62 protein-coding genes and 1 other annotated feature (2 of these 63 running past the window's edge) are annotated in these 56,581 nt (G+C 39.6%); of the genes, 32 read left to right on the plus strand and 30 right to left on the minus strand.

The window, feature by feature from the left end:
- From MK805_RS02185 to MK805_RS02195, 3 genes are all read left to right on the plus strand, one after another.
- Positions 1 to 401, plus strand: the final stretch of a protein-coding gene (locus tag MK805_RS02185; RefSeq protein WP_240873559.1) for an Nramp family divalent metal transporter. It extends 952 nt beyond the left edge of the window; 401 of the gene's 1,353 nt are visible here — the last part of the coding sequence; its start codon lies off the left edge, out of view; its stop codon occupies positions 399 to 401.
- Between the two features lie 181 nt (positions 402 to 582).
- Positions 583 to 1,182, plus strand: coding sequence for a nitroreductase family protein (locus tag MK805_RS02190; RefSeq protein WP_240873560.1), 600 nt, complete (start codon positions 583 to 585; stop codon positions 1,180 to 1,182).
- Positions 1,183 to 1,405: 223 nt separating this feature from the next.
- Positions 1,406 to 2,095, plus strand: a complete 690-nt coding sequence (locus tag MK805_RS02195) for an AarF/UbiB family protein (protein ID WP_240873561.1) — start codon at positions 1,406 to 1,408, stop codon at positions 2,093 to 2,095.
- Positions 2,096 to 2,212: 117 nt separating this feature from the next.
- On the opposite strand, the gene MK805_RS02200 is transcribed toward MK805_RS02195, so the two are convergent.
- Together MK805_RS02200 and MK805_RS02205 are read right to left on the minus strand one after the other, a co-directional pair.
- A complete protein-coding gene (locus MK805_RS02200) occupies positions 2,213 to 2,998 on the minus strand; it encodes a hypothetical protein (RefSeq protein WP_240873562.1) in 786 nt (261 codons plus the stop codon).
- A gap of 132 nt (positions 2,999 to 3,130) precedes the next feature.
- Positions 3,131 to 3,439 (minus strand): hypothetical protein, encoded by a 309-nt coding sequence (locus MK805_RS02205; protein WP_240873563.1) that lies wholly within the window; start codon positions 3,437 to 3,439, stop codon positions 3,131 to 3,133.
- 88 nt (positions 3,440 to 3,527) lie between these two features.
- On the opposite strand from MK805_RS02205, the gene MK805_RS02210 reads away from it, so the two are divergent.
- Positions 3,528 to 4,634, plus strand: coding sequence for a M24 family metallopeptidase (locus MK805_RS02210; RefSeq protein ID WP_240873564.1), 1,107 nt, complete (start codon positions 3,528 to 3,530; stop codon positions 4,632 to 4,634).
- Between the two features lie 16 nt (positions 4,635 to 4,650).
- Positions 4,651 to 5,559 (plus strand): DMT family transporter, encoded by a 909-nt coding sequence (locus MK805_RS02215; RefSeq protein ID WP_240873565.1) that lies wholly within the window; start codon positions 4,651 to 4,653, stop codon positions 5,557 to 5,559.
- Between the two features lie 47 nt (positions 5,560 to 5,606).
- On the opposite strand, the gene MK805_RS02220 is transcribed toward MK805_RS02215, so the two are convergent.
- Entirely contained in the window at positions 5,607 to 6,128 is a 522-nt protein-coding gene (locus MK805_RS02220; protein WP_240873566.1) for a DUF4352 domain-containing protein, read from the minus strand.
- A gap of 85 nt (positions 6,129 to 6,213) precedes the next feature.
- On the opposite strand from MK805_RS02220, the gene MK805_RS02225 reads away from it, so the two are divergent.
- The 6 genes from MK805_RS02225 to rsfS are packed head-to-tail and all read left to right on the plus strand — an operon-like array spanning position 6,214 to position 10,188.
- Complete coding sequence (locus MK805_RS02225) at positions 6,214 to 6,735, plus strand: YqeG family HAD IIIA-type phosphatase (RefSeq protein ID WP_240873567.1); 522 nt, start codon at positions 6,214 to 6,216, stop codon at positions 6,733 to 6,735.
- Between the two features lie 2 nt (positions 6,736 to 6,737).
- Positions 6,738 to 7,814: a ribosome biogenesis GTPase YqeH gene (gene yqeH, locus MK805_RS02230; RefSeq protein WP_240873568.1), complete on the plus strand. Its 1,077-nt coding sequence runs from the start codon at positions 6,738 to 6,740 to the stop codon at positions 7,812 to 7,814.
- A gap of 28 nt (positions 7,815 to 7,842) precedes the next feature.
- Positions 7,843 to 8,685, plus strand: coding sequence for a shikimate dehydrogenase (locus MK805_RS02235; RefSeq protein WP_240873569.1), 843 nt, complete (start codon positions 7,843 to 7,845; stop codon positions 8,683 to 8,685).
- A gap of 1 nt (position 8,686) precedes the next feature.
- Positions 8,687 to 9,283, plus strand: coding sequence for a nicotinate-nucleotide adenylyltransferase (locus MK805_RS02240; protein WP_240873570.1), 597 nt, complete (start codon positions 8,687 to 8,689; stop codon positions 9,281 to 9,283).
- Positions 9,261 to 9,830, plus strand: a complete 570-nt coding sequence (yqeK, locus tag MK805_RS02245) for a bis(5'-nucleosyl)-tetraphosphatase (symmetrical) YqeK (RefSeq protein ID WP_240873571.1) — start codon at positions 9,261 to 9,263, stop codon at positions 9,828 to 9,830. Before MK805_RS02240 ends, yqeK begins: the two co-directional genes overlap by 23 nt.
- Complete coding sequence (gene rsfS / locus MK805_RS02250) at positions 9,814 to 10,188, plus strand: ribosome silencing factor (protein WP_420833039.1); 375 nt, start codon at positions 9,814 to 9,816, stop codon at positions 10,186 to 10,188. The genes yqeK and rsfS overlap by 17 nt, the downstream gene beginning before the upstream one ends.
- Before the next feature lie 41 nt (positions 10,189 to 10,229).
- Here the strand turns inward: rsfS and mazF are convergent, their stop codons facing one another.
- The 3 genes from mazF to MK805_RS02265 form a co-directional block, all read right to left on the minus strand.
- Positions 10,230 to 10,571 carry an endoribonuclease MazF gene (mazF, locus tag MK805_RS02255; protein WP_240873572.1) on the minus strand — a complete coding sequence of 114 codons (342 nt, stop codon included), beginning with the start codon at positions 10,569 to 10,571 and terminating at the stop codon, positions 10,230 to 10,232.
- Entirely contained in the window at positions 10,565 to 10,798 is a 234-nt protein-coding gene (locus tag MK805_RS02260) for an AbrB/MazE/SpoVT family DNA-binding domain-containing protein (protein ID WP_240873573.1), read from the minus strand. Before MK805_RS02260 ends, mazF begins: the two co-directional genes overlap by 7 nt.
- A 143-nt stretch (positions 10,799 to 10,941) precedes the next feature.
- Positions 10,942 to 11,793 (minus strand): type II toxin-antitoxin system HicB family antitoxin, encoded by an 852-nt coding sequence (locus MK805_RS02265; protein WP_240873574.1) that lies wholly within the window; start codon positions 11,791 to 11,793, stop codon positions 10,942 to 10,944.
- A 311-nt stretch (positions 11,794 to 12,104) separates the two neighbouring features.
- Between MK805_RS02265 and MK805_RS02270 the strand changes: the two genes are divergently transcribed.
- The 3 genes from MK805_RS02270 to MK805_RS02280 all read left to right on the plus strand — a co-directional run bounded on the left by MK805_RS02270 (position 12,105) and on the right by MK805_RS02280 (position 14,419).
- Entirely contained in the window at positions 12,105 to 12,302 is a 198-nt protein-coding gene (locus MK805_RS02270; protein ID WP_240873575.1) for a hypothetical protein, read from the plus strand.
- A gap of 587 nt (positions 12,303 to 12,889) precedes the next feature.
- A complete protein-coding gene (locus MK805_RS02275; RefSeq protein ID WP_240873576.1) occupies positions 12,890 to 13,609 on the plus strand; it encodes an SDR family NAD(P)-dependent oxidoreductase in 720 nt (239 codons plus the stop codon).
- A 642-nt stretch (positions 13,610 to 14,251) separates the two neighbouring features.
- The gene (locus MK805_RS02280) at positions 14,252 to 14,419 is read left to right on the plus strand and encodes a hypothetical protein (protein WP_240874313.1); all 168 of its coding nucleotides are present in this window, start codon (positions 14,252 to 14,254) and stop codon (positions 14,417 to 14,419) included.
- 90 nt (positions 14,420 to 14,509) lie between these two features.
- Here the strand turns inward: MK805_RS02280 and MK805_RS02285 are convergent, their stop codons facing one another.
- From MK805_RS02285 to MK805_RS02300, 4 genes are all read right to left on the minus strand, one after another.
- Complete coding sequence (locus tag MK805_RS02285) at positions 14,510 to 14,878, minus strand: hypothetical protein (protein ID WP_240873577.1); 369 nt, start codon at positions 14,876 to 14,878, stop codon at positions 14,510 to 14,512.
- A 422-nt stretch (positions 14,879 to 15,300) separates the two neighbouring features.
- Positions 15,301 to 15,837, minus strand: coding sequence for a hypothetical protein (locus MK805_RS02290; protein WP_240873578.1), 537 nt, complete (start codon positions 15,835 to 15,837; stop codon positions 15,301 to 15,303).
- 34 nt (positions 15,838 to 15,871) lie between these two features.
- On the minus strand, positions 15,872 to 16,408 hold the full coding sequence (locus tag MK805_RS02295; protein ID WP_240873579.1) for a hypothetical protein: 537 nt from the start codon (positions 16,406 to 16,408) through the stop codon (positions 15,872 to 15,874).
- A gap of 125 nt (positions 16,409 to 16,533) precedes the next feature.
- Entirely contained in the window at positions 16,534 to 16,773 is a 240-nt protein-coding gene (locus MK805_RS02300; protein ID WP_240873580.1) for a hypothetical protein, read from the minus strand.
- 288 nt (positions 16,774 to 17,061) lie between these two features.
- On the opposite strand from MK805_RS02300, the gene MK805_RS02305 reads away from it, so the two are divergent.
- A complete protein-coding gene (locus MK805_RS02305; protein WP_240873581.1) occupies positions 17,062 to 17,250 on the plus strand; it encodes a hypothetical protein in 189 nt (62 codons plus the stop codon).
- A 23-nt stretch (positions 17,251 to 17,273) separates the two neighbouring features.
- Positions 17,274 to 18,248 (plus strand): SMI1/KNR4 family protein, encoded by a 975-nt coding sequence (locus tag MK805_RS02310; protein ID WP_240873582.1) that lies wholly within the window; start codon positions 17,274 to 17,276, stop codon positions 18,246 to 18,248.
- Positions 18,249 to 18,319: 71 nt separating this feature from the next.
- On the opposite strand, the gene speE is transcribed toward MK805_RS02310, so the two are convergent.
- Together speE and MK805_RS02320 are read right to left on the minus strand one after the other, a co-directional pair.
- Positions 18,320 to 19,162 carry a polyamine aminopropyltransferase gene (gene speE / locus MK805_RS02315; protein ID WP_240873583.1) on the minus strand — a complete coding sequence of 281 codons (843 nt, stop codon included), beginning with the start codon at positions 19,160 to 19,162 and terminating at the stop codon, positions 18,320 to 18,322.
- Positions 19,163 to 19,214: 52 nt separating this feature from the next.
- Positions 19,215 to 19,535 carry a hypothetical protein gene (locus tag MK805_RS02320; RefSeq protein WP_240873584.1) on the minus strand — a complete coding sequence of 107 codons (321 nt, stop codon included), beginning with the start codon at positions 19,533 to 19,535 and terminating at the stop codon, positions 19,215 to 19,217.
- 624 nt (positions 19,536 to 20,159) lie between these two features.
- Here MK805_RS02320 and MK805_RS02325 point away from each other — a divergent pair.
- Both MK805_RS02325 and leuS read left to right on the plus strand, forming a co-directional pair.
- Positions 20,160 to 20,375, plus strand: coding sequence for an IclR family transcriptional regulator (locus MK805_RS02325; RefSeq protein ID WP_420833046.1), 216 nt, complete (start codon positions 20,160 to 20,162; stop codon positions 20,373 to 20,375).
- 84 nt (positions 20,376 to 20,459) lie between these two features.
- Positions 20,460 to 20,674: a binding site (T-box leader), on the plus strand.
- A 97-nt stretch (positions 20,675 to 20,771) separates the two neighbouring features.
- Positions 20,772 to 23,228 (plus strand): leucine--tRNA ligase, encoded by a 2,457-nt coding sequence (leuS, locus tag MK805_RS02330; protein WP_240873586.1) that lies wholly within the window; start codon positions 20,772 to 20,774, stop codon positions 23,226 to 23,228.
- 432 nt (positions 23,229 to 23,660) lie between these two features.
- Here leuS and MK805_RS02335 read toward each other — a convergent pair whose 3' ends face one another.
- The 4 genes from MK805_RS02335 to MK805_RS02350 all read right to left on the minus strand — a co-directional run bounded on the left by MK805_RS02335 (position 23,661) and on the right by MK805_RS02350 (position 28,480).
- Positions 23,661 to 25,283 carry a glycerol-3-phosphate dehydrogenase/oxidase gene (locus MK805_RS02335; protein ID WP_240873587.1) on the minus strand — a complete coding sequence of 541 codons (1,623 nt, stop codon included), beginning with the start codon at positions 25,281 to 25,283 and terminating at the stop codon, positions 23,661 to 23,663.
- Between the two features lie 203 nt (positions 25,284 to 25,486).
- A complete protein-coding gene (gene glpK, locus MK805_RS02340) occupies positions 25,487 to 26,980 on the minus strand; it encodes a glycerol kinase GlpK (RefSeq protein ID WP_240873588.1) in 1,494 nt (497 codons plus the stop codon).
- Positions 26,981 to 27,016: 36 nt separating this feature from the next.
- Positions 27,017 to 27,751 (minus strand): MIP/aquaporin family protein, encoded by a 735-nt coding sequence (locus MK805_RS02345; protein ID WP_338057478.1) that lies wholly within the window; start codon positions 27,749 to 27,751, stop codon positions 27,017 to 27,019.
- Between the two features lie 177 nt (positions 27,752 to 27,928).
- Positions 27,929 to 28,480: a glycerol-3-phosphate responsive antiterminator gene (locus MK805_RS02350; RefSeq protein WP_240873590.1), complete on the minus strand. Its 552-nt coding sequence runs from the start codon at positions 28,478 to 28,480 to the stop codon at positions 27,929 to 27,931.
- A gap of 104 nt (positions 28,481 to 28,584) precedes the next feature.
- On the opposite strand from MK805_RS02350, the gene MK805_RS02355 reads away from it, so the two are divergent.
- Complete coding sequence (locus tag MK805_RS02355; protein WP_240873591.1) at positions 28,585 to 29,526, plus strand: phosphotransferase; 942 nt, start codon at positions 28,585 to 28,587, stop codon at positions 29,524 to 29,526.
- Between the two features lie 29 nt (positions 29,527 to 29,555).
- On the opposite strand, the gene MK805_RS02360 is transcribed toward MK805_RS02355, so the two are convergent.
- Genes MK805_RS02360 through MK805_RS02370 form a run of 3 tightly spaced genes read right to left on the minus strand, consistent with a single transcriptional unit; the run spans position 29,556 to position 33,287 of the window.
- Positions 29,556 to 30,503: an NAD-dependent epimerase/dehydratase family protein gene (locus MK805_RS02360; protein ID WP_240873592.1), complete on the minus strand. Its 948-nt coding sequence runs from the start codon at positions 30,501 to 30,503 to the stop codon at positions 29,556 to 29,558.
- Positions 30,504 to 30,521: 18 nt separating this feature from the next.
- Positions 30,522 to 31,670, minus strand: coding sequence for a glycosyltransferase family 4 protein (locus MK805_RS02365; RefSeq protein ID WP_240873593.1), 1,149 nt, complete (start codon positions 31,668 to 31,670; stop codon positions 30,522 to 30,524).
- A gap of 3 nt (positions 31,671 to 31,673) precedes the next feature.
- Entirely contained in the window at positions 31,674 to 33,287 is a 1,614-nt protein-coding gene (locus MK805_RS02370; protein WP_240873594.1) for a CotS family spore coat protein, read from the minus strand.
- 192 nt (positions 33,288 to 33,479) lie between these two features.
- Here MK805_RS02370 and MK805_RS02375 point away from each other — a divergent pair, with 192 nt between their 5' ends.
- The 4 genes from MK805_RS02375 to MK805_RS02390 all read left to right on the plus strand — a co-directional run bounded on the left by MK805_RS02375 (position 33,480) and on the right by MK805_RS02390 (position 36,779).
- The gene (locus MK805_RS02375; RefSeq protein ID WP_240873595.1) at positions 33,480 to 34,778 is read left to right on the plus strand and encodes a UDP-glucose dehydrogenase family protein; all 1,299 of its coding nucleotides are present in this window, start codon (positions 33,480 to 33,482) and stop codon (positions 34,776 to 34,778) included.
- Entirely contained in the window at positions 34,775 to 35,791 is a 1,017-nt protein-coding gene (locus MK805_RS02380) for a sugar phosphate nucleotidyltransferase (RefSeq protein WP_240873596.1), read from the plus strand. The genes MK805_RS02375 and MK805_RS02380 overlap by 4 nt, the downstream gene beginning before the upstream one ends.
- Positions 35,792 to 35,871: 80 nt before the next feature.
- The gene (locus tag MK805_RS02385; protein WP_240873597.1) at positions 35,872 to 36,024 is read left to right on the plus strand and encodes a hypothetical protein; all 153 of its coding nucleotides are present in this window, start codon (positions 35,872 to 35,874) and stop codon (positions 36,022 to 36,024) included.
- A gap of 146 nt (positions 36,025 to 36,170) precedes the next feature.
- Complete coding sequence (locus tag MK805_RS02390) at positions 36,171 to 36,779, plus strand: ComEA family DNA-binding protein (RefSeq protein WP_240873598.1); 609 nt, start codon at positions 36,171 to 36,173, stop codon at positions 36,777 to 36,779.
- Positions 36,780 to 36,827: 48 nt separating this feature from the next.
- On the opposite strand, the gene MK805_RS02395 is transcribed toward MK805_RS02390, so the two are convergent.
- The 3 genes from MK805_RS02395 to MK805_RS02405 all read right to left on the minus strand — a co-directional run bounded on the left by MK805_RS02395 (position 36,828) and on the right by MK805_RS02405 (position 39,001).
- Positions 36,828 to 37,220, minus strand: coding sequence for a VOC family protein (locus tag MK805_RS02395; RefSeq protein WP_240873599.1), 393 nt, complete (start codon positions 37,218 to 37,220; stop codon positions 36,828 to 36,830).
- A 129-nt stretch (positions 37,221 to 37,349) separates the two neighbouring features.
- Positions 37,350 to 38,540 carry an ornithine--oxo-acid transaminase gene (locus MK805_RS02400; protein WP_240873600.1) on the minus strand — a complete coding sequence of 397 codons (1,191 nt, stop codon included), beginning with the start codon at positions 38,538 to 38,540 and terminating at the stop codon, positions 37,350 to 37,352.
- 182 nt (positions 38,541 to 38,722) lie between these two features.
- A complete protein-coding gene (locus MK805_RS02405) occupies positions 38,723 to 39,001 on the minus strand; it encodes a hypothetical protein (protein WP_240873601.1) in 279 nt (92 codons plus the stop codon).
- Between the two features lie 197 nt (positions 39,002 to 39,198).
- Between MK805_RS02405 and dcd the strand changes: the two genes are divergently transcribed.
- Complete coding sequence (dcd, locus tag MK805_RS02410) at positions 39,199 to 39,756, plus strand: dCTP deaminase (RefSeq protein ID WP_255724449.1); 558 nt, start codon at positions 39,199 to 39,201, stop codon at positions 39,754 to 39,756.
- Between the two features lie 318 nt (positions 39,757 to 40,074).
- On the opposite strand, the gene MK805_RS17950 is transcribed toward dcd, so the two are convergent.
- Positions 40,075 to 42,897 carry a collagen-like triple helix repeat-containing protein gene (locus tag MK805_RS17950; RefSeq protein WP_275092320.1) on the minus strand — a complete coding sequence of 941 codons (2,823 nt, stop codon included), beginning with the start codon at positions 42,895 to 42,897 and terminating at the stop codon, positions 40,075 to 40,077.
- Between the two features lie 449 nt (positions 42,898 to 43,346).
- Between MK805_RS17950 and MK805_RS02420 the strand changes: the two genes are divergently transcribed.
- The 4 genes from MK805_RS02420 to MK805_RS02435 all read left to right on the plus strand — a co-directional run bounded on the left by MK805_RS02420 (position 43,347) and on the right by MK805_RS02435 (position 47,673).
- Positions 43,347 to 45,743, plus strand: a complete 2,397-nt coding sequence (locus MK805_RS02420) for a DNA internalization-related competence protein ComEC/Rec2 (protein WP_240873603.1) — start codon at positions 43,347 to 43,349, stop codon at positions 45,741 to 45,743.
- Positions 45,733 to 46,728 (plus strand): DNA polymerase III subunit delta, encoded by a 996-nt coding sequence (gene holA, locus MK805_RS02425; protein WP_240873604.1) that lies wholly within the window; start codon positions 45,733 to 45,735, stop codon positions 46,726 to 46,728. The genes MK805_RS02420 and holA overlap by 11 nt, the downstream gene beginning before the upstream one ends.
- Before the next feature lie 15 nt (positions 46,729 to 46,743).
- Positions 46,744 to 47,328 carry a hypothetical protein gene (locus tag MK805_RS02430; protein ID WP_240873605.1) on the plus strand — a complete coding sequence of 195 codons (585 nt, stop codon included), beginning with the start codon at positions 46,744 to 46,746 and terminating at the stop codon, positions 47,326 to 47,328.
- 93 nt (positions 47,329 to 47,421) lie between these two features.
- Positions 47,422 to 47,673, plus strand: a complete 252-nt coding sequence (locus MK805_RS02435) for a hypothetical protein (RefSeq protein ID WP_240873606.1) — start codon at positions 47,422 to 47,424, stop codon at positions 47,671 to 47,673.
- Between the two features lie 98 nt (positions 47,674 to 47,771).
- Here the strand turns inward: MK805_RS02435 and MK805_RS02440 are convergent, their stop codons facing one another.
- The 3 genes from MK805_RS02440 to MK805_RS02450 form a co-directional block, all read right to left on the minus strand.
- Positions 47,772 to 48,872: a glycoside hydrolase family 6 protein gene (locus MK805_RS02440; protein ID WP_240873607.1), complete on the minus strand. Its 1,101-nt coding sequence runs from the start codon at positions 48,870 to 48,872 to the stop codon at positions 47,772 to 47,774.
- 97 nt (positions 48,873 to 48,969) lie between these two features.
- Positions 48,970 to 49,611 (minus strand): LysE family translocator, encoded by a 642-nt coding sequence (locus tag MK805_RS02445; protein WP_240873608.1) that lies wholly within the window; start codon positions 49,609 to 49,611, stop codon positions 48,970 to 48,972.
- Between the two features lie 278 nt (positions 49,612 to 49,889).
- Positions 49,890 to 51,176: a phytoene desaturase family protein gene (locus tag MK805_RS02450; RefSeq protein ID WP_240873609.1), complete on the minus strand. Its 1,287-nt coding sequence runs from the start codon at positions 51,174 to 51,176 to the stop codon at positions 49,890 to 49,892.
- Between the two features lie 201 nt (positions 51,177 to 51,377).
- Between MK805_RS02450 and MK805_RS02455 the strand changes: the two genes are divergently transcribed.
- Positions 51,378 to 51,818 carry a 2-thiouracil desulfurase family protein gene (locus tag MK805_RS02455; protein WP_240873610.1) on the plus strand — a complete coding sequence of 147 codons (441 nt, stop codon included), beginning with the start codon at positions 51,378 to 51,380 and terminating at the stop codon, positions 51,816 to 51,818.
- A 106-nt stretch (positions 51,819 to 51,924) separates the two neighbouring features.
- Here MK805_RS02455 and MK805_RS02460 read toward each other — a convergent pair whose 3' ends face one another.
- Both MK805_RS02460 and rpsT read right to left on the minus strand, forming a co-directional pair.
- Positions 51,925 to 52,431, minus strand: a complete 507-nt coding sequence (locus tag MK805_RS02460) for a CcdC family protein (protein ID WP_240873611.1) — start codon at positions 52,429 to 52,431, stop codon at positions 51,925 to 51,927.
- Between the two features lie 100 nt (positions 52,432 to 52,531).
- Complete coding sequence (gene rpsT, locus MK805_RS02465) at positions 52,532 to 52,792, minus strand: 30S ribosomal protein S20 (RefSeq protein WP_240873612.1); 261 nt, start codon at positions 52,790 to 52,792, stop codon at positions 52,532 to 52,534.
- Between the two features lie 140 nt (positions 52,793 to 52,932).
- Here rpsT and gpr point away from each other — a divergent pair, with 140 nt between their 5' ends.
- Complete coding sequence (gpr, locus tag MK805_RS02470) at positions 52,933 to 53,676, plus strand: GPR endopeptidase (protein ID WP_338057472.1); 744 nt, start codon at positions 52,933 to 52,935, stop codon at positions 53,674 to 53,676.
- 159 nt (positions 53,677 to 53,835) lie between these two features.
- Complete coding sequence (locus MK805_RS02475; RefSeq protein ID WP_240873613.1) at positions 53,836 to 54,354, plus strand: hypothetical protein; 519 nt, start codon at positions 53,836 to 53,838, stop codon at positions 54,352 to 54,354.
- Between the two features lie 196 nt (positions 54,355 to 54,550).
- Here MK805_RS02475 and MK805_RS02480 read toward each other — a convergent pair whose 3' ends face one another.
- Entirely contained in the window at positions 54,551 to 54,949 is a 399-nt protein-coding gene (locus tag MK805_RS02480; RefSeq protein WP_240873614.1) for a hypothetical protein, read from the minus strand.
- Positions 54,950 to 55,122: 173 nt separating this feature from the next.
- Between MK805_RS02480 and MK805_RS02485 the strand changes: the two genes are divergently transcribed.
- Positions 55,123 to 55,857, plus strand: coding sequence for a Fic family protein (locus tag MK805_RS02485; protein WP_240873615.1), 735 nt, complete (start codon positions 55,123 to 55,125; stop codon positions 55,855 to 55,857).
- A gap of 99 nt (positions 55,858 to 55,956) precedes the next feature.
- Here the strand turns inward: MK805_RS02485 and ppsA are convergent, their stop codons facing one another.
- On the minus strand, positions 55,957 to 56,581 hold the 3' end of the coding sequence (ppsA, locus tag MK805_RS02490; protein WP_240873616.1) for a phosphoenolpyruvate synthase. The gene runs 2,006 nt beyond the window's last position; only the last 625 of its 2,631 coding nucleotides appear in the window; its start codon lies beyond the right edge, outside the window — the gene reads right to left on this strand; the stop codon is at positions 55,957 to 55,959.

The following is a 56,581-nucleotide window of genomic DNA, read 5'->3' on the forward strand; positions in this document are numbered from 1 at the left end:
GTATTTTATTTGGAGTAGCATTGCTAGCATCTGGCCAAAATTCAACCCTAACGGGAACATTGGCAGGTCAGATTGTGATGGAAGGTTTTCTCAATATTCGACTCAAACCCTGGCTGCGCCGATTGATTACCAGAATGATTGCCATTATTCCAGCGGTTATCGTCATTGGACTTTATGGTTCATCAGGTACCGTACAGCTGCTTGTCTTTAGCCAAGTAATCTTATCTTTGCAACTCTCATTTGCTGTTTTTCCGCTTGTACAATTTACAAGTGACAAGAAAAAAATGGGTGAGTTTGCTAACCCATTGTGGTTGAAAATCTTAGCTTGGGCTGTAGCAATAGTCATTGCGGGATTAAATATATACTTGCTGTACAACACAGCTATTACCTTATTCAAGTAAAACCAGGAATGTATTTCCTGGTTTTTTCTATGCTCGATGACAGAAAATACTAGATTGTTCAACAGGTGAACATTTTAAAATTAAGGATTGACAGTCGATGAACTTTTATACATAATAAGTTATGTAATTACTTTAAGTAAGTGATTAAATAATATTTAGTTCATAACATGGAGGTATCATCATGGCGAATACATTTTTAGCAGCAGTGGAAGCTAGACGTACTTATTATGGATTGGGTAAAGAGGAAGTAGTAAAACCTGAACGCATAAAAGAAATCGTAAACCATGCTGTAAAACATAGTCCAACTGCCTTTAACTCACAAAGTGCAAGAGTTGTTGTACTGTTTGGGAAAGAATCCGATAAAGTTTGGGATATCACCAAAGAAGAACTGCGCAAAATTGTACCAGCTGAAAACTTTGCAGCGACAGAAGAACGGATCAATGGATTTGCTGCTGGTTATGGAACAGTATTGTTTTTTGAAGACCAAACCGTAGTAGAAAATCTGCAAGAACAGTTTGCCCTTTATGCAGATAACTTCCCAATCTGGTCCAACCAATCTTCTGGGATGTTGCAATTCGTAGTATGGACAGCTCTAGAGGAAGAAGGACTAGGGGCTTCTTTGCAGCACTACAACCCATTGATTGATGAAGAAGTGCGAGCAACTTGGAATCTGCCGAAAGAATGGAAACTTATTGCCCAAATGCCATTTGGAAAACCAACTGTTGAACCTGGTGCAAAAGATTTTCAAGCCTTAGAAGATCGTGTGAAATACTTTGGATAAATCGATGCACAGAAAAAGAAGGGACAACCGTACAGATGTTGTCCCTTCTTTTTTTATCTGCTTTCCCTTACAATGAAGTTGGCAAAGGATTATGATTATCCTCACCATTGGAAAGAGTAAGACGACATCCACGCAATTGTAAGGAAAAAAGTATTTCCAAGATGTTGGTTAACATGTAGAATATAATTCAAGCAAGTACTAAAACTCATTAGGAGGAGAAATAATGGAAGGGTCTCGTTCGATAGACCAAGCATCTGTTGATTATCTATCATCACTAGTAGTGAGAGGGGATGTGGAAAAACATCACAACCTACTAGGTGAAGGTTTGAGTGGACAAGTATTCTCCTTTGAAAATTATGCAGTGAAAGTGTACAAAGAAGATTTCAGTGAAAATGAAGACTTTAAGATGTTAGCCAATCTTGATGCTCATCCAATGTTTCCAAAACTTCATTTTCAAAATGAAAAGTTTATGGTTGTAGACCAAGTAAAAGGGTATACCTTAGCGCAATTGCGTGATGCAGGTTATAAACTAAAAGATGCACAGTTCCGTCAATTAGAGCAAACAATTGAAGAATGTTATGCTTCTGGGATCATTCCCCATGACATTCACTTGAATAATATAATGTTAGATGAAAATGGTAATGTGAAGATAATCGATGTAGGTCGCTTTTTCTACAGCGATCACAAAGAGGATTACAAAGAGAAGATTCGTGAGGATTTAGAAAAGATTAAGTACCATTGTGGAATATTTAGTCTGTTCTCTTCTTCTCGAAGAAGACGTCGTCATCACTACTATACCAGCAGCCATCCACATCATTACTATACTTCATCTTCACACAGACATCATCATCGTCACAGACCACATCGTCACCACCATCATTCTCACTCTTCTTTCTCCTTCTCGTTCTCTTAAGAGAGGAAGAGTTACCTCAGGGCATACGCTCTGGGGTATTTTTTTGTTCCTAAAACGGGTCCGGCACTGCGATCCGATGTTGCTGGATTGCAGTGCCGGCGCCCGAGGAGCGGTGGATCAGGAAGCCTGACCCTTCAGGAAGGTGTTGCGCTCAGCGAGCCACTGGAGGAGGTCCTCCTTGGTGGTCGAAGCGCTTGCCCTGAGCTTCTCCCCGTTCCGCAGATCGATCTCGGCGAGTCCCTTGCAGGGGCCGGTGACCGCGTGGAGGTTGGCGGAGATGGCGTACGACTTGGAGTTCAGGTAGAAGCCCCGGAAGTCGTAGATCGCACGCTCCGCGCCGTCCCGGTCGAACCGCTCGTAGACCTCGTTGATGGTCTCCGTCGGCTCGTGCTGGAACTTGTAGGTGACGTCGTACACGTCGTTCCACTCCATGTTCTGGAGCAGGAGGGCACGGACGAGCTCCTTGATCTCGTGGCGCTCGTCGGAGGCGTAACCGATGCCCATCGGCGACATGGCGTCGCACTTCGCCGCCTTGGGAGACGGGGTGGCGGTTGCCACCGGCTTCTCCGTCGGTTCCTGCGTAACCGGCGCCTGTGGCGCCGTCGAGCTGGTGGGAGCCTTCGAAGGCTTCACCGGCGAGGCGCTCGGCGAGTTGCCGGTGATGTTGACGGAGTACCCAGGCTTCGGCGACGTGGTGAGGTTCACCGTGTCCTGCCGGCTGGTGAGAAAGAAGGCCGTGCCGGCGAAGGCCACACCACCGAGGGTGGCGGCAGCGATCAGCCTGAACAGCTTCCGCTGAGACTTCGGCGTGTGATCACGCTGACCATCACCGTCGAAGTCCAGCTCACGGACGAACTGGTTGTTGTCACCGTTGTTACCCTTGTTGGACATGTCGTTGCTCAAGATTGCTCCTCGGACAGTCCCTATTTCTAGGGAGTTGACTAATTCGTATTTTTATTATACTGCAAAATTTAAATTTTGATAATAGAAAAAAGCCCCAATTGCTAGGCAATGGGGCTAGAGTTACGATTACGTTTAAAAATCCATGGGCTGATTGAGATAGATGAAGTATAGTTGTAGATAGAGGAAGAACAGAAGAGGGATGGCACTTAAGATCATACCGATCACAGTCAAGAGACTTCCGTTGGTGGCGTAGTAGCTGTAAATACTGACGATAAGTGCAATAATCCCGAGAATATTGGTCAAGATTTGGATACTTGGGATAAAGACCAAGATAAAGGTTAGAATTCCGAGTATTAACGAAGCGAATGCTAAGTTGGTTGGTGTTACGTTTTTCAGCGGGTTTGGAGTTTTGTTTTCATTTGGGTTTTGATTTGGTTCCATAAATTGCAACTCCTTTTCATCACAGTATAGAAAGTATAACAAAAGGAATTTGTTTGCGCTAACAATTTTGAAAAAAGGATGGAAAAATATGATTAATCGAATTGAGCAAATTGCCAAATGGTTGCAAAAGGATAATTTAGATGCTGCTTTTCTCACCTCTAGTGCTAACGTATTTTATCTGACTCATTTTGCTTGTGATCCACATGAGAGATTGCTAGGTATCTTGATTTTCCCAAATAGAGAACCTCTTTTGGTGTGCCCGCTTTTGGAAATAGACCGAGTAAAAGCATCCGGTTGGACGGGAGAAGTATATGCTCACCAAGATGGAGATAATCCTTGGAAATGGCTGAAAGACCATGCTTTTTCTCATACAAAAAACAACTTGAAATTTGCTATAGAAACAGATCATTTAACATATGGTAGAGCATTGAACATGAAAGAGGAGCTTGGAATCGAAGTATTTGTATCCATCGAGGAGCAAATTCGCAAGATGCGTATGCATAAAACTCCTGATGAGATGAAAATCTTGCGTGAAGCTGCTAAATTTGCAGACAAGGCCATACAATATGGTATAGATGCTCTTAAGCTAGGTTGTACGGAATTAGAAGTGAAAAATCAGATCGAAGCCAAGCTTTTGGAACAAGGAATCACACAGATGGCATTCCCAACCATGGTGTTGTTCGGAGAGAGAACGGCATTACCTCATGGGGAAGCGGGTAAACGTACTCTTCAAAAAGGGGACTTGGTTTTATTTGATCTCGGGGTAGTAGTGGATGGTTATCGTTCGGATATTACCAGAACAGTTGTATTTGGAGAAGCTTCAGAGGAACAACGACGAATTTATCAAGCAGTGCAAGAAGCAAATGAATACGCAATACAGGCAGTTTTAACAAGAAAAGTAGCTACATTTGGACAGGTAGACAGCGTTGCTCGTCAGCACATTGAACAAGCAGGATATGGGAAATATTTTACCCATCGCTTAGGTCATGGGTTAGGAGTCGAAGCACATGAATATCCGTCAGTATCAGGCGATAATTCGCTTCCTCTAGCACCTGGAATTTTATTTACAATAGAACCAGGTGTGTATGTTTCAGAGATAGGCGGAGTTCGAATCGAGGATATGGTGTTTATTACCGATGATGGATGTGAAGTGCTGACTTCTTCTCCAAAAGAACTGCAAATGATTTCGCTTTAAAAGAAAGGGTGGAGCTATGCGTGTGTTTTCTCGTACATTTGGCATGGTACTGACAGCATTGTTGGTAACTTTCTTATGGGGAAGTGTAGCTCCAGCCATTAAGCTCGGCTATCAGTCACTAGGTATAGAAGCACATCAGATCGGCTTACAACTTTTATTTGCTGGACACATCACGTTACTCGCAGCACTCGTGTTGTTTGTCTTCCTCTTAACCAACAAACAGCAACTCAGCTTATCTTTTGGGCATTTCTGGCCAGTGACGAAAGTTGCGATCTTTCAAGTATTTCTCAACTATCTTTTCTTTTTTATCGGCGTTAGTCTCAGTTCGGGAACGATTGGTGCCATCATGGCAGGGACGACTTCTTTTTTTCAAATTTTATTTGCGCATTTCCTGTGGAAACAAGAACAGCTCACTTGGACAAAGAAGGTTGGTTTACTAATTGGTCTTGTAGGCCTTATCATGCTTAATGTAACAAATTCTTTTCAGTGGCAAATTGGGTGGGGGGATTTTTTCCTTTTTTTAAGCGTGTTAACAGGCGCATGGGGAAACTTGTTAGCGAAAAATCTTGTTACATCCATCAATACTACTCGGATGACAGCTTATGCCGTGCTTTTTAGTGGGACTGGCTTGTTTGTGATGGGGATGAGCATAGTAGGAACCTATCCTTTTTCCTTTTCTTTTCGATCTACTATCCTTTTGTTTTATTTGGGAGTCATGACAGCAACAGCTTTGCTTTTATGGAATTTGTTGATGCAGCGTTTTCCAGTTGGGCAAGTGTCCTTGTTTTTACTTTTCATCCCTGTATTTGGGGTTTTTATTTCCGCAATTGTATTGAATGAGCAGTTGCAAACCAATGCATTTGTGGCTTTTATACTCATTGTAATGGGAATAGGAGTTATCCATCTGCCTCGTATGCACAATTAGAAAAGGGAAAGGAAAAAGCGGCCTTTAGCCGCTTTTTTTGAGTTGGATTACTGAAGTAAACGAATATGCGCTTTTTTGATGGAGTGCGGACCACCAGTGATTTCTAGATATCCTTGGTTTATGTTTAAAGAAGTATCAAATAAGAGGGTGACATTTTTTCGTTCCAATGGTTCTAACTTTTGGTGAAAGAATCCTTCTCCGCTTCCATTTACCAACAAATCAAGGGAGACGTCTGGCTGATAGGTTTTTCCATGATCATCAACCAAGCGAAACATGCTTGGTTCAATCATGATCGGTTCACTGCTTTGATTGATAATACCGATACTCACCATTAGATAGGCTATTTTCGCTTTGTGGTTAATCCCATTTAGCGTTAACTGTTTCTTTTGCTGTATATCTGTCATAACAATAGAGAAAGGTCGAGCTTTTACATAATCTCCTGCTATAGGATCTGGGCTGTCGGGTCTCATATAATTTTCTTTCATATTTGCTTTTGGTAAAGTTGTATCGACTGGCTGACAAGCGGTCAATACTACCAATAACAACGCTGTAAAAAAGCCTAATTTCAAAGTGAATCCTCCTATACCTTGTTTTGCAAGCTATTTTCTAACTATGTTATAGTAGGCACGAGCGTGTCTTCATGGAGGGATTGAGATGTTTTCATCATTTGTGCCAAATCAATATGTACCATCCATTTATAAGATTAACCTAGAAGAGCTGAAAGAAAAAGGGATGAAATCCATCATTGTTGACTTAGACAATACTTTGGTAGAATCTAATCGCAAAGCTGCTACCCCTCTTCTGATGGAATGGTTAGAACGTCTCCAAGAGCTAGGTTTTCAAGTTATGATTGTATCAAATAACAGTAAAACAAGGGTATCGCAATTTGCTATTCCATTGCAAATACCATTTATCCATAAAGCTAGAAAACCTCTTTCTTCTTGCTTTCGCAGGGCAATGTCACAATTAGATACAGATGTCAGCCAAACGGTGATGGTAGGAGATCAATTGTTGACAGATGTTTTAGGGGGAAATCGGATGGGGTTATACACCATATTAGTAGTACCGATTTCCAAAACAGAAGGTTTTTCTACGAAGATAAATAGACGAATAGAGCGTGTGGTATTTCGCTGGATGGAAAAGCGTGGATTACTTGCTAGAGAAGGGAATAATTAATAGTGAAGTTTTGTGAAGGTTGTGGCATACAGCTCCAAACCGAAGAGGAGAAAAAACCAGGATATGTTCCACCCGCTGCTTTAGAAAGGGAGCATCAATACTGCAAAAGGTGTTATCGCATTCGTCATTATAATGAGCTAGCAGTAGTGGAACATGATCCGGATATTTATTTACAAATTCTTGGACAAATAGCGGATACCAATAGTTTGGTTGTGCAGATTGTAGATTTATTTGATATCGCGGGCAGTTGGATACCGGGAATTCACCGTCATATTGGCAACAATCCCTTGCTTTTGTTCGGCAATAAAATGGATTTGTTTCCTCAGTCTGTGAAGGCAGGAAAGCTAAAAGAATGGATCTATTTGTATTCAAAAGAAATGGGTATCAAACCTGTCGATGTCGTAGTGGGAAGTGCATCCAAACAAGATAAAATGCAAGAAGTGCGAAATGCGATCGAGCGGTATCGTCAAGGGAGAGATGTCTATATCGTTGGAGTTACCAACGTTGGAAAATCAACTTTTCTTAATTATTTATTAGAGGAGCCAATCATTACAACCTCTCCGTACCCTGGAACGACATTGGATGTGATCCACATCCCTCTCGATGATGGACGAAATATTGTTGATACACCTGGAATTGTAAAGAAAAATAGAATTAGCGAGTGGGTTTCCCCAAAAGAACTCAGTAAAGTGATTCCCAAAAGTCGTTTAAACCCAAAAGTGTACCAACTAAACAGTGATCAAACGATCTTTATTGCAGGTTTAGCTCGCTTTGATTATGTAGAAGGTCAGCGGCAGCCCTTTACCTGTTATTTCTCCAATCAATTGTATCTCCATCGCACCAAACAAGAACAAGCAACTGCATTTTATGAAAAGCATTTAGGGGAAATGCTTCAACCTCCCCATGACCCTTCGGATTTGCCAGCCCTTCAAAAACATCGAATTGTGTTAACTGGTGGATCGAAACAAGATATCGTAATTTCGGGATTGGGCTGGATCGCTTGTGGAAAAGAACGAGGAGTAGTTGATGTATATGCTCCGAAAGGGATAGAGGTAACGCTGCGTCCATCTATTATTTAAATTTTAGATTAGAGTTAGAGGAGAGACTATGAACATAACAGCTCATACACGTCCGCTTGGATTAATCGGTTATCCTGTTACGCATTCCAAATCTCCTGAAATGTTAAACGAAGTTTGTCGTATTTTAGGGATACCAGCAGCGTATTTGGCTTATCCAGTAAAACCGGGTGACTTAGAAGAAGCAGTAAAGGGAATGAGAGCATTGAATTTTATTGGTTTCAATGTGACGATTCCCCACAAAGTTGCTATTATGCCTTATCTCGATGAATTAGATGATACTGCAAAAGAGATAGGTGCTGTAAATACGGTTGTGAACAAAGATGGTAAACTGATCGGATATAATACAGATGGAGTAGGATATTTACGTTCGCTTCAAGAGGAGACTGCTGTTTCGCTTCAAGATAAAACAGTCACTATTTTAGGAGCGGGTGGAGCTGCAAGAGCGGTAAGTATTACCTTGGCAAAAGCTGGAGTAAAAGAGATATTTATCGCCAATCGAACACAGCAAAAAGCAGAGAAGCTGGCAGAAAGCCTCTGTATTTTCACAAGAGCACGGTCTGTATCGTTGTCAGAAGCACAGGGGGTCATTGCCAAGTCCGATCTGTTAGTAAATACGACTTCGATTGGTATGTCACCACATACGGATCAGACCCCTATTTCAGCTGATTTTTTACATGCTGGACTTTTGGTGAGTGATTTGATTTATCGCCCAAAAGACACCAAATTATTGACATCAGCAAAACAAATGGGAGCACAGACACATGGTGGTTTAGGGATGCTTTTATACCAAGCAGCTGTGGCAGTTGAGCATTGGTTTGGTAAGCCTGCTCCGGTTGCCCAGATGCGAGCAATCTTGGAAAAAGAGGCATGATATGAAAATAGGTATCATTGGTGGAACTTTTGACCCGGTTCATATGGGGCATTTATTAATTGCAGAACAAGCAAGGGATCGTATGGAATTGGACAAAGTATGGTTTATCCCGACTGGACAACCTCCACACAAACAAGGACATCATATCACCCCCGCAAAACATCGATTAGCAATGGTACAAATTGCTACGGAAGAAAATTCCGCTTTTGAAGTGTTAGATTGGGAGATAAAAAGGGAAAAACTATCTTATACCATCGATACAGTGAACTGGGCAGTGAACACTTACCCCACTTATCAGTTTTCTTTAATCGTTGGTACAGACATGGTGAATAATCTGCCTAGCTGGTACCAAATTGACAAATTGGTTCAGCATGTATCGATTATTGCCATGCACCGTCCAGGCTTTACAGCTGAGTCACTCCCTGAATTTATTCAGGAGAAAGTACGTTGGGTGGATGATGCGGTGGAAATTTTCTTGTCTGCTTCTCAGCTTCGAAACAATATAATAGGTGGCCGCTCTTTTCGTTACGCTGTCCCAAGTGGAGTTTGCCGCTATATAGAGGAGCATCAATTGTATGAACCGACAAGATTATCTTGACCGTACCCGCGAGCAATTGCCTTTATCTAGATGGGAGCACACACTGAGGGTAGTGGAAACAGCAGCCATATTGGCAGAACGATATGAGGCAGATAAAGAAAAAGTGGATACCGCAGCAATTCTTCATGACTATTGTAAATTTTGGACGGCAGAAGAATTAATTTTTGCAATAAAACAGTACAAATTACCCCAAGATCTATTATTATATAATCAAGAGCTATGGCATGGACCAGTTGCTTCTGTAGTCGCAACCAAGGAATTTGGAATTCAAGATATCGACATTACCAATGCGATTTTTTATCATACTACTGGCAGGCCAAACATGAATCTAGTAGAAAAAATCGTCTTTCTTGCAGATTATATTGAACCGGCAAGAAAGTTCCCTGGAGTTGACGCTGCAAGACAACTCGCCCAAAAAAGTTTGGATGAAGCCATAGTCCTTGCATTAAAGCAAACGATTCAATTTCTCATTTCATGTGGTCAACGCGTGTATCCGCTGACTTATGATACACTCAAAAGCTTGACTGAGCATGAAGATAACATCTGAGGGAGGAATCCGGTTGAATCTAGTGGAGATCGCAATGCTTGCGGCTACCGCTGCCGAGGAAAAAAAGGCGCAAGACGTATCTGTGTTGGATATTCGTGACGTTTCTGCTTTTGCTGATTACTTTGTGATTTGTCACGGAGGTTCTCGTACACAAGTAGAAGCCATAGCTACAGCAATCAAGAAAAAATGTGAAGAGAAAAAAATTCGTATTAAAGGAATTCAAGGACTACAAGAGGCTCGTTGGGTGCTGATTGATATCGGTGATGTGGTCGTTCATGTTTTCCACCGAGATGAACGGGATTTTTATGATTTGGAACGTCTCTGGGGAGACGCACAGCCCGTTAGAATCACAGGTTAATGGTATAGAAAAGAAAGCCCTTCATAAGAGGGGCTTTTTGTTTAGAAAATTAATAATTCTAATTTTTCTCTAACCTCTTCTAGAATTTCATTTGGTATTTCCCCAATAAATTTAGCTCCTCTTACTCTCCAATCCATATTTTTAATTTGGTCGGAAAGAATAGCTCCTTGGACTGGAAAGTTTTCTGGCAATAAAACTTCAAACGGGTGATCTTTCACTTTTGAAGTAATGGGACATAAAATAGCAAGTCCGGTTTTTTGATTGTAAACCTCTGGGGAAATTACGATTGCAGGCCGGTGTCCGGATTTTTCATGTCCAGCTTGAGGATTAAACTGCATCCAAATAATGTCTCCTTGTTTTGGAGTATAAGATTTTTTTACCATATTTCATTGCCTACTGGTTTTCCAGTGTTAATCTCATCATGTAGATTTTCAGGAGTAATTTTAGAAAGTAATGTTTCCAAGTCTTTTTTCTTTTTACGCATTAAAATCATATCACCTGTAACCTGAAAATCGATAAGTTCACCTTCCTTTAGCTTAATTTTATCCGCTAGGGATTTAGGAATACGAACACCCAGACTGTTTCCCCATTTTCTAACTCTTGATTCCATTTCTTTCACCTCATTCTTAAGTATATACATTGTATATACTATTATACTGGGTACGAGATGGTTAATTCTAATAAAAAATGGGATAATTACTAATAACACAACAATAAGTTATGTTAGGTAGGACCTCTATCTCCATTATGTTATTACCATGGGAATTTCGGCTGCAACACCTCGCATATATAATCAAGTGCCTCCGTTACTCGATCATGATTTAACCGATAGACCTTACAAAACTCATCGATGGTTATTCCATCACGAAGTTGAGCAATGAAGTAGGACACTTGAATTGTTTTATTTATGTAGGGCATTCCAAGATTTATTTGTATCCCAGGATATTTTTTCGCAATCTCTTCTAGATAGATATTTCCGTGTTTTGCTATTTCGCCCACCCAATAATCCCGATAAATTTTAATTTGATTCTCTGTCGGTGTTTCTGCTAACCATTTCCGAAAAAATGTTTCAAAATCTCCCTCACCTTTCCAATGACAATGAAACAAGCAGTCTGCTAATCCATGGTGAAAAGAACAGTCCCAGATCCATAAAGGGTGTGCTGGTTGATCACAGAATCGACAAGTTTTTTTATTCTCTTTAAATGTCCAATCATCTTCATAAGTATTCTCTATCCAATAAGACTTGCCACGGGGTTCAATTATTGGTAATCCATGTTCTTTGGCATAAGCAATCCATGTTTCTTTGGATGCATTTAACTTATGGATTGCTTCATCTAGCGTATCCCCATAAGAATAGAATCCTAAAATTTCAGGATGTTCAGCCCACCATCCGCTATCCCCTTCTTCAGATACTGGAGTAAGTTTGATCTGATAATGAGGACTTGTTTGGTCTTCTTTTTTAGAGAGTTTCTGAGATAGCGATTTTAAAAGTTCAAACATTCTTGAAGTTGTCTTCTCTTGTTGATTAGTTTCTTGTTCTAAATCTCGGATTTGTTGATTGACCAGCTGTTTCAATAATGATTTTTCTACCTCATTCAAGTACATTTTGTATCCTCCTCTTAGATATCTTCGTTTCAGTATTCGAAGTAGAAGAGATATCATCTTATCAATACATGATCCAATTTTAGCATTTGTCAAAGTAAGCTGTCAGGTCACATAGTTTTTACCAAAAAGTTAGAATTAAGAAGATTGAAGAAAGAGGATTTGCCAATAAAATATGAATATCTAGTTAGAGATTTTTTATCTATGAAAATGAGTGCTCCCCGTACCAACTGAAGTCAGTACAGGGAGCTTTGCACGATGGATGGAGTTAAAGTCTATTGCCTAGGGCAAAGATAACTCACGTCCACAGATGGATGGTTAGACGACTACGCAGTAGAACTTCCCGTTGGCGGATTCGTTGGTCTGGTAGATCACCAACCACTTGCCGTCCTGAAGAAGAATTGCATCCGCCCTCCTGTAACCGATGTCCCGAATGGAGTACACGCTGTACTCACCCTTTACCTGACGGGGCTGATCCCAGACGAGCTAGGTTAGCTGGTTGGGGACAGTGACGAACGAATTGGATGACTTGGTTCCAAGACGGGTGTTGATGAACTTTACCGTGTCAGCAGCCGTCCGCCACTGCCCTCCTCGGAACTCGGTGGGGATGTGGCGATTGAGCCGCCCCCTCATCTCGTCTGGGGAGATGACCTGCTTGGACTCGTCAGTGTTCTCTTGGGTGGGGGGAGTGGTTGAATCCTGCATCTAAGTTACTCTTTTCCGGACGTCAGATCGACATCCAACTCGCGCGATTGTTAACCTTGCAAGTAATATTATTATTGCATGATAGAAGACATTCAAGTGAATTAGTGTTAAGAAATCGTTAACCAATAGTTAATAGATATCATAGTAACAGTTTTTTCTCTCGTTAGGATATTAGCAAGAGCTTGTTGGGTGCTTATAGATATTGGTACTCATCGGACAGTATATATAGAGTGGATGACTTATTTGCCACTACAACTTTACGAGAAAGAAGTAATTTTGGATGGGAGAACCAAGCATCAGGAATGGTTACAAAAACAGGATAGTTCAAGATACAAAATAAAAATCAGATAAGGTAAAATAAGTTTCAATAAGATATGTTATGTGAGGAGAAAACATGAAGAACTTTATTATACTCGGAGCAAGTAAGGGCTTAGGTGATGCTTTTGTAAAAGGTCTACCTGTTAAAAATGATCGGGTTTGGATTGTTTCTAGAAGTAAACCAGAAAGTTTGGAAATACGTGATGGAGTTCATAGATTTTGGATTGAGGCAGACTTATCCTCACAAATTTCAGGTGATACAATTGCAAAAGCTATAAAGGATGAAACAATTGATGTATTAATTTACAATGCAGGAATATGGGAAGAAGAAGGGTTTCAGGACAATTATAACTTTGAGAATGATAATCCAACGGACATCCTTAACATCATGAATGTAAACACAACTTCTTCTATCATATGTATACAACGGTTATTGCCAAATATAAAAAAATCAACAAATCCCAAGATCATTTTAGTTGGATCGGTTAATGGGCTTGATAATTATGGTAGTAAGCAAGTAACATATGTAGCTTCAAAATTTGGCTTACGTGGTGTTGGTCATTCATTACGGGAAAATTTAAGAGAGGATGGAATCGGGGTAACTGTTATCAATCCAGGTAACATTGCAGCAGCTATCCCATATGAGGATGGGTTAGAAAAAGCCATATCTACTTATAATGGTACAAGAATCCCTGTCCAAGATATTGTTTCTTTGGTCAAGTGCGTGGTTCATCTTTCAAACGTCTCATGTGTAAAAGAAATTCATATCCCAGCGATGTATGATACTAATGCGTAAAAAGGGACATGGGACATTGGTTACAAGATCAGGATCATCCGATACCATCATCCGAGAGAGTTTGTCGAGCAAAGGAATGAACTGAAAATTCCCTTCACGGTGAGCGGGTTCGGTCAGATAACGATTGAGTGCATCAAGGTCAGGGATGCCAAAGCAATAAACGTGCGTGTAGTATTCATCGCCTAAATATCTACCGATGGAGTAAAAGGCAACTGATTCTGCTGATGCCGTTTGCTCGAGTTGAAACTTGTAAAATATGTGGGCAACTTGATGTTTTTAAGATATATACAACAAAGGAGACAGTTATTCTATCACAAAATAAATCTTATGGAATAGAACGAAATTGTCCATTTTTAAGAGAGGTTGATCTCTTTACCGTTTAAAAGGCATAAAAGAATCCAATGGTGCGACTCCATTGGATTCTTTGGGTATGAGTGCAAATTCTAATAAAAAATAAATATGAGTGCGGGATTCTACTCAACGACAGCATCATCCATCGAACAACACTCGAAAAATATCAATCTATCGTTTCTTCTTTTCCTCCTCTCTGGCTCTTCTTTATTCTATGAAAGATAGAGAGTAGATGTGAGAGGCGTTAGTCTAATTTAAATAAAATCTTCTTCCAATGAAAAAGGAAAAGAGATGATAAAACATCAGCGTCCAGACGAGGAAATTGTTGGGGAAATGTGCCTAAAAGATATGATCTATTACAACCACTACTACTACCAGTGGGATCTAAAAAAGATGGCCCCTGTCCATTACAGAGATCATCTTCTTAAAGTGCATAGATTTTTATTAAAATGTCCTTAACAAAAGGTACACTTCTATCGTTCGTTTTTTTAGTGGTGCGACTGACTGGTTAGCCCAGTCAGTCGCAGCGTTCCACTGCGGTGAAGTTGTTCAGCGTACGTATGTCTTGTAGATCTTTTCAGCCGCTGTACCCGTGCCGTAGTGCACGATACCGCCATGATGCTTCTTGGCCTTCTTCGGCTTCTTCTGCTCTTCCACGTACCCGACGAAGGACTGGATCAGTACCTCCATCTCCCAGTGGTAGCTGACGGTGTTGATGATGCCAGTGTGCTTGTGGATGATCTTCCAGGTCAACGTGTGCTGACCCATGGCAACCATCTGGATCTCCAAGCCACAGAAGTTTGCGATTACTCCCACATCGCTACTCTTCTGGAGAAGGAGTTCCCCCGTAACGTCAGACCAGTCGCCGAGACGGAGCTCCGAAGCGCCAAAGACAGCGTCGTCGTTTACGCCGAGCATTCTTCCCCCAATGGAAGTCTGGATTGATTCTCCTGATTATTTTATCATATTTTGTAGTAAGAATAATGCTGTAATTGTGAAACCTTTTTTAGGAAGCTACATTTTGAAACGAAAGAAAAGGATACTAAGAAATCAGAGAATCAGAGATTATATCCACTATGTCTTGTTTTTAAGGAGGGTGAGAGAAAAAGCAGTGCAGCAATGGTACAAAGAACCATTCTCAATGTTGTATACTCAAAGATTTTCCTAAGATTACCCAGTATAATATTAAAATTCGATTTTACTTAAATAATAAAGAGATGATCCAAAATGTAAAATAATGGATAATCATCCCTTTAACCTTAATTGAGTTTTGATGTTTTCGATGCTATTTTTGGTAATTTTATGGGTAAATGCTATCTTTTGTTGATATCATAATCTAATCACATGGTTCTAGTCTTTCCGTAAGTTTGAATATTTGTGATTGGCTGTGTGCATAAAAATTTTCTCTTTTTCATCGGCTTGATCATATCCAGATACCAATTAGATATATAACCTTTACTCTCTGCATATTTCTTAATCTGATAAGCAGCGGTATCTGTCATTCTCGCTTGGGCAGCAAATTGCATACTATATTCGACTGGAACTGCATAGAGGGACTCTGTTTCAAAAGCATAGTCTTTTGCTTTTACCATCTCTGAATAGTGCTCTTCCCAAGTCTTTTCCAAATTCACATGATAGAGAAAGATTGGTTGCATTTTTTGAGTTGGGACTACGATTCCATCGAAATGAGCTTGATCTATTTTAATATTACACTCTTCCTCTAGTTCTCTTATCACACAAGAGAGAAATGGATCATTCTCCATAAAATCTTTTTCATTTACGGTACCAGCACAAGCCATCCCATAACTGCCAGAAGAGATTGCTACATTTTTTGTGCGCTTTACGATCCCGATTTTTCCTTCCTTATCTGCAATCAACACACTTACGGCAACAATATTAGCTAAGGCTTTATTATGTAAAATATCTCCAACCTCGCGGGGGGGGGGGGGTATACTTTTTTACTTCCCCAATTACTTGATCCATGACGGTAAATAGACGAAAAGAACGAATTACCGTAGCAAGTTGGTTTCGGAAAGAACGAATAGGTGCATTCGCTGGGTAGACAGTTAAGTTGGTAGCAATAAAATCAAAAAAATCAACCAAGGAAATTTGCATTTCTAATCCTTTATCTGTTTTTATAACATTATCTAACCGGACACATGATCCATTATGTGGATTAGACCCGTTTCTTTTCGCATAAAACTCAACAAGATAATCTCGTTCCTGTCTTGTAATAGGGGGCTGAAAAGGCGATACCTCTGTTTTTCTCAATGTTTCAATGGAATGGCTCTCAAGAAAAAATACACGCTCATCTGGATGGATCAGACGGCGGATTCTTTGGAATACGCCGGACATTCGCAAATACAAAAGCAAATAAGCGACCCCTCCGACAAGGGCAGCAGCAAGTAGATTTGCGACTACATTTTCAAATACACCTGTTAAAGTCATCCAACCCCTCCACATATTTATGTATACTTATTATACAAAATATACTGCATTTTATCTCAGATAGTTGGTGGAACTAATGAAAAAACTCCCTATGATGATTGAAGGGAGTTTTCATATATAAGCCTTTAATATTCATTTGGTTTAGGAATAGGCATATCTTGGTGCTCCAGTCTTGCTTTAATCCATATTCTCATGATTTCGCGAATGGAACTGTAAGCTTGTTCTTCTGTGAGCGTTATAATTTCGCAATTTTTAAATTCCAAGACTGAGGCCTTATAAGAAATATAGCCCCATGCTTCGAGGCGTTCTACATGAATCGTGTAAGGCAGAGACATATAATAATCTACCAAATTTTTGTTTACCATTTTAATTCCAGTAAGGGTAACAGGTGTAGAGGATATGGGGGATTTGTCTTTTGGATACTTCAGCAATATTATTGAATATGGGATCTGATTATTGCAAATAAATTGTTTTAGGTCATTTATAATGATATATCAATAGGTATATAATTAGGGGAATGATACATTTATAAACCCTTACTTTAACTTCCCTCCTTTATTATTTAGACTACCAAATAAAGTGATAATAGTCAGTAATTTAACTCAAATTGGGTAGTCAATTATAGAATTTAAAGTGGAATAGATTAGGGAGAGGTGAAGCATATCAACGAATTATTAAGAGAAGATCCAGCACCACTTCCGTTATATTGGTTTACGCAAAAAAAGGTTAGTACCATCATTATTGATTCAAAAGCTAACAGCTGTGCTATAAAAGCCCCTGTAAGGGACAAAGCAGATGAGATTATTGCTAAAATGAATAATATGCGAAATGAAATGTCATAAAATGAGGAGTAAAATTTACAACTATGTCTATCTACCAGCAACTAGAAAGAGTGAAACAGAAGTTAACATTAGCAAGAGATGCAGACCTAAATTTTCAGGTTTTTGGTTCTAGTGACCACCAATATCAAGTAAATCAACCAATACCAAAAAAAGAAATCGAAAAATTTGAGAGATCAAATAACATCAAACTCCCTGAAGAATTTCGTTTATTTTTGACCGAAATAGGCAATGGTGGTGCTGGTCCCTATTATGGCATTATCAAGATAAATCCAGATCGTTCTCTGTTTTATTTATCTCAACCATGTAAAGTAAAGCGAAATATGTCTGATCAAGAATGGACAGAGCTAATGGACAAAGAAGCGGATGGAGATTCAGAAGAAACCATTTTTACTGGCATGTTAAATATCGGAACCCAAGGCTGTACATACGAAATGATGCTGGTTCTTAATGGTCCATATAGAGGCCGGATCGTTTATATCGATCTTGATCTTACCAAACCTCCGTTTTTTACGTATGAAAGCAATTTTCTTGATTGGTATGAGCGTTGGTTAAATGAAGTGATAAAAGGATATCAGATTTCTTGGTTTGGGATGAATATGGATGGAGATGAGCAGGAGCTTATCCATCAATTTGAATTAAGTAAAGACGAGGAAAGGAAAGAACAAGTATTACAGAGCATGCATAAATTCCCTTCCCTTTCGGCTGAGACGATCCATTTTATCGAGCAGCAGTCTCAAAACAATTCAAAAGTTATACGAAATCCATCTTTGTCCCTTTTGATGAAACATAACTATGAAAAAGCAAAGCCACTCTTACACCAATTGATTACGAGTGAAGAAGAACACGATCAATTAATAAGTCTACAATATATTTATTGGTATGCAAAGGAGCATACAAAAAATTGGGGAAAGGAGATAAAAAAGATTTTAACAACAAATAAAAACCCTGAGATCAAAAGATTTGCAGACTACATTCTGAAAAGTGATAAACGTGGTTAGAACAACAAAACAAAAGAATCCAGTGGAGATTCTCCTTAGATTCTTTCGAATGAGAATATTTTCATTTAATTTTATTCGAAATCTTGCAGGCGTTCAGGTAAATAAAAGCAATTATGTAATATATTGTAGTTCACATATTTGGTTTGTTTCTCAAAAGAAGGAATGGAGACATCGTGGTATTTTTTCGAACCAATGGTAAAGCTCCATAATGCTCCAGGATATGTAGGGACAGTGGCTATGTATAATTTACGATGAACAAAGATTTCTCCGATTCGTCCATAGGTTTGAGCTGTGATTTCATTATTCAAAAACGGCGACATGCTTTGGCAAACCATCAAACCATCTGCTTTTAATGCTTGATAGACGTCTTGGTAAAACGTTTTGGCGAAAAGCGCTTCTCCTGGACCGACTGGATCGGAGGAGTCTACGATGATGACATCATATTCATCTTGATGTTCTTTTACATATTTCATGCCATCTGTAAAGTGAAAATGGACTCTTGGATCAGATAATCGTCCAGATACTTCTGGAAGATATTCAAGGCATAGCTTCACGACAGTTTGATCAATTTCCACTTGATCAATGGTTTCAATCTGTTCGTATTTGGCAACTTCACGAGCAGCTCCACAATCTCCTCCGCCAATGATTAATACCTTTTTCGCATTTGGATGGATAGCCAGGGGCACATGTGTGATCATTTCATTGTAAATATGTCCATCAGCAGAAGTTGTTTGGACGACACCATCTAGTACCAATGTACGCCCAAAATCGTAGGAATCGACAATCATCACATGTTGAAATTCGGATTGTTCTTCCGCGATGATCTCTTTTAGCCGATAACTGATTTTTAAGTTATCTCGATCGTTTTCAACGAGCCAAGTATCGCCGTTTATTTGTTGCGTATAAGTAGTCATAATAACGCCCCTTTTCTGTAGTGTGGTCAGCAGAGGTTAGAAGTTCTAAATACTAGCGTATAAACCATCCGATGTATACATCTTTGAGTATTTTTCCTTTTTGGAAGGTGAAGGTATGGTTCACCTTTTCCCCATTGTAGCTTCCCCAGTACTTTATGATTCCACCTCCATGGACAGTAAATGTTATGGTGCCTGTGATTCCTGCACCAATTAAATAAATTGTGCGACCTATCGCAGCATTCACTCTTACTCCAGTAGGTAGCGTGATTTCATAGTGGAAGTAAGATAATTTTCCTTTTTCACGATCCATTATCAGCCTACCACCGATTGCAGAGGGTTCAAAAATTTGGTTGTCGGGATCGAAGAATGTCATGGAATCCTCCTGTTTTCCCAGAAGTTGTGAATTTTATTATATAAACAAATAGAGGATCAAGTAAATAAGTATTGTTTTAAGGATTAAATTTTATCGGGAAATTGTTATAATTTAGATTTATGTTCACGGGTGCTGCATTTTAGGAATATTTATTTGCATAAAAATGAAGTTAGTTATAAGCTTTTGGATTTATCTAAGGCTTCTTGTGCATTTTAAAAAATAAATTGGATATTTATTCTAGAAAATTTTATAGAGATTATTTTTAGTTTTTAATATAATCATTTTAATCAAAACGGAACAAGAGTTCTAATATAGGTACAGGTGATGATATGAGTATAAAAACATTAGAAAATTATTTTTTGTTATTATAATTTTTTACAAGAGATACTCCATCGTGGGGAGTCCGAGAGTTAGCAAAAGAATGCGAGATGAGTCATTCTTTTGTTCAACGAATTTTGTCAACTTTTGAAAAAAAGTTTTGATGAAAGACCCACAGACTCAAAAATATGAACTTGGGATTGGCTTTTGGCAGTATGGGCAGATGGTGCAGGAAAAGATTCATCTTAACGATTTCATCCTATTCTCGAGCGTATCTCAAAAAAGGGTGGAGAATCTGTTTTCTTTATCGTTTTAGATGGACAAGAGGGAGTATGTATGGATATCGCAGAGAGTGATCAGATCATTAAATATGTCATCTCCATTGGGAGTAGGACACAGTTGTGCGCAGGTGCTTCTAATATAGTGATTATGGCTTTTTTATCAGATGAACATCAAAAACAGATCATCGATAAAGGATTAAAGCCATCACTTCTAACACCATTGTCGACGAAGAGAAGTTAAGGTGGGACCGTATGGAGTGCCAATCCTTCTCTCCATATCCTTGACATTAGCCGCAAAGCAGGGCATAATGATGGCAATATCATGAATGAAGCTAGGATGGAGAGTAGTAGCTTGTTTCTCTCAGCATAGAGAGTTGGCATACTGGTGCAAGTCAACCTGAGGGATATGTGAACTCGCTTCATCGCTCCAGAGGGGAAGAACAAGTAGCCTTTGGCGTATACCTACGTTACAGGTTCGAGCCGAGCGTCCGATCAAGACGCTAATTAGGGTGGTACCGCGGGAAAGCCGGGGTCCCCCAAAAAGTACTACTTTTTGGGGTGGTCTAACCTCTCGTCCCTAGCAAAATAGCTAGTGGCTTGAGGTTTTTATTTTTTAGATGAAGAAAGGTTGATTTGCATGAAAGAGTATGCGCATCGGGAGATTGAAACAAAGTGGCAAGCATACTGGGAAGAAAATGCGTTACATAAAACAGATGAAGACAAAACAAAACCAACCTATTATGCATTGGAACAGTTTCCCTATCCGTCAGGGGACGGGCTTCATATGGGGCATGTTCGTGTTTATTCGATAGGAGATGTGATCGCCCGTTTTCGGAAGATGAACGGTTACCGTGTTCTGCACCCAATGGGTGCAGATGCATTTGGTCTGCCAGCAGAAAATGCTGCGATTCAGCGCGGGGTCAATCCTCGTGAATGGACATTAAATAACATGGAGCGGATTCGCAAAGAGCAAGCATTGTTAGGAGGTTCCTATGATTGGGATCGTTATGTAGGTACCTGCTTGCCAGATTATTACCAGTTTACTCAATGGTTGTTCTTGCTTTTTTATGAGCGGGGATTGGCTTATCGTAAAAAGGCTTCGGTCAACTGGTGTCCGAGCTGTGCAACTGTTCTTGCCAACGAGCAAGTAGAAGACGGAAAATGTTGGCGTTGCGGTTCTGAAGTGATAAAAAAAGAGTTGGAACAATGGTTTTTGCGGATTACAGACTATGCAGAACGCTTGCTAGATGGATTGGATACATTGCCAAAATGGCCTGACAAAATTAAAACGATGCAGCGAAACTGGATTGGGAAAAGCAAAGGTGCAAATGTCACTTTCTCCCTTCCATCAGTTGGGAAAGAAGTAAGTGTGTTCACAACACGGCCTGATACGTTATATGGTGTAACATATATGGTTTTAGCCCCTGAACATCCGCTTGTTCCACAATTGATCAAAGGAAATGAACAAGAGCAGGAAATTCTGGACTTTATCCAAACGATGCGCAAATCTACGGAGTTAGAGCGCACTGCTACTGATGTAGAGAAAATTGGCTATGATACGGGTTCAAAAGCTATCCATCCATTAACAGGGGAAGAAATTCCGATTTGGATTGCCAATTATGTCTTATTCGACTATGGAACAGGTGCAGTGATGGGAGTTCCAGCCCATGATGAACGCGATTTTGTCTTTGCGAGCAAATATAATCTGCCAATCAAAGTGGTTGTTCAACCAGATGGGGAGAAATTAGCAGAACCGCTGACGGAAGCATTTACGGGAGAAGGAAAACTCGTTTCTTCCAGCTCTTTTGATGGAATAAATAATCGAGCAGCAATTACGGCAATTGCCGATCATTTGGAGCAGCAGAACAAAGGTGGAAGTGTAACCAACTATCGTCTTCGTGATTGGCTCATTTCGCGACAACGTTATTGGGGCACACCAATCCCGATTATTTATTGTGATGATTGTGGGATAGTTCCGGTACCTAAAGACCAACTGCCTGTTGTTCTCCCAGAAGATGTCGTCTTTGATGGAAAGAGCAATCCACTGGCCACATCGGAAACTTTTGTTCATACCACTTGTCCTACATGTGGGGGAAAAGCACGCCGGGAAACCGATACGATGGATACGTTTATCGATTCTTCTTGGTATTACTTCCGTTACGTAGATGCTAAAAATGAGGAAATTCCTTTTGCGAAAGAGAAAGCAGATGAATGGTTACCTGTAAAAGAATATATTGGAGGGATTGAGCACGCAGTACTGCATTTGCTCTACTCCCGGTTCTTTACGAAAGTACTGCATGATGCAGGTATGGTATCTGTGGACGAGCCATTTGAAAGTTTATTGGCCCAAGGGATGGTACTGCGAGATGGAGCTAAGATGTCCAAATCAAAAGGAAATGTGGTCAGTCCCTTAGAGATTATTGAAAAATACGGTGCGGATACAGCTCGTCTCTTTATCCTTTTTGCTGCTCCTCCAGAGCGTGATCTGGAATGGAGTGATGCGGGAGTAGAGGGAAGTTACCGTTTTATCAAACGTGTCTGGCGTTTGGTCCATGAAAACCAAGCTTTATTTGAAAACAAAGCAAGTAGTTCTGATCTGTCACAGGAAGCGAAAGAATTGCGCCGTCTTACGCATCAGACGATTCAAAAGGTGACAGTGGAGATCGGAGAGCGTAACCACTTTAATACCGCAGTGAGCGCGGTAATGGAGCTCGTCAATGGGATTTCGAGTTATCCAGCTAGTGAGGATCGTGGAGTATTGCGGGACGCATTAGAAAATGCAGTACTATTGCTCTCTCCATTTGTACCACACCTAGCAGAAGAATTGTGGCAAGTGATGGGACATACGGAGAGTATCACGCTCGCTTCTTGGCCAACTTTTGACCCTGCGGCTCTGGTTCAAGATGAAGTGGAGATTATGGTGCAAATCAATGGGAAAAACAGAGAAAAGCTAGTGGTGGCAAGTACTGCTAGCAGAGAAGAGATTGAAGCGACTGCTCTAGCAAATGAAAAGATCAAAAGTTTAATTGCTGAGAAAACTGTACGAAAAGTGATTGTAGTTCCCAAAAAATTGGTCAATGTAGTGGTAGGTTAGAAAAAGGGCTTCTCCATTAGGGAGAGGCCTTTTCATTTTTTTGAAAAACTTGTTTCGTATCGATTTCGTAATCTTTCTTTCCTTGCATTTTTCAATGAAATATTTTGAGGTAAATTTCCAAACAATGATTTAGCAATAGCAACTTTATTTTCATTTACATTTGTGAGTTTTGCGATGTTTTTTCCGTTCTTGATGATGATAATATCTTCAATGTTTGCAAGTTCTAGGTATTTCCCGAGATTTTTCCTAACTCAGTCACAGAAATGATCATGAGATCGCCTCCTTTTTAAATAGATTATATGGAAAACTAAGTTGTTCATATTTTTTTATTAAATATTTAGTACTTTGTTGTAATAGGTGATCGATGAAGGAGAAATAAAGAAAAATGCCACAGCAATGTAAGGTTGCAAGTGGCATTTTGTTGTTTCTAACTTATGCAGCCGAAGTAGCATATTTTATTTCTTTCTCTAGCAGCTCTCTAAAACGGGCAGTTTGTGCCTCATTCCATGCAAAGTAGTTTCTCATATACTCCAAGACAGGTTCTTTCCATTTTTTTACCCAATCAATATGGAAAAACATCGCACCGGTTCGACGGGCAAAGAAGTCAACAGGGTTTAGGACCATTTCTTTCTCCAATCCATATACCAAAGAAGCATAAACAGCAGGAGGCAAGTTGTTTTTTGCTGCTTCTTGATGTTGCTCAGTTATAATTGCATAAATTTCATCTACATTGCTACCATAAAGTTTTGCCAATCGTTCTGCTTCATCAGCTTCCAACCCGATGGCGATACCTTGTTGTTTCTTTTCTTTGAGGAAAGAAGAAAGGTTTTTCGATCCTCCTACATCTCCACCGGATAAGATGATATGTTTGGTTTCACTTGGTTTATTTACTCCCAGATTTTTGGCTACCATATCTACTACACGTTCGGCCATTTTTCGATATCCTGTTAATTTTCCACCCGCAATGGTAATGAGTCCAGATTTGGAATGGAAAATTTCATCGTGGCGGGAAATTTCCGATGGCGCTTTTCCTTCTTCGTGAATAAGCGGACGAACTCCAGCCCAACTGGATTCGATATCGTCTTCTGTCAACTGTAGGGATGGAAACATATGATTTGCTGCTGCGATCAAGTATTGCTGATCTTCATGGGTAGTTCTTGGATGAACCAAATCAGCGTGATAATCCGTATCGGTTGTGCCGATATACGTCTTGCCATCACGTGGAATGGCGAATACCATTCGTTTGTCTGGCGTATCAAAATAAATGGATTGATGCAGTGGAAATCTGGATTGATCCATTACTAAATGTACTCCTTTTGTCCAATGGAGTGTTTTTCCTTGTTTTGAGCCATCTTTTTCCCGCAGGTCATCTACCCATGGGCCAGTAGCATTTACAATTTGTTTAGCCAAAACCTTGATTTGTTCTCCAGTCAAGACGTCTTCCGCTAGTACGCCTTTTATTTTTCTATTTTCATAAATGAAATCTACTACTTTCAGATAGTTATAGGCGAGTGCGCCATATTCAACAGCTTTCTTTAACACTTCTATGGTGAGTCGGGCGTCGTCTGTACGGTATTCTACATAATATCCAGAGCCTTTTAAACCATCTTTGCGAAGCAGAGGTTCTTTATTTAAAGTTTCCTCTCGATTAAGCATTTTTCGTCTTTCTGTTTTCTTTACACCTGCTAAATAATCGTAAAGGCGAATACCGAATGAAGTAGCGAGCTTGCCAAATGTACCACCTTTTACAATCGGCAGTAACATCCATTCTGGAGTCGTAACGTGAGGAGCATTTTCATATACGATGGCTCTTTCTTTCCCAACTTCAGCAACAATGGATATTTCGAGTTGTTTCAAATATCGAAGTCCACCATGGACTAATTTTGTGGATCGGCTGGAAGTACCTGCTGCAAAATCTTGCATCTCGATTACCGCAGTTTGAAGTCCTCTGCTCTGAGCATCTAATGCGATACCTGCGCCAGTGATTCCTCCTCCAATGACCAACACATCTAATTCTGTTTCGGTTAGCTTTTTGAGAGATGTTGTTCGGTTCATTTCTATTTCCTCCTTGGGAAGTAAAAAAGAAAAGACCACAATCCCAACACTTTATAAGTAGTTGGGATATGCGGCCTTCTCCTCATCTCCGGTCAAATTAACTTGGTAGATAGATAAGATAGTATATTTTATCTTATCTACATAAGTGCAACTAAGCCTCTGTCTACGCCTTAAAAGGCTTGCCAATCAGCTAGTTTTCTTTATCATTTGAAAACACGTGTTGCTTCTACTGCTTTTATCCATCCATCATAGTGCATTTTTCGATTTTTGTCATCCATTCGAGGATTAAAGGTTTGATCGATATCCCAATTATCCGCGATCTCTTGTTTATCTTGCCAGAAGCCAACTGCGAGTCCTGCTAAGTATGCAGCGCCTAGTGCAGTTGTTTCTAAGACAACAGGTTTTTCAACTGGGACATCTAACATATCGCTCTGAAATTGCATGAGGAAGTTATTGGAGGTTGCCCCTCCATCTACACGTAGTTTTTTCAGTTGAATACCCGAATCGGATTCCATCGAAGAGAAGACATCTTTTGTTTGATAAGCCAGCGATTCAATCGTTGCTCGTGTCAGATGTGCTTTGGTAGTACCTCGTGTGATACCAAATACAGAACCTCTGGCTTCACTATCCCAATATGGTGTACCAAGGCCAACAAATGCAGGAACAACATATACACCATCTGTGGAATCAACGCTTGTAGCCAAGCCTTCGGAATCCGCTGCGGTCTGAATAATACCTAGACCATCCCGAAGCCATTGGATAGCAGAACCTGCTACAAAAATACTTCCTTCTAGAGCATATTCGACTTTTCCATTGACACCCCAAGCTATGGTGGTAAGCAATCCATTTTGGGAACGTACTGCTTCTTCTCCTGTATTCATGAGCAGGAAGCATCCAGTTCCATAAGTGTTTTTAGCCATCCCAGGTTCAAAACAAGCTTGACCAAAGAGAGCAGCCTGTTGATCACCCGCCATTCCAGAGATTGGAACCTCTTCGCCAAAGAATAGGCTTGGTGCTGTAACCGTGTATACTTCGGAAGAGGAACGGACTTCAGGAAGCATCGATTTTGGTACAGTCAATATTTCCAGCAGTTCGTCATCCCATTTTAGATCGTATATGTTGTACATCAAGGTACGAGATGCATTGGTGTAATCGGTTACATGGGTTTTGCCGCCTGATAATTTCCATACAAGCCAGGAATCGATAGTACCGAAAAGTAAGTCCCCATTCTTCGCTTTTTGGCGAGCTCCATCTACATGATCGAGAATCCATTTAACCTTTGTACCAGAGAAATAGGCATCGATCAAAAGTCCTGTTTTATTTCGAACGGTTTCTTCATGACCATTAGCTTTTAATTCTTCGCATATATCTGCCGTTTGTCTCGATTGCCAGACAATTGCGTTGTAAATGGGGATTCCGGTATTTTTATCCCAAACAACGGCTGTTTCACGCTGGTTTGTGATTCCGATTGCAGCAACTTCACTTGCAGATACAGGATATTTTGCTAATACTTCAGAGATGACACTTTGTACAGATCCCCAGATCTCCATGGCATCATGTTCTACCCAGCCAGCTTTTGGGAATATTTGGGTGAATTCTTTTTGTGCGACACCAACGATTTGGCCTTGTTTGTTGAAGAGAATCGCTCTAGAGCTAGTCGTTCCTTGATCAATAGATAGAATATATTTTTTACTCATGTTATGACTCCCCCATTTTTGTGTGATTCCTTTATGTTAAAACAATCCCATATAGAGCACAGCTGCTAGGATTGCACCAATTACGGGCCCAATTACAGGTATCCAAGCATATCCCCAATCAGAAGAACCTTTTCCTGCGATTGGCAAAATTGCATGAGCAATACGTGGACCTAGATCCCTAGCTGGATTAATCGCATATCCTGTTGTTCCTCCAAGAGACATCCCGATTGCAACAATTAAGAAGGCAACAGCGATGGTTTGTACACCATCAGCAAATACTAGTCCTTTTGCTCCAAATGCTAATAATACAAATACAAGAAGTGCAGTACCAATGATTTCACTTAATAAGTTAGCAAATGAACTGCGAATAGCTGGTCCTGTTGAAAAAACAGCTAGTTTTGCTTCAGCATCATCTGTTTCCTTCCAATGAGGTAGATAATGCAGCCAAACAACAACTGCACCAAGGAAAGCTCCAATCATTTGAGCCAGTATCATAGGAAATACTTGAGACCATGCTAATTTACCTGCAATGGCAAATCCAATGGTCAGAGCGGGGTTTAGATAAGCTCCACTTATATGTCCGACGACATAGGCAGCAATCATTACGGCAAAACCCCATCCAAAAGTAATCACAATCCAACCAGCATCTTTTGCTTTTGATTTGTTTAAGAGTACGCCGGCGACAACACCATCACCTAAAATAATTAAAATCATCGTTCCAATAAGTTCTGCCATAAAAGTGGACATACATGAAACCTCCTTTAAATTGATTAATTGAGGAAGAGATGCAGAGTTAGGGCAAATAAAAAATCACAAAAATTCCCTCCTAGTAAAAGGGTATTTTTGTGATTCTCCTCATCTCATCACATGGATTAACTTTTTAAAAACCGATGTAACCGTTTACAATTAGAATAATATCCTATCAAAACAAATATGGCAAGCTTTTTTTTATGTATCCCAAATTTCGCGATCAGAAGAAGTAACAGCGACTGCGCCAGAGTTTAAAGCCAATTGAACTTCTTGATGAGTTCGGATTAATCCACCAGCCAAAAGTGGGATTTTCGTTCTTGATGCTACTTCTTGAATGACATGAGGCATGATTCCAGGCAATACTTCAATGTAATCAGGTTGAAAGCTATCTAGGAGACGATAGCTTGTTTCTAAAGCATGGGAATCTAATAAAAATAATCGCTGAATGGCAATAAGTGATTTTTTCTTCGCTTCTTTTACAACAGGAGTTCGTGTTGAAATCAGACCTGCCGGTTTGATGGTTTGGCATAAAAATTGCGCTGCATACTCATCGCTGCGTAAGCCTTGGATCAAATCTGCGTGTAAGAGTACTTTTTTCTGATGTCGATTAGCAAGGGAAATCAGACTTTCTAATTGACCGATATGAGTATCCAGAAGCACGATATATTTGTAGTGGGAACGCAACATTTTTTCAAATTGCTTGATGCTTTTTGCTGCAGGTAATATTTTTTGATTTGCAAAATGTGTCATCGTATCTCCTCAGGCTTTCTCATTTGATAAGTCAAGCATTTAAATGAGATTGTATCACGATTTAGGCTGAAATTCATATGATGGAGAAACAGGAGTAATAGAAGGTGATAGTCGTGCAGATACAGGCTAAAACAGACCTTGAACCATATCAAGTAAAACAGTTAGTGGAATACCATTATGGGTATCATGTTTATGAAATTCGCAAAGTGAGAGCCGTTTATAAATTGAAAACTGATCAGGGGATCGTTGCTTTTAAGAATGCAAAAAAAATGAAGGATATCGATTTCATTGATTCCGTTATCCAACATCTTCATCTTCACGAATTTTCCTATGTGCCGACTTTAAGAAAAACAAAAAATAATAACTTGCTTCTACATCATCAACATGGTGATTATGTTGTAGAACAGTGGCTTCCTTCAGATGTGAGAGAGGTAAGTCCATATAAACGAGATTGGCTTCATGCAGCTGGGAAGAAGCTAGCTCAATTTCATGAAGCTGCTGCCACTTATCCCGTTTATCAAATTCCGAAAAAACGCATTCGTAAAGCGTGGGGGGAATGGTTTTTTCGGAAGTACGAAAAAGTAAAAGAATGGAGCCGATGGAGAAACTCTCATACTGACAGTTGGCTTTTGGCAAGGATGAAACAAGTAAAAGATAACCACCTCAAATATCCCAATATTACTTCGAGTTTATGCCATGGGAGTTTACACCAAGAAAACATAATGATGGATGCTAATTCAGAGATATGGTTCATCGATTTTGAGAGACTTACTTATGATTCGATCGGAAAAGATTTGGCTCAAATTTTGATGTATCATTTCCGATTTCATCCATGGAATCGAGAAGATGTGGATCAACTTCTAGCAGGGTATCAATCCGTATCTGTACTTAGTCAATCCGATTTGATTCATTTTTGTGCTCGCAATTTAGTATCTGAGCGTATGATCTATGCTTATCTAGATGGGAAACCTATACTAGAAGACCAGGAGCAAGAGAGGGCAAAAGAATCTGTTTTACGAGAGATTGTACCAGCATATTGGTATTAGTGAGAAACGGTACAAAGGAGAGAACGATATTACTGCTTGATCAGTTGCTTTATTTCTTCAATCTGCAAAAAGATTCCTTTTTCTACATCAAATGTCGGCTTATAACCAAGGATGTTCCTCGCTTTGGAGATATCTGCCCAAGTATGTTTTGGATCGCCTGCTTGGGCTGGAAGAAAGTTTCTTATAGCTTTTTTTTGGGTTTGTTTTTCCATCAGTTGGACTGCTTCATTTATAGTGAGATGAGAGATACCTCCAATATTAAACACCTCTCCGGTAACAGAAGAGTGGGCAGCTAAAAGATTTGCCGTAACCGCATCTTCCACAAAGGTAAAGTCTCGAGATTGCTGACCATCACCGTAAATAGGGATGGGTTCTTCGCGTAAAATACGATGGATCATCCGATGAAAAGCCATATCAGGTCTTTGTCTTGGACCAAATACAGTAAAGTATCGCAATGAATTAACTGGAACGCCAAAGTTTTTGTGATAGAGGCCGCAAAGCTGTTCAGCTGAAAGTTTTGTTACCCCATATGGTGAAATGGGACGAGGAATTTGATCTTCGGCAGTTGGTCCATTCATTCCACCATACACAGAAGAAGAAGAGGAAAATACCAATTTTTTTATAGATGTTCGTTCCTTTACCGATTCCAAGAGGCGTTGGGTGGTTAGGATATTATTATCGACATATGCTCGAAAATCAGCTCCCCAACTGGTTCGAACCCCTGGCAAAGCAGCAAGATGAAAGATGGTGTCTACACCATCTAAAATAAGATTAAAATCAGTAGTAAGAAGATCTTGTTCGAGAAAATGAAATCTAGGTTGCTGTATGAGCCAACGAAGATTTCGTTTTTTTACTTCTCGATCGTAATTAGTGGTAAAGCAGTCTATTCCTATTACTTGCAGGCCGTCTTGCAAAAGTCGTTCGGTTAAAGTAGATCCAATAAAACCAGCACATCCGGTAACTAGTATTTTTGACATGGGGCTCCTCTACTTTTCTTAATTTTTCTTTTCCCAAACAGATAAAATATCATTTGCGACCCGTTCAAATCCATAATTTCGGATAGCTAATTTTTTTCCTGTGACGCCCATGTGTCTCCTCATTGTATCGCTCGATAAAATGGTGGAGATGGCACGCGTAAATTCCTCAGGATTTTCTGGGTTTTGTACAATTAATCCATTTTCTCTGCTCTGAATCACTTCTGGATTTCCACCTCGGGCAGTTGTGACAATGGGCAATCCAGCAGCCATTGCTTCATAGTGCACCCTTGCTAAAGGTTCTTGCCAGAGGGAAGTACAAACAAAAACGTCTCCAGCCCAAAACCATTTGTGGACTTGTTTAGGATCGACAAATCCTGTTGTAATAACAGGAACTGGACAACGTTTTGCCAGTGCGTGAACATAAGCAACGTAATCACTTACACCTTCATCGCTATACCATTTGCTTCCGACTAATACAAGTGCAATGTCAGAGTGTTTTTTCTTCAAGGATTTCATGGCGAGTACTAGTCTATCTACTCCTTTTTTAGCAGTCAATCTACCTACAAACAAAATTACTTTTTTGCCTTGCAGTTTATGCTGACGACGAAGTGCGTCACGTTCTTTTTTTCGTTCGGCTTCAGAGCTAGGGATATAGCGTTTGATATCTACTCCCGAATATATCGTTTTCAATTTTGGTTGTGCTTGAGGGTATAGTTTTGCTATTGTTTGACCTACGTAGTTACTGACGGTCACAATCTTCTCCAGTGAATCAATTGCTGCTACAGCGGTTGGAGGATCAATTTTTTCTAATAAGAACATATCATTGTGCATACTCAAGATAAGTCTAGCGTTAGGCGCTACGGAACGAATGGGTGGGATAAACTTTGGTCGATTGAATACGTGAATTAAATCATATTTGCTCGCGTTATTTTTTAGATAGGCTACAATATGTTGGATATAGATATCAGGAAGTTTTCCTGGAACTCTGACATAATCAACTCCAGCCAATGTTTGTTTATTTGGCAGGATAGGGTCATCTACACTTAAAATCGTTAGTTTATGTCGCTTGCTCAGCAATGGAGATACACCATCGATATAGGTCTGAATCGCTCCTCCTCGAACAGGGGGAACTGGTAATTTTTCTGTACAGATCATTAGGATATTCATTTATTACACACTCCTTTTCCTAGATAAGGAATTAACAAATTTCTTCCTTCTTCCAGCGAAGTTTTTAGGAGTGCTTCTTCTTCGTTTTTTTAATTTTTTTTCAGCTAAATATTTTTTTCTCAAGGGAGTACCATAAACCGGTTTTTTAGGAGAACGAATTGGAGTATATTTTCTTTTGCCTTTTCTAAGTGGTAATTTTCTTGGGTTTTTTGTAAGTTTTCTTTTCTTGTACTTTTGTGGAAGCGTTTTCTTGGGCCTTTTTGGGAGTGTCTTTTTGGGTCTTTTTGGTATCGATTTTCTGTATTTCTTCCATTTCCTTTGAGGCTGCTTTTTCACATCTTTGACTTTTTCCGGTATAGTTTGCTTCGATTTTTCTAAATCTTTCTCGATATTTTCTTTCCAATTTTCTTCTCTAAATGGTTGTTGTTTGAGTTTTTCCCATAGCTTATCTGACATGCCATAGTTTTTCCTCGCATATTTTTCTGGGTACTTTTTCTTGAATGCTTCCTCCCAGTTTTTTGGAATGAACTTCCCGCCTACTTTCCAATCCTTGCTAAGTTGCTGTAAAGCAGTCCACTTTGTGGCATCTTGGCTCTCGATATTGCTCAATAGAGTCAATAATTCTTCATTCATTGCAGTATCAGGGTTAAAAATAATTTCTTTCACATGTTTATAAAACTCATTTGGCAGCATCATGTCAGTGTGAAAAACTTCAAATAACTGGGGACTGATAGGATTTGCTTGATTATAGGCTTGAATCATGCCATTCATCCAATTGACATCCCATGCACCTTTATCCTCCATGGAACTGGTGACTAACTTTCGTAAATCTCGAATAGGCAAATCAAAAGAAACACCATCCAAATCGATAATCCATACACCTTTTGGTCCAATTTGGCCGTTGGAGAAACCATAATCTTGATGGGCGAGTCCCCAATATTGCTCCCCTTTCGCGATAAGATCGTAATAAGAAGTATTATTTAATTTTTCCAAGGCTTTAATGGCTTGTTGCTGATATTTATCCACCATTTTAAGTAAGGTTTTACTTGCAAGTGTCTCCGGATAAGCCCGAGCTAATTCACGAAACCAACCAATTTTGGTGATTACTTTTTCATATTGCTTTGGGTAGTTATGCAATCTGCTTGAAAATTTTGCGCCAAATGGAGGGTAGTATCCTTTGGAATGGTGGTGAAATTCTCCTAGTCCGTAACATAGCTTCGCAAAGCCCTCGATTGATGTTTGATCTGCTGGTGTGAGGTCGATCCAATCGGTAACGATCCATAGTTTTCCACCAGCTTCAACGCAGTTGTCTCCGGATTTGCTTCGAATTAGTTTGGGAACCCGTGCTCCTTGGTTTACGACGTATTCTTGTGCTCCAACACTAAATAGACTTCTTTCTGGAGTGCGATGTAGAACTTTTAAACTTCGTGCGCCTTTATCGGTATCGATTCGCCAAATGGCACCGCCTTTATCTGGTTTGGAGGTAATCATCAGCATATTTTTGACTTTCATATCGTAGTATTTGGTTACTTTTTTTGCTAGTTCGGTAAGTTCAGCTGGTACATCCTCTAAATCTTGTTCCGCAGTGCCCCAAGGCTGAATGATATACTCGCTCATTCATAGCCCTCCCACTTAAATCTTCATTTCTCACAAAATATGTTTACAGATTCTAATGGGAAGGGCACCTATCTGTTTCTATGAAAAATAGGTATTTCGATTAAGAATAAAATAAAATAATGGATCATTCGATAGACACCAAACATATATTAGGAATCACTAAAGAAAATAGCAAGATGGAGAGGCGATGTCATGAACGTTGCAGTGATTGGCATGGGCTATGTTGGTGCTACCATGAGCGTTGCTTTAGGTCTAGAAGGACATCATGTTTTAGGGATAGAAATAGATGCAAAAAAGATCAGGTCTTTCCAATCAGGAAATCTTCCTATCTATGAAGAAGGCATGGAAGAAAACTTACGTATTTTACTAGAAAGGAAACAAATTATATTTTCCAATCAAATATCAGATATTGATCAATGTGATGTGGTGATGGTCGCAGTTGGTACTCCTTCAGCAGACGATGGTAAGGCTGATTTAACCTATGTAAAAACAGTGGCCAGTCAAATCGGAGAACAGATGAAAAAACCCCAGATGATTGTCATCAAGAGTACAGTGCCTGTCGGCACAGGGGAAATGGTCCGACTAATTATTGAGGAAAATCAACATAAAAGGGGAGTAGTGATTCCGTTTGAAGTTATTTCCAACCCTGAATTTTTACGTGAGGGGAGAGCTCTTCAAGATGCTCTAAACCCAGAAAGGGTCATAATAGGATGTGAAACAACAGCAGCAATGAAAGTGATGACAGAGCTTTATCAGTCTGCCCAAGATAAACTTTATTTTACATCTGTTAAAAATAGTGAAATGATTAAATACGCATCAAATGCTTTTCTAGCAACTAAAATTTCCTTCGTCAATGAGTTAGCCCGTTTAACAGAAAAATTAGGAGCAGATATAAAAGAAGTAACAAAAGGAATGGGAATGGATAGTCGAATAGGGGCGCAGTTTTTGCACGCTGGTATCGGGTACGGGGGTTCTTGTTTCCCAAAGGATACAGAAGCACTATTGGCCATGAGTCGAGAAACAGGAGTTAACCTTACTTTGTTACAAGCTGTAAAAGATATTAATAACAGTCAAGTTATGTGGTTTTTAAATAAAGTGGAAACGGTGTTGGGAAAATTAGAAGGGAAAAAAATCGCTGTATTAGGCCTTACCTTTAAACCAAATACAGATGATATTCGTGAAGCACCATCGATCCGAATACTACAGTATTTGTTGCAAAATAATGCAGAATTATCAGCCTTTGATCCCAAAGGAATGAGAGCTATGCAAAGAATATTTCCACAAGTATCCTATTGCAAGGATCCGTTTGAAGCAATTGCACAAACTGATGCAGTAATCGTGGCGACAGAGTGGCCTGAAATTGTGAAGTTAGACTGGGAAAAGGCCGCACATATAGTAACGAAACCGCTCCTGTTCGATGGCAGGAATGCCTTATCACCAAAGGATATGATTCATTGGGAGTATTATGGTGTCGGAGTTTCTTTATCATGAAAGGTGTAATCTTATGTGCTGGCAAAGGAACTCGAATGCAGCCCTTTTCGTTGACTACTCCTAAAACGATGTTACCTGTAGTGAACCGTCCGCTAGTAGCATATTGCTTAGAAAAATTTTATCAAGCAGGCATTGAAGAGATTGCTGTGGTTGTACATCCAGAACAACATATGCTTATTGGATATTTGAATAATTTACCTAAAAAACCGGTTATTTGTTATCAGAAAGAACAACTTGGAATTGCACATGCTCTTAAGTTGGTGGAGTCATTTGTTGGAACTGATTCTTTTATCCTTTTATTGGGAGATAACTTGATAAAAGAACCCATAGAGACATTAATCCATGCCTTTGAAGGAAATCATGGTTCGATTCTTCTATCTGAAGTGGAAAATCCTAGCGATTATGGAGTTGCTGAGATTGTAGCTGATCGAGCTGTCAATATAGTAGAAAAGCCGGTTGATCCGAAAAGTAATCTTGCAGTAATTGGGATGTATCATTTTTCTTCGGTTATTTTTAAAGCGATTCGCTCGATTGATCCATCTCCTCGTGGTGAATATGAGATTACTGATGCGATTCAATGGCTAATTCATCAAGGTTATGCCATTTCATACTCTATTACAAAAGAAAACTATACAGATGTTGGAACGATTGATCGCTGGTTGGCAGCTAATAAATGGATGTTGTTCGATACGATGTCTAAAAATATACGTATAGGCAAAAATACAAAGCTAGAAAACTGTATTCTTAAAGGTCCTATTGTGATAGGAGATAACTGTATATTATCCAATGCGACAATCGGGCCATATGTAACAATTGGAGATAATGCAACAATAGAAAACTGTAGTATTTCTCAAAGTATCTGTCTTGATCATGCAGTTATTCAAGATTTAGCGAGACCTGTTATGGACAGTGTAATTGGACAGCATACCAGATTATTGGGAGATCACCCCGAACAAGAGCAAGCAGTTCGTTTAGTTTTGGGCGATCATTCTAGAATGTCAATCGTGGAATAAAATACCCATCTATGATTAAAGATGGGTATTTTTTACGGAAAAGCGGAAATACTGACGCCAAACAAGTAGGAGGGAATATAGTGGAACAACAAAAACCGGACTCATCACTGTATGCAGAAGGTGCTAGTAAAGAACGGGATGAGCAATTAGCAAAGAAGGGTGTGCCTTTAGGTGAAGCAGTAGAGGCAAATAAAGAGAAAAAGATACAAGGAAAGAACTTTCCAGCTACATAGTAGTTGAATTTTTAGCAGTGAGTCACCGGCGATAGAAGATCTTCTTCTATCGCTTCAAATATTTTTTGGGATAAAATCCCTTTTTGGTAGGAAGTTGAAGGGCTTAATGCGAATTGATTAAGGAGTCATGTATGGAGGTTTGTGGTATGAGTCCTTTTACTTGGTCCCCGAGGGAAAAGAAATTAGCAATAGCGCTTGTTGCTATCTTAGTATTTGCGATTGGTGCTCTACTTTGGAAGCAAGATGATATTTCGTTGCAAGAAACATCATTGCCTATGTACCAACAACAGCAGCCTAAAAATAAAATGGTTGAACCGAAGAAACAAACGCCAATAGCTACCATTGATGTGAAAGGTGCTGTGAAAAAGCCAGGTATTTATAAACTGAATATGCCAGTGAGGCTTTATCAAGTTATAGATGCGGCGGGTGGTACATCGGATGTTGCTGATGTAAATCGCATTAACTTGGCGAAAATTATTGCAGATGGATCTATGATTTACATCCCAAAGAAAGGGGAACAAATTCCGACAGAGGCTTCTCCCATTCAGAACAAAGAAGAGAATAAAATTAACTTGAATACAGCTACACTAGCAGAATTAGAGGAATTGGAAGGTTTAGGACCGACAAAAGCAGAGGCAATTATTCAATATCGAGGAGAACATGGGGGATTTCGATCAGTTGATGAGTTGCTGCAAGTATCTGGAATCGGAGAACGAACACTGGAACGAATCAAGGAAAAAATATTTGTAAGCTAAACAGAAGTTGGGGAGTCGGGAAACTCCCTTTTTTATTTTTAGGAGTGTTTAGTTTCTTAATTCTTCATAAATTTCTATCAAGTTTCCTTGTGGATCTCTAAAATGGGCAGTTTTTAACCCCCAATTTTCTCTAATCGTAGGTTCTGTAACAAATACGACTCCTTTTGCTTGTAAATCTCGGTAGGTTTTCTCTACCTTCTCTACTTCGAAAATAAGAGCAAATGCATCCGGGCTTCGATTATCAAGAGGAAAATCATCAGCACCTACCGTTTCCGCCATAAGTTCACGTTTGAATAAGGCCACTTTTGAAACACCAGTGTCAAATTCAGCATAAGCATCCTTTTCATCTCCCCACAATACTTTAAATCCTAACGTGTCTCGATAAAAGAAAAAACATTCATGGAATTTGGTTACACATAAACGAATATTATGTAATTTCATGGAATGACTACCATCCTTTCAATGAAAAAGGGATTAATTTTGAAAAAGATCCTGATAAATAAATTTTTCTTTCTTATGTAAAAAACACCTTCTGATCCCTGAAGGTGTTTTAGCTATTATAATTTTAACTTAAGACAATACTTTTTTCACCAATTCGATAGCTTGATCCAATTCTTCTTTGGTGATGGTTAATGGTGGAGCAAAGCGGATTGTGTTGTCATGGGTTTCTTTACAGAGAAGGCCTTCATCCATCAATTGTTCACAGTAAGGACGAGCTTTTTCATGTAATTCCATGCCAACGAATAATCCTTTTCCACGAACTTCTTTGATAATTGGATTGTTTATTTTTCTTAGTTCTTCGATAAAATATTCTCCAAGTTCACGAGAACGTCTTGGTAATTCATCTTCTTCTAACACATCCAAAGCAGCAATGGAAACGGCGCAAGCAAGCGGATTTCCACCAAAGGTAGATCCATGTGAACCAGGTTCAAAGACACCTAAAATTTCTCGGTCTGCGGCAACTGCTGAAATAGGCATTACTCCGCCGCCTAGTGCTTTGCCCATAATGTACATATCAGGTTTTACATCTTCCCAATCACAGGCAAATAATTGACCAGTCCGGCCGAATCCAGTCTGGATTTCATCAGCGACAAATAGAACATTGTTTTTCTTACAGATATCATAAGCAGCTTGTAAGAATCCTTCTGGAGGAATAATGATTCCAGCTTCTCCTTGAATCGGTTCTAAAATAAATGCAGCAGTGTTTGGAGTAATCGCATTTTGCAGTGCTTCCACATCTCCATAAGCAATCACTTTAAAACCTGGTGTAAGTGGTCCAAAACCGCGTTGATAATCAGGGTTTGATGACATGGAGACCGTAGTGACTGTTCTGCCATGGAAGTTATCTTCGCAGACGATGATCTCTGCTTGATCTGCTGCTACCTTTTTCACATCATATGCCCATCGTCGAACGGTTTTAATTGCTGTTTCTACCGCTTCCGCACCTGTATTCATCGGTAGTACCATTTCTTTACCAGTGATTTGAGCTACTCTTTCATAGAAAGGACCGAGTTGTTCGCTATGAAAGGCACGCGAAGTAAGTGTGATTTTATCCGCTTGTTCCTTCAGAGCTTGAATCAATCGCGGATGGCGGTGTCCATGATTGAGTGCTGAGTAGGCACTAAGCATATCCATATAGCGATTTCCGTCCGCATCGGTTACCCAGACTCCTTCCCCTTCTACTAGGACAATGGGTAGGGGATGATAGTTTTTTGCACCATATTTATCTGTTAAATCGATGATTGTTGCATTATTTGACATAATTATTCCTCCTGAAAAATATTTAGCAATTCTATTTTAACGGAAACGTTTTCAAAAATGCAAAGAATTGTTTAGTTACTCATTAACGTGCATATATCGTTTTCTTTTTATGTATCAATATTGATTTGATTGAAATATTAAATTGCATTGTTGAATGAACATGCATGTAGATGGGGACTATGTTATGCAAAATATCCACCCTTTTGTGGATACTCTTTATATTTTTGATAGTGTTTCATGATTTTGGAGAAAACATAATTTGCCTTAGATTGACTTTGTTTTTGATTGAGGAGTTTTACTATTTCACTGAGGGGAGTATCTTCTAAGACTTTTTTCTGGAAGAGAGATTTATGTATATCCACTTCGAAAAGTCCATCTAGTTTCTCTGAACAGTTACCAAAGCGATATACCGCAACAGTATCCACAACTTTTACTAATTCAAAATGCAAACAGATAGCCATTATTTGACACCTCTACCTCATCATAACTTTGTTTTATCCTTCTGCTGCACTGTCTATTTTCATAGGATTTAAAAGAATAGCTGAATCTTTCTGAGAATGAGAAGAAGAATTTCTTTTTAAGAGAATCATATTCTAAGACAGGCATTTAGTGTATCATATTTCTGGAATCTATATCTGACGGAAGGACAGGGTTATATATGACAATTAAATCCGATAGGTGGATACGCAAAATGGCAATCGAACAAAAAATGATCGAACCATTTGTAGAGCGGAATGTGGGGAAAGGAGAATTTGTTAGTTTTGGTTTATCGAGTTATGGCTATGATTTACGTGTTTCAGACGAATACAAAATTTTTCATAATGCCTTAAATCCAATAATTGATCCAAAAGAAATCGATGAGAAATCTTTTATCGATTATAAAGGTGAAGTGTGTATCATTCCACCAAATTCCTTTGCCTTGGCGAGATCCGTAGAATATTTTCGTATACCTGAAAACGTACTAGCAGTTTGTGTTGGTAAGTCGACTTATGCAAGGTGTGGAATTATAACCAATGTTACGCCGTTTGAGCCGGGTTGGGAGGGACATGTGACATTGGAAATATCTAATACTACGCCATTGCCAGCGAAAATTTATTCACAGGAAGGTTTATGCCAGGTTCTTTTCCTAGAGAGCGATGAGACATGTGAGGTTTCTTACAAAGACAAAGCTGGGAAGTATCAACATCAACATGGGATTACTTTGCCCAAAGTATAAGTGATTTTTGCATAAGTCAACTGAACACTATGAATAAAGTGGCTTGATGTGTGTGTTTGTAGCAATTGTTGCCTCAAAACACAAAGACGCTTCACCTGCTCAAAGTGAGACTAGGAGCATAGCGAAGTGGCGAGACTTGTGGCCAAGGCTTAGGTGCACATCTGCGCTTTTACGTTGAATAAGTGCGGCCGGATTCTTATAGAATTCGGCCGCAGCAACTGGTTGGAGGCAGACTCACACGTTGTACTTCTGCAACACAAGCGGGGCGATCTGGCGTATCAACTTCAAGGTTGACGGGGCTGGTGATTCTAGATCTGCTTATTGGAATGTTGGATCACTTGCAAAATTAGTTGCTGGAACTGGAGTTACATTAGCAGGAGGTGACAAGGGATCATTGGTTGTTAATACCCCGCCACAATAGACGGTGAGTGGAGTAAGTGAATTAATCGAAGCAGCACCGTTTCCTGCCACAAGGATAGTATTATCAGCGCGAAGCCCAAAGTTTATATTGGTCTGATTATCAATTACATTTGTGCTAGTTGATACATATCGACCGGAAATGTTCATAAAATTAGGACTGGCTCCCGCATCAATGAGGATACAGTTAGCAGTTGCATTTAGGTAGTTACAGTAATGGGAGAATGATCCAGTGAACGTACCATCCAGCTCTATTGCTACTACAGAACCAGTTGCGTCTCCGCGATTATAATTTGCTTTTATGGTGCTGTTCCCACTTAAGAAGAACAATCGGCCTGTGTTGTTCACCATATTTCCACTATTGACCAAGATGGATGAATTACCCGAAATAAAAAACACATCCCCATCTCCAGTATTGGTTAGGTCGGTTATGCTAACAGTTAGTGAAGAATCAGCAATGTTGAAAATAGAATTGGGGAAAGAAGTAGAATAATTTAAAGTTTGATAGTCAACAGTCCCGGTTGCTCCATTAGACAACACTACAAGACCCCCACCAGATGATCCATTGATGCTTTGTCCAGACAAAATTAACCTTGCATTATCGACGACAAATTGATTTTGTACACCAGGGGGACTAAATAGTTGTGTGAGAAAGTCAAATACTAGGACACTGCTATTTGAAACATTTGCTACGAATGCTTGACCGTAGTATTGGAAATCCCCACCTGAGAGAGAAAGGCGTCCGCTTGTAACGGAGATTAACGGATTATTATTCGCAGGTGTTGAGTTCGAAATAAATCGTGAAATGTTTAGCACACAGGGATTAGCAGTGTTTGACGTATTAAGATTAATCATTTGAACACTATTTGCACCTGCATCTCCATTATTCCAGAGCTCTACATCTGCTTCAATTAACGAATCACCTATCAGCGCCAGCTGAGTAGCGTTATTGATCCCACCATTGTTTTCCCATCTTTTAGTTGAAAGTAAAACTTCTGTACCTGACACAGACCCATCCACTAAAACAGACCTCGTGGTACTCATGGTAAGATTATATCTGCCGCCTGCCAAGATAAGTGTGGGTACTATGGAAGGGCCATTCTGGAATGTTTCATCAATCTGAAGGTTGATGTTCCCAAAAGGAAGTTGGAATGAGCAAACTGCATTACTATTTGAATTAATGCGGTGAATAAAACCATTCAGTTCACAATTTACAACAGATAAACTAATGCCAGGACCTGAGTTGTTAAAGTTATCAATTGCTAAAGAACATTGTGTAAGATTAACTGATGTTAAGGACATGGCAGGAATCGATGCATCATTGGTTGAGAAATTAAAAGATCCTTCAATAAAATGATTTCCCCTGTTACTATTTTTTTCATAACAAGGAGAAGCTGTATTTGTAGCATCGCTATTAACGACTTTATACCTAACTCCGGCTTCATTGGAAAGATCTCGTAGTACTGGAGCCCCGCCACCAGCTTGGACCTCAAATCCTTCTATCTTCACGGTAGCAGCAGTATCTTCAAGTAAAAATATAGGATTTGTAGGTGAGGCTGAAATGAGAGCAATAAAGTTAATGAAAAGTTGACCATGGATTTCAAAAAAACCAGATGTTGAAGTAAAACCTAAGATGGCTTTAATATCCATCACAAGAGTAACAGATTGATCATTAATTAGGAACAATGGGGTAGCAAGAATAGAATTCGTCACAATTTCATTTCCGTTAAAAATTGCGATAGCATTATTACTCCCTTGCCAAATATTCCCTGTATTTGACATAGAGTCAAATGTTAAGCGAAAGAAACTCTGATCATCTGTTCCAGGCTGAACAAAGATCGTTCCTGTTCCCGTTTGCGTTATATCTCCGATGTTCAAATCAAAACTCGAGACAACTATATTAAATCCAATTCCACCATTTATAATAAAATTCGTGATAGCAAAGTTGTGCTTTGAGCCACTTAGATTAAAAGAATTAGCCGTGGGGCTGGTATTTTGGAATAAATCCTTAATAAACATCGTTGTTTCGTCTGTGATAGTTGCAACAGTCTCATCACTACTTGTAGTTAGACGTATTAATTCAATGTAATTTTTACCACTGATATTAAACGCAGAGCCAGAGTTAATGACAATCGTTCCATCGCCATAGATGTTGAAGTTGGATCCAATGAAGAGTGAAGTATCTGCCGTATTGTTTGTTACGGTTGCTGATTGCAAATATAAATTTCTTTCGGTTAAGTCTAAATTGAATCCAGTATGATTCCCTGTTCTGACATAAATATTATCTCCTGGTAGGGACTCTGTAAGTGCGTCGGCAATTGTGAGGTAAGGCCTTCCAGGATTATTTCGTTGAGCTGTTCCTAATGGGAGCCCATAGACGGAGTCAACAAACAAGTTGTTCTCCCACAGCCAATTTGGCCCCGTGTCTCCAGTAGCACCGGTAGCTCCAGTGAAACCAGTAGCTCCAGTAGCACCGGTAGCTCCAGTGAAACCGGTGGCTCCAGCGAAACCAGTAGCTCCAGTATCTCCGATGGCACCAGTGGCACCAGTAGCTCCAGTAATTCCCGGCGGACAATTGGAACAATCTCCAGTTGGCCCTGTAGCACCAGTAGGCCCTGTAGCACCAGTAGGCCCTCGTGGGCATACACATTGATTACCAGGAAAAATTGCTGGACATCCCTGAGGGAAAATAACTCCGTTACATTGTCTACACTTATTCCTCATATGCCAGTCCCCTCTTATAGAAAAATGACTAGTATAACTTATGATTTTCTGATACAAAGCGGGAAGGCACTCAGGGCACTCAAATAGATTTTTTCTAACATGCCAGTAAATAATATTACTGGCATTCATTTTACTGATTTACTGCCATTAGGGTAGAACCAGAATCTACCCAAACAGAATTCATTTGGAAATATCTATTACTATGATCTTTCCGTTTTTCCATGTTCTTAGAAGATAAGGAAGCAAAAAACGATATCGTCCGGTATAAGAATCTTGAATATGTGGTATCATTGAATCTCACCTCTATGACTACTAATGAAGAACTAGTAAGCATATTTCATTCATTGATGGGTGGACAAGAGATGGTTAGTTCCATAGGAATATATGTTTGACTAAATTTGGAAAATATGATAAATTCGCTCTAGTTGAAGAGTAGGGGAGCGAACAGATTGTATCGACCATTTGTGAGCTTAACTTGTGGTTGGGTTGTTGGAGTGTGGCTAGCCAATCAAATTCATATGGATATATATTGGATTATCGCGATGATTATCGCTTTAAGTGGGTGTCTCTTTTATGGTAAATACATGAAAGGGGGACCCATTATTTTATGTTTAATAGGTATATCTTTTGGTGCTGCCTATTTTCATTTTTACAACGAAGGAAATGTTTCCGTATTTTCAAAACCTTTAAGTACTTATGGAATTGGGGAGATCGCTTCTTTGCCAATTATTGATGGGGATAGCATTCGATTTGACGTTCAGATCAAATATCTTCGAGATGGAGAAAAACTTAAACAGGTAACGGGAGAACTTATTCGAGTAAATACGAAAGTGGACAGTCCGAGACAACTCTCACTCACCAAAAGTTGGAATACAAGTTGCAGCATTCAGCTTCCCCTCCAGTTAGAAAGGCCATCACCAGCCCGAAATCCCGGAGGATTTGATTATGCGGGATATTTGCATCACTACGGTATTCATTGGCAGACATATGTACCGTCTGTCGCGCAGATTCAAGTTATTACTTGTTCCAATACGACGGACTCACAAATTGAAAAATTACGCCAATTCCTCCATGATCAAATAGCTGAGCTATATCCGGCAAAGTATGCTGGACTTTTGCAAGCTATGCTTATCGGTGAACAACATACACTCGATTCTTCTACACAAGAGATATTTTCCACACTTGGTCTGGTACATGTTTTATCCATTTCTGGACTTCATGTTTCCATATTGGTAGCCAGTTTGTTCTTTTGCTTGATTCTCTGCGGGATAACGAGAGAAAAAACTGCACTTTTGATCTTTGTTTTTCTTCCGTTTTATGCGATGTTGACGGGAGGGAGTGCACCTGTTGTTCGATCAGTAATCATGGCAATGATGATGCTACTTGCAGTTATCTTACGGAGAACAGCGGATGCTGTTTCTTTTTTGGCACTAGCTCTCTTGGTTCAACTTATCTGGAATCCATATCAGCTTTGGGAGCCGGGATTTCAGCTTAGTTTTCTTGTTACGCTCGGATTAGTGGTCTATGTAGAACCTCTTTCTCATCATATTCCAGTTCCTTGGCATCGATTTCGTCAAGCTTTATCTGTGATGCTTGTATCTCAAATCGTTTCTTTCCCAGTTGTGGCAGCATATTTTTATCAGTATTCTTGGCTTTCTGCTCCTGTCAATTTGATATTCGTACCAGTATACAGTGTCATTGTTTTACCACTATCAAGTCTATCTGTCTTGATGAATCTTATTTCTAACGGTTGGGGAGCAATATTAGCTAGTATAACTTCTTGGGTATTAGATGTAATGGATCATGTATTACGATGGATTTCTGGATTTCCGTACATGACATACTCACTTTCTCCTCCAACACTATGGTGGATTCTCTGTTACTTTTTTATCTTTTGGTTTCTTTACGTCACCATAGTAACGGATAGATTATTTGTTCAACGTCTCCGGTATGTCATGATCTCTGCACTTGTGGTGTTAGCAGGAATCCTTCTTCTTCCTGGAAATCATTCAACCACCCGAATCACGATGATAGATGTGGGTCAAGGAGATGCTACACTGATCGAAACTGCTGGCGGAAAAGTTATCTTGATAGATGGTGGAGGAATCCTTCCACGTAGACAGCAGACATGGCAGAAACAAACCAATACTTTTGAGGTCGGTAGAGATGTGGTGGTGCCATATTTGCGATATCGTGGAATTAACAATATCGATACGATTGTGATGACTCATGGAGATGGGGACCATATCCGAGGATTGGAGGCTGTAGTTCGGCGCTTTTCAATTGGACAGGTACTTCATAGTGCAGCTGTGCCGGCTGATTCTTTTGAAACAAAACTATTGACGCTGATGAGACAGAAACAGATTCCAATAAAATTGGTTGTTTCAGGTAACAGTTGGCAAATCGAACAAGGGATACAAGCAAAGATTTTGCATCCTTCATCGGTTGTTTCACCAGCAAATATCAACAATGGATCGATCGTTATGTTACTATCAATATATAAGACAAATATACTTTTCACAGGGGATATGGAAGAACCGGCAGAAAAAGAGGTTCTTGCAAAATTTAGGTTGCCGAGAGTTCATATATTAAAAGTAGCTCATCATGGAAGTAAAACATCGACAAAATACGCATGGATCTCAAAAATAGATCCAGATCAAGCGCTCATATCAGTCGGCTTACATAATCGTTATGGCCATCCGAAGCCAGAAGTACTTGCACGCTTGCATCAGTTTGGTGCACAGATATGGCGAACGGATTATCAAGGTGCTATTTTGGTTCATATAGATCCTAAAGGATATCGGATAGAAAGCATGAAGAAAGGTGATCATTTCGATGGTAGATAAACTCCCTCCTGTTTCTTTGTATTATGGGTTAGAATCATTTTTAATGGAAGAAGAATGCAACCAGCTCCGCGATCAAGTTCCAGAAGAAGAAAGAGATTGGAATTTACTTGTAATGGACTTGGAAGAAACTCCTTTGGAACAAGTGATACAAGAAGCAGAAACTCCCTCTTTTTTTGGAGGGAAACGGCTCATTATAGCAAAAAACGCAACGTTTTTTACAACTGCTAAACCAAAAAGAGAACAAAATCACAATTTAGATGCGTGGCTTTATTATTTAAGTAGACCAAGTGAAAGCAGTGCCATTGTCTTTACAGTAGTGAACGATAAATTAGACAAACGCAAAAAAGTAGTCAAACAGATGGAGAAGGTAGCATCTGTTACAAAATTTGATGCATTAAAAGGACAAGCACTGCTCAAATGGGTAATGGATCGATTTCGAGCTCTGCAAGTAAAGATCAAGCGTGAGGTATGTATTTCTTTTATACAGGTAGTCGGTAACGATTTACGACTCATCAATCAAGAATGTGAGAAGCTAAGTCTCTTTGTGGGACACAAAGGTATCATCACACAGGAAATCGTGGATGAATTGATCCCGCGAACGCTTGAAAATAATGTTTTTCAGTTGACGGAGAAACTAGCAGAGAAGAAAATCACTGAAGTTTGGCAAATATGGGAGGATCTGCTCACACAAAAAGAGGAGCCGATTCGAATCTTGGCATTGATGACAAGGCAATTTCGCTTGTTATATCAGGCGAAAGTGTTGACGGCTAGAGGAATGGGTGCAAGTGAAATCGCGAAAATGCTAGGAGTTCATCCGTATCCGGTAAAATTAGCAATTTCCCATTCTGCATCCTTTACTCTAGAACAATTGAAGAAATATTTGTCGTTAACCATTGCAGCTGATCAAGATATCAAATCTGGTAAAATAGAGAAAGTGCTAGCAGTAGAACAAATCTTTTTAGCCATACATGGAATTACGGCTTAAAGAAAGGTGTCAATTATGGAACAAACAAAGTGGAAAGAGCTTCGAAAAAAACAATTAATTTATACCAATCTGATCTTTTTTCTCTATGCCATCATTGCATATAGTGTCATCTTTACAGGTGCTACTGGATTAATAGTCTATCTTGTTTTAGCTGGCATATTTCTCATCTCTCCTATCGGTTTCTTTCTATTTCGAACACCTGGTCCTCTTCTATTATTATTTCCAGGTATGAAAGAGTTGCTAATATATGAAAAAGAAAAATTAAAAGATGCATGGTTTTCGTATTATTTCACGAATGCTATCTTGCAAGTAGCTGCTACGATTTTTTTTATTGTTCAAGCTTTTATTCGTAATCCCAAACTTGCTTTTATCGAGGGAATTCCTCCTTGGATTATCTTTGCAATTTCGGTTATTTTGCTATGGATCGGAAATGGTAATCAATTGTTTCATGCAAAAAGAATGGATGCGAAGACCTATGAACAGTTAAAAAGTTATGCTGATGACCGCCGTACCTTTGCTATGGTATTTGCTATTGTTGCCCTCGTCATGACAGGGATCGCTATCTTGGCCGTTTCTATCATGTCGCGGAAATTTATTTAAGTCTAATGCTGATATCTATAACGATATCAGCATTTTTTGATAGAATGGAAGTTGGCACAAAACAATTGTGCTAACGGAACCCATGGAGGGGAAATGAGTTTTCTCCCGCGACGTCGTCGTAAGCCCGTAAGGGTGAAGAAGATGAACCACAACCGCAGAGGTTTCTGGAAGTTCATCGGAGATGTGATCGGGGACTACTTGTTCTGGCTTTCCATTCCGAGTTTTTGTCAAGTTGTTCGACGAACTCTAATCCGTCTCAAAGTCTGGGTTCATCGGGAGTTTGGTTATGTATATGACCAAACTCCGCCCAATAAATGTATGTATTGTTGTTTAAAAATGAAATAGAAAAACCAACACAAGAATTTGCGTTTTACAGCAGGATCAGAAGAATAAAAAACGATTGCATTTGATAAGCCCGCAATCGTTTTTTTGATATTTGATAATCAAGAACCGTTGATCAACGACATTGCTAATTCTGGTGTGAACTGTCCAGCTTGTGTACCTTGTCCAATTCCACAATCGCCATCGGATTCTCCTGGGCGTTTAATCCATAAATAAGCGTCTGTCAAGGAGCTGGATTGGATAGATGGTTCATTTCCTAATTTTCTTCCAGAAGGATTACACCATTGTCCATTTGATCCATTGCCATTTCGACTCGTATCTATAACCAAATGGGAAGTGATATTATATTTGTTTTTCAGTATTTCTGTTAATTTTGTACCATATTGTTCGACATCAGTAGTTTTATTGTAGTTGGAAACGTTTAGCGATACTCCCCTTGTATTTACGACTCCCGCTTCTTTTAACCATTCTGCCATATCTTCAGGAGATTTCCATTTTCCATCTCCACCATCGATATAGGTCCAAGCAGCAGGTGCATTTTGTTTTAAGATTTCTGTTGCCTCTTTTAGCAAGGCAAATCGAGTTTGCCGGTCTGCATCAGATAAACAGTCTAGATGAATCAAAGCATCTGGTTCTAAAATGACAACCGCAGAGCGATCGCCTATGCCTTTTGCGATTTTTCGGATCCATTCTTTGTATTCTTTTGCGGAGTTTGCTCCACCGGCTGAATATCCGCCACAGTCACGCAACGGAATATTGTATGCGACAATGATCGGAAGTTTCTTTTCCTTTGCTGCTTCGCTTACATAGTTGTCCACTTCATCTGTATTCCACCCGCCAAACCATCTTGCAGTGGGAATACTAGCGATTTTTTCCTTAATTATTTTAGCACGTTCATCGTTTGGGTTGTCTTTTACCCATTTGACAGCTTGTGAGTCTTTCTCGGTATAAAGACCAGTTGTTTTAAGAAATGGGTTATTGGCATCGTCCATGATTGCTTCTGGATCATCAGTTGTCGTTTCTGGGGAAGGTTGTATGTGAGACTCCTCCTTTGAAATCTCCTGTTTGTTGGCTGGTGTATTGTTTGGAGAGTTTTGTTGATGTTGTTGGTAGTACTGGGATAATTCAGATATAAGGGATTCCAAGGAAGTGTTCCAATAAAAATTGGTGAGGAAAAGCAAGCAAATGAATGTCTTAATCAAGCATGTAACCCCCTCGTGTTAAATAGTAATTTGTTTGTTCCTAATAGTAGAATAATTCGGTAGAGTAATCAAATGGAATTTAGATGAATAATGCTTTCTAGAAAGAGAGGGGTTTAAGGAAATACGAAATTCCTTCCCAGAAAAATTTTATGCCAAATCCTATTAAAACAAGGCCAGTTATAAAGGTTATCACACGGACTCCTTTTTCGTGTAAATATCTACGGCTTACATGAACAGTTGTGGCGACATTGATATTCCAAATTACTTTTCCTAGGAAGAGAAACCCAATACACATGATAATCATGTTGGAATCATGCTTTTGTAGAAGTGTCACATAAAGTGAACCATAGACACCTGACCAAAAGAGAAAACTAATAGGATTCATGATAGCGATCAGAAATCCACTCCAAAAAGCATTCCATCTGCTAGATTCATAAGCAGCTATTTGGATAATAAGATTTTCAGAAGGATGGAAAGTACTTTTTATACTTGAATAGCCGAGTTTTAGAAAAAATAATGCACCTAACCAAGTCAAAGTAACATGTATCCACTGAATAGACAGCCACATGGAAATACCTCGGTCAATAGCAATCAAATATACAACATCTGCTGTGATTGCTCCAAGAGATACAATCCAAGCGGATAGAAAACCTTGTCCTATTCCTCTTCGAACAATTTCTAAATTCACAGGCCCCATTGGAACAGCAAATGAAATGCCCAGCAGAAAATGACTCAGCATCAGCTCCATATTCGAAATTCCTTTCTTGTCCAATCTTTTATTATTTATTAATTAATGTAGAAAGAGGTAAATTTAGAATAGGGAAATTCCCTTTATATGGAACGAATGGAGATGATGAGTGAGAGACTTCTTGTTACAGGGCGAAAACGGAACACATAAGCGAATTGGTACAGCTAAGTGATTGATCAAGGAGAACAGTATTTTGGAGGGAAAAAGAAATCACAAAAGGATACTAAAGAACAAAAGACAGCACACCAAAAGGGGCTGTCTAAAAAAACTCAGTTATTATCCTGTTTCATAATACGGTTGGTAACTTCATAAGCAGAGGTGAATGAAAGCTCGGACAATTGCCCTTCACCATGGCACCAATCTCCTGCGAAATACGTGTCTTTTAAACTATAGAACTGTACAGGCATGAGTTGTTGATCATGAATGCTTTTGATTTCTTGTACAGTTGCTTTTTTGGAAAGACGTTTTGCAACAAGCACATCTCTCCAGCCAGCAAAATGTTTATCATATACAGATTCGATAATCGCTACTTTTTCATCTGCTTTGCCTTCTTTGATCTCTTTTTCATTCAAATAAGCAACAGCTTGCATCAACTGTCCGCCTTCAGGGATACAAGTTTTGTCATAATGGGAAATGTCGGTAATAAATACTCGTTCCCCTTTGTGATAAATATATGTGTATGGACTTGCTATCCGCTTAGATAAACCAACATCATACACCACAACTTGTGTTGGAAGATAATTTGTATACGGAGTGAACAGAGATTCATATTTTGTTTCCCCAAATAATTTTCCGAGTTCTTTTGGTGGAATACAGAAAATAAATGCGTCTGCTTCGTAAGACTGTTCTTTTCCTTGAATGGCTTTGATTTTATTATCTTCGACTTCTAGTTTATCGATTTTTTCTTTTGTAACAATTTTCCCGCCATTTTTTTCAATGATACTTGCAAAAGATTCTACAATCGCTTGCCAACCTCCACCTATGTAGGCAACAGCTCGCTGTGTAGAGAAAAGTCTTTTATAATATGCAAAAAATAAAGGAGAGGGAATATTTTCAGGTTCATTGGTAAAAAAGTTAGAAGAGGCAACTGTTAATAGCAATTCACGAATTTGTTCAGGTTGCTTTTTTAGGTAATCCCCGATTAGTACGCCATCTTCTCCACGTTCGATAGCAGTCAATGTTTTTAAAATCTCAGCAGCAAATCGAACTTTATTGTTTGCATCTAGCACCTTCGTTTTATACAGTCCTTCTAAAGTTGCAGGCATCGGGGTGGTAAAAGTCCCCATGTCATAAAATGCTTTAGAGGGGGAGAAGTCGCGCCAATCCACTTCCAATTTGATCTCTTTTTCAAACTTACGGAGGACAGATCTATCACGAGCATAGATGGCATGTGCTCCAAAATTAAAATTAAATCCTTTCATTGGGATAGAGATTGCCCTTCCACCTAGTTTGGGCGCCTTTTCTAATAGTGTTACTTGATATCCATGGTATGCTAGTCTGGCTGCTGCAGAAAGTCCAGCTAAGCCACCACCAACCACGACGACAGATGAGGACATGAAAAACACCCTTTACAAAATTCATTTTTCAACAGTATCGTAGACATAGATAAATTCCCTTCTTCATCGAATCTTCATCGAAGAAAGGGTTTCATTGCGCAAAGCATCAATTCATCCCCTACATTGTAACAAGTTCTTCTGTATTTCGGTAGAGTGCAATCATATTCTTAATTTTCTGACAAGAAGGAGGTGCATAGGAAGATGAAACTGGTAAGTGCTTGTTTGATGGGCGTTCATTGCCGCTTTGACGGAAAGCATAGTTTGGATACAGAGGTACAAAAGTTAGTAAAAGAAGGGAAGGCAGTACCCGTTTGCCCCGAACAGATGGGAGGGTTATCTACTCCGCGTCTCCCAGCAGAGATCGTAGGTGGTGATGGGGAGGATGTGTTGGATGGAAAAGCTAAGGTGATCACGATCGAAGGAGAAGATGTTACCGATGCATTTATACGTGGTGCAGAGGAAGCACTGCGTGTGGCAAAATCAGTCGGTGCTACAGAAGCAATCTTAAAAGAACGCAGTCCTTCTTGTGGAAGCTGTGTCATTTATGATGGAACCTTTCAAGGAAAGAAACAAGCAGGAAATGGAGTAACAGCTGCTCTTTTGAAGAGAAACGGTATCAGTGTGAGCTCAGAAGAATCATAAAAACGCTATCTGGAAAGACATAAAACAGAAAAGTTTGCTATATTGCTAGATTATAATAGAAAAAAAGTTATCCGCTGGAGATGGTAGGATAACTTTTATTTTTTACTTATGAAGTTGGCAAGGGTTCTATCTTCTCATCTTTTAGCAATTTCTGATATTGCAGATACATCGCAATTCGCCATGGTACAAGCATTCCAAAAGCTAAGATGAAAAACAATGCCCCAGTTTGAGGGATACTCAGAAAATGCTCAATATACGAATGAAGCGCTAACCGAATGGTTAAAAGACCTACTAAGATGTAGACAAAAGCAGGTGAACGCTTTAAGTATACTTGACCTTCCCGAAGTTCAAACTTGGACGTTTTGATGAGTGGAATAGAAAACAGAATTGATCCGCACAAAAAAGCCAATCCAGCCCATGTCCATGAAATATGAGTGGGTGGAAAGAGAAACATAAGGAATCCAGTACTCATACCAAGAGGAGGGATGAGAATCTTTTTGGCGTTTGTCGGTTTTGATGCAGATCGAATTCGAATCATAATCATCGATAGTGCCATCACGATAAAGACAATAGTTGCGATTGTATGCAGATGCAAGGTAAAGAAAGTTTCCATCTTTGACACCTCTTAATCTACACAGAAAGTGGTAAATCTTGTCCTTATTATATGGAAAAAGCGCGAAAGTATGAAAAAGCGACCCCATGAAGGGTCGTCCTTATAGCGCTTGTAACTTTTGAGTGAGACGAGATTTTTTACGAGCAGCTGCGTTTTTATGAATAAGTCCTTTTGTTACTGCTTTATCCAAAGTGCGAGTTGCTGTTTTCAAAAGACCAGTAGCTTGTTCTTTATCATTGTTTTCAATAGCATTTAGAAAACGCTTTACAGCAGTACGCATGGAAGATTTTTGAGCAGAACGATGTAGACGTCTAGCTTCGTTCGTTTTAGCGCGTTTGATAGCAGATTTAATGTTAGCCAAGTGAGTTCACCTCCATAGTAATACTGTTGGTTCCGATAAAACAACATGCATCATTGTAACATTAACGTCTAGGAAAGTAAAGAATAATAGCGTGATAGTAGTAAAAAATAGGGAAGAAAATATGTCAGGAGTTGACTAAGATGAAAGAACATCAAATCGACCTAAGCCAGTACAATATTCGAACTGATCTGGCTGTAGAAGCACATGATATGGCACAAGAGCAACAACAAGGCAGTCCAATACCAGGTGTCAAGATGAATGAGACCAATGCAGAAGGCATCCGAACAAGTTGGATTTGGGTAGAAAATGAAGAAGGAGCCCAGCGGATCGGCAAAGCACCAGGTACATACTTGACCATAGAAGTTCCCGCTTTACGCTCCAAAGACTCCAATTTACAAGAACGTGTAGCTGAACACTTTGCCAATCAATTTTCACAATTTCTCCAAGATGTAGGCATCGATGCAAATGCAAAAGTCCTCTTAGTTGGTTTAGGTAACTGGAATGTAACCCCAGACTCGTTAGGGCCACTGGTGATCAAACAATCGATGGTCACCAGACATCTATTTGTTTTAGCTCCAGAGCAAGTAGACGATGGCTATCGCTCCGTAGCAGCTGTTTCGCCGGGAGTGCTAGGTATCACCGGAATGGAAACGAGTGAAATCATCTATGGAATCGTCCAAGAAACCAAACCGGATGTCGTCATCGCTTTTGATTCCTTAGCATCCCGCGCATTGTCCCGCGTAAACACCACCATCCAAGTAACCGATACGGGTATCAGCCCTGGTGCAGGAGTGGGCAACAAACGTAAACAGTTGAACCAAGAAACACTCGGCGTACCTGTACTTGCAGTAGGAGTTCCTATAGTTACAATAATACGGGTATAATAGTTTCAAGTTTGTTGCAGAAGATTGCTAGGACGTTTCCAAGTCCAATTAGGAAGGAGATAAACACCAAAATAGTCGGATAACGTCTTGCGTTCATGTATAAGTAAAGTAATATATAAATTAGGAACACAAAGGACTTCTTTGGAGTAGGAGCAAAACATGCATGAGGTGAACGAGCGACTGATCGGTCTCAAGAACGAGGCACGTGAGCTCTTCCAGCGTATCGAAAACGTTCGTCATCGAGACGAAGTGTTCAAACTCTGGTGCAGCTATCCTTTCCAGTTCGGAAGGTCTCGTAAGGAAAAGGACATCCAGAAGTGGATCGATGATGTTCGTTCGGACAAGGCCGTGATGGAAATTCTCACGGATGTGAAGGAACATCCGTTGCAGCGAATCAGTCGATTCCGAGCAATCGAGCGGGACTCCTATACCTGGACTGCAACTGATCTCCTTGAGGAGGGAAACCTCGATCAGGAGACGGGTCAAAAGGTGGAGCAGGTCATTCAAGGACCTGACTGGCTCCGTGAGAACTTGGACTGGATCGACGCCGAAAACGGCATGGACGAGCTTGAGCGGCGAATCCAAGCTTGGATCGAGGATGCGAAGAAGGTCCTCTCCGAGGCTTGGACGAAGGCTCAGACGGCAGCTCTCGCACAGAAGTTCAACGTGCGACGCTAGACTCTAGGAAGTTCGCTTTCCCACTATGGGAAAATAGTGCCCTCTGACATTATAGGATTGAATTCACTATTCTGTCAGAGGGTGCTGTGTTTTCAAGTGACTTAATTTCTAGGTATTAGACAGTTGACAATACAAAAGAACCTTATGACTTCAACTTTCCATAGACATAAGGTTAGTTCTTTCTTTTAAACTCATTTTAGTGATTGGAAAAATAAAAGTAAAACAAAGAGCTTGCAACTATTGTAACTAAAAAAGCAACAACAGATATACCCATTATGCCAATATTGGTAAAGGGTACTAAGACAATTAAAACAATGCTGCCAAGTACCCAAAGGACACACATAATAGCAAATAACAAAACCAAGTTTTTAGGTAATATCTTTCTTCTCGCTGCCCAAAAGCTAAAAAAGGTAGGAAATACCGATCCTATACCAACTATTCGGATGGTTACAATGGTATTCACCCCTGCTAAACTCCCAATTCTATTTGCAAAAAATAGGAGAGTCAAAGCAAAAATTTCTGTGCTAATAGCATCAAATAAAAATGTTCCTCTCAATAAAGGAGTAACGACTATTTGTGTTTTCTCTTTACCCATATTTGAACCTCACTTTTATGAATAGTATGATCTTCAGCTTTATCTTGGCTCTTTTTTCAACTGCAAATGGCAATATTTCTATGGTGTTTCATTTGTCTGAATAGGTGACCCATAGAAAGAGAAACAAAGGAACAGTATAATGGTTTCATTACACATAGAAGAGGTAATTTGTGATGGATCGATTCAAGCGAATAGATGAATTAAAGTCTCATTTAGATCAAAAGCGCCCGTTTCCTAAACATGTAGTTAAAAATTTGCATGATCATCTCATTGTGGAATGGACGTATCATTCAAATTCCATTGAGGGTAATACCTTAACGCTAACAGAAACAAAAGTAGTGTTAGAAGACGGTATTACAATTGGTGGAAAATCAGTGAAAGAGCACCTTGAAGCATTGAATCATAAAGAAGCAATATTTTTACTTGAAGATATCGTGAGAAGAAATGAGCTGTTTTCGGAAAGAGTGATCAAAGATTTACATGCGATTATTCTCCGAGGGATTGATAATGAAAATGCTGGTGTTTATCGAAAAACAAATGTTTTGATTAGTGGTGCAGAGCATATTCCACCTGATTACCTGATAGTCGAAGAACAAATGGGGAAACTTATCACATGGTATGAGACAGAAGCACAACAGTTTCATCCAGTAAAAAGAGCAGCCATGCTGCACAGTTTGTTTGTAAAAATTCATCCCTTTATTGATGGAAACGGTAGAACCGCAAGACTTTTAATGAATCTAGAACTGTTAAAAACAGGATTTGTCCCAATTGTAATTAAGAAAGAACAACGTTTACAGTATTATCAAGCATTGGATTATTCCCATGTTGTTGGTGATTTTGATGATTTTATACAGATGTTAGCCGAGCTGGAGGAAGAAAGACTTGAGTTTTATCTCCGATTTTTATAAGAGATTGTCCTGGTTTTTAAAGAAGAAGTAAAAAATGGTAAGCACCGCTCTGGCTAACTAGAGCGGTGCTTACTAATTAAATCTGGATGAATTCAGTCATCATAATATTTCGATATAGCCATCTGTTCCATTTACCCGTATACGTTGCCCATCTTTTATCAGCTTGGTGGCATTTTCTACACCGACAATGGCTGGCAAGCCATATTCACGTGCAATAACAGCTCCATGGGTCATTAATCCTCCTACTTCAGTGACTAGCCCTTTTATCGATACAAACAATGGTGTCCAACTAGGATCAGTAAAGGCAGTGACTAAGATATCTCCGTCTTCAAGATTTGCATCTTCCATTTTTAAGATGACGCGTGCTCTGCCCTCTATCACTCCGGAAGAAACCGGCAGACCTACAATAGCTTCAGCTGGGGAGTTTTTCCGTTTGTATTTCCCTGTAATAATTTCACCATCAGACGTGATAACACGCGGTGGGGTAAGTTTTTCATATTGTTTGTACTCGTCTTTTCGTTTGTTGATAATCTGGTAATCCAGATTATTTGTTCGTACTACTTCGCGGAGTTCTTCAAAAGTGAGATAGTATATATCTTCTTTTTCACTTATTACGTTGGCTTGTACGAGTTTATCTGCTTCTTTCATCAAAGCCTGTTTATAAACGAAGTAGCGATTAATCATGCCATATTTTGGATATTCCCGATAACCGATGAAATTTCGG

Source organism: Shimazuella soli (genome assembly GCF_022511585.1).
GTDB lineage: Bacteria > Bacillota > Bacilli > Thermoactinomycetales > Thermoactinomycetaceae > Shimazuella > Shimazuella soli.

Excerpts from the sequence above, each read along its gene's own strand:
- MK805_RS02190 (WP_240873560.1), top strand. The coding sequence starts at position 583 with ATGGCGAATACATTTTTAGCAGCAGTGGAAGCTAGACGTACTTATTAT.
- MK805_RS02195 (WP_240873561.1), top strand. The coding sequence starts at position 1,406 with ATGGAAGGGTCTCGTTCGATAGACCAAGCATCTGTTGATTATCTATCA.
- MK805_RS02205 (WP_240873563.1), bottom strand. The coding sequence starts at position 3,439 with ATGGAACCAAATCAAAACCCAAATGAAAACAAAACTCCAAACCCGCTG.
- MK805_RS02210 (WP_240873564.1), top strand. The coding sequence starts at position 3,528 with ATGATTAATCGAATTGAGCAAATTGCCAAATGGTTGCAAAAGGATAAT.
- MK805_RS02215 (WP_240873565.1), top strand. The coding sequence starts at position 4,651 with ATGCGTGTGTTTTCTCGTACATTTGGCATGGTACTGACAGCATTGTTG.
- MK805_RS02225 (WP_240873567.1), top strand. The coding sequence starts at position 6,214 with ATGTTTTCATCATTTGTGCCAAATCAATATGTACCATCCATTTATAAG.
- MK805_RS02235 (WP_240873569.1), top strand. The coding sequence starts at position 7,843 with ATGAACATAACAGCTCATACACGTCCGCTTGGATTAATCGGTTATCCT.
- MK805_RS02240 (WP_240873570.1), top strand. The coding sequence starts at position 8,687 with ATGAAAATAGGTATCATTGGTGGAACTTTTGACCCGGTTCATATGGGG.
- yqeK (WP_240873571.1), top strand. The coding sequence starts at position 9,261 with ATGAACCGACAAGATTATCTTGACCGTACCCGCGAGCAATTGCCTTTA.
- rsfS (WP_420833039.1), top strand. The coding sequence starts at position 9,814 with ATGAAGATAACATCTGAGGGAGGAATCCGGTTGAATCTAGTGGAGATC.
- mazF (WP_240873572.1), bottom strand. The coding sequence starts at position 10,571 with ATGGTAAAAAAATCTTATACTCCAAAACAAGGAGACATTATTTGGATG.
- MK805_RS02260 (WP_240873573.1), bottom strand. The coding sequence starts at position 10,798 with ATGGAATCAAGAGTTAGAAAATGGGGAAACAGTCTGGGTGTTCGTATT.
- MK805_RS02265 (WP_240873574.1), bottom strand. The coding sequence starts at position 11,793 with ATGTACTTGAATGAGGTAGAAAAATCATTATTGAAACAGCTGGTCAAT.
- MK805_RS02270 (WP_240873575.1), top strand. The coding sequence starts at position 12,105 with ATGGTTAGACGACTACGCAGTAGAACTTCCCGTTGGCGGATTCGTTGG.
- MK805_RS02275 (WP_240873576.1), top strand. The coding sequence starts at position 12,890 with ATGAAGAACTTTATTATACTCGGAGCAAGTAAGGGCTTAGGTGATGCT.
- MK805_RS02280 (WP_240874313.1), top strand. The coding sequence starts at position 14,252 with ATGATAAAACATCAGCGTCCAGACGAGGAAATTGTTGGGGAAATGTGC.
- MK805_RS02285 (WP_240873577.1), bottom strand. The coding sequence starts at position 14,878 with ATGCTCGGCGTAAACGACGACGCTGTCTTTGGCGCTTCGGAGCTCCGT.
- MK805_RS02295 (WP_240873579.1), bottom strand. The coding sequence starts at position 16,408 with ATGACTTTAACAGGTGTATTTGAAAATGTAGTCGCAAATCTACTTGCT.
- MK805_RS02300 (WP_240873580.1), bottom strand. The coding sequence starts at position 16,773 with ATGGTAAACAAAAATTTGGTAGATTATTATATGTCTCTGCCTTACACG.
- MK805_RS02310 (WP_240873582.1), top strand. The coding sequence starts at position 17,274 with ATGTCTATCTACCAGCAACTAGAAAGAGTGAAACAGAAGTTAACATTA.
- speE (WP_240873583.1), bottom strand. The coding sequence starts at position 19,162 with ATGACTACTTATACGCAACAAATAAACGGCGATACTTGGCTCGTTGAA.
- MK805_RS02320 (WP_240873584.1), bottom strand. The coding sequence starts at position 19,535 with ATGACATTCTTCGATCCCGACAACCAAATTTTTGAACCCTCTGCAATC.
- leuS (WP_240873586.1), top strand. The coding sequence starts at position 20,772 with ATGAAAGAGTATGCGCATCGGGAGATTGAAACAAAGTGGCAAGCATAC.
- MK805_RS02335 (WP_240873587.1), bottom strand. The coding sequence starts at position 25,283 with ATGAACCGAACAACATCTCTCAAAAAGCTAACCGAAACAGAATTAGAT.
- glpK (WP_240873588.1), bottom strand. The coding sequence starts at position 26,980 with ATGAGTAAAAAATATATTCTATCTATTGATCAAGGAACGACTAGCTCT.
- MK805_RS02350 (WP_240873590.1), bottom strand. The coding sequence starts at position 28,480 with ATGACACATTTTGCAAATCAAAAAATATTACCTGCAGCAAAAAGCATC.
- MK805_RS02360 (WP_240873592.1), bottom strand. The coding sequence starts at position 30,503 with ATGTCAAAAATACTAGTTACCGGATGTGCTGGTTTTATTGGATCTACT.
- MK805_RS02365 (WP_240873593.1), bottom strand. The coding sequence starts at position 31,670 with ATGAATATCCTAATGATCTGTACAGAAAAATTACCAGTTCCCCCTGTT.
- MK805_RS02370 (WP_240873594.1), bottom strand. The coding sequence starts at position 33,287 with ATGAGCGAGTATATCATTCAGCCTTGGGGCACTGCGGAACAAGATTTA.
- MK805_RS02375 (WP_240873595.1), top strand. The coding sequence starts at position 33,480 with ATGAACGTTGCAGTGATTGGCATGGGCTATGTTGGTGCTACCATGAGC.
- MK805_RS02380 (WP_240873596.1), top strand. The coding sequence starts at position 34,775 with ATGAAAGGTGTAATCTTATGTGCTGGCAAAGGAACTCGAATGCAGCCC.
- MK805_RS02390 (WP_240873598.1), top strand. The coding sequence starts at position 36,171 with ATGAGTCCTTTTACTTGGTCCCCGAGGGAAAAGAAATTAGCAATAGCG.
- MK805_RS02395 (WP_240873599.1), bottom strand. The coding sequence starts at position 37,220 with ATGAAATTACATAATATTCGTTTATGTGTAACCAAATTCCATGAATGT.
- MK805_RS02400 (WP_240873600.1), bottom strand. The coding sequence starts at position 38,540 with ATGTCAAATAATGCAACAATCATCGATTTAACAGATAAATATGGTGCA.
- MK805_RS02405 (WP_240873601.1), bottom strand. The coding sequence starts at position 39,001 with ATGGCTATCTGTTTGCATTTTGAATTAGTAAAAGTTGTGGATACTGTT.
- dcd (WP_255724449.1), top strand. The coding sequence starts at position 39,199 with ATGACAATTAAATCCGATAGGTGGATACGCAAAATGGCAATCGAACAA.
- MK805_RS17950 (WP_275092320.1), bottom strand. The coding sequence starts at position 42,897 with ATGAGGAATAAGTGTAGACAATGTAACGGAGTTATTTTCCCTCAGGGA.
- holA (WP_240873604.1), top strand. The coding sequence starts at position 45,733 with ATGGTAGATAAACTCCCTCCTGTTTCTTTGTATTATGGGTTAGAATCA.
- MK805_RS02430 (WP_240873605.1), top strand. The coding sequence starts at position 46,744 with ATGGAACAAACAAAGTGGAAAGAGCTTCGAAAAAAACAATTAATTTAT.
- MK805_RS02435 (WP_240873606.1), top strand. The coding sequence starts at position 47,422 with ATGAGTTTTCTCCCGCGACGTCGTCGTAAGCCCGTAAGGGTGAAGAAG.
- MK805_RS02445 (WP_240873608.1), bottom strand. The coding sequence starts at position 49,611 with ATGCTGAGTCATTTTCTGCTGGGCATTTCATTTGCTGTTCCAATGGGG.
- MK805_RS02450 (WP_240873609.1), bottom strand. The coding sequence starts at position 51,176 with ATGTCCTCATCTGTCGTCGTGGTTGGTGGTGGCTTAGCTGGACTTTCT.
- MK805_RS02455 (WP_240873610.1), top strand. The coding sequence starts at position 51,378 with ATGAAACTGGTAAGTGCTTGTTTGATGGGCGTTCATTGCCGCTTTGAC.
- MK805_RS02460 (WP_240873611.1), bottom strand. The coding sequence starts at position 52,431 with ATGGAAACTTTCTTTACCTTGCATCTGCATACAATCGCAACTATTGTC.
- gpr (WP_338057472.1), top strand. The coding sequence starts at position 52,933 with ATGAAAGAACATCAAATCGACCTAAGCCAGTACAATATTCGAACTGAT.
- MK805_RS02475 (WP_240873613.1), top strand. The coding sequence starts at position 53,836 with ATGCATGAGGTGAACGAGCGACTGATCGGTCTCAAGAACGAGGCACGT.
- MK805_RS02480 (WP_240873614.1), bottom strand. The coding sequence starts at position 54,949 with ATGGGTAAAGAGAAAACACAAATAGTCGTTACTCCTTTATTGAGAGGA.
- MK805_RS02485 (WP_240873615.1), top strand. The coding sequence starts at position 55,123 with ATGGATCGATTCAAGCGAATAGATGAATTAAAGTCTCATTTAGATCAA.